A 42,795-nucleotide genomic window follows, 5' to 3' on the forward strand; every position below is an offset into this window, starting at 1 on the left:
TTGTCGTTCATCGCGAAAGAGTTCTTCATGGCGCAGCTCGTGGTGTAGAGCACCTTACCCAGTAGAGCATCGGTCTCTACGCGAACACGCTCGGCAAAGGTCTCATTGGCGCGTGCAAGCTCGGCAGGTACCTCGGCCTCGGGCAGAGCGGCTACGGCAGCATCGACGTCATGGATCTGCTTGTGGCCCATGCCACCGACCTTCTCCTGATAGTCCTCCACAGCGCGACCGCACTCATGGAAGCGAACATCGGCCAGGGCACCGATCAGGCGGTTGGCCCAATAGAAATTCTCGGACGTCACGCGAGCCTGCGTGTCGGCATAGTACTCGGGCATGGTCTCCACGTTAGCGTACAGCGGCACGAGCGCATTAAACGAGTTGGAGCCAAAGGCCATCCACTGCACGGCGCGATACGCCGGCTGCGCATAGGGGCGCAGCTGCAGCACGGCGAGCTGGCTGTTGCGGTTGATGCCGATGGGGCGATAGGCGCCGCGCGTGGCGGGCGTGCCCTTGCTGCCGTAGCAGTCATACTCCGTGCCCTGGTAGTGGCTCGAAAGCACGTACTTGATGTCCTCGATGGTCACCTTGCGCTCGGGCACGCGGCTCCAGGGGATGTCGTCGCTCTCGGGTGTGTAGTCGGCGTCGGGACCGTCCCACACATCGCTGGGGTTGAGGCAGCGCTGCATGTACCAGGCGCGCGGCGTGTTGTAGACATGGTCGCTGTCGCTGTGCGAGCCAAAGGCCTCGCGCGGGTTAAAGACCGCGGCGGGACCGTCGCCCTCGACGCCCAGCGTCAGGTCCAGATGCCACTCGGCCATCCAGGAGCGCAGATCGGTGGAGCACATGTGTTCGACCTGGGCGCCCTCGGCGTCGTCCAGGTCAAAGCTGTCGATACCCAGCTGGTTGGGCATGGTCACATAGGCGTCGTCGGGCACGCGCTTGGCGATCCAGTGGTGTCCGCCGATGGTCTCGAGCCACCAGATCTCGTCAACGTCACTAAAGGCGATACCGTTGTTCTCGTAGGTACCGTAGCGCTCGAGCAGGTCGCCCAGAATGTGCACGCCGTCGCGGGCAGACTTGGCGTACGGCAGCACCAGGGTCACCATATCCTCCTCGCCCAGTCCGCCGGGCTGGGCCGGCACATAGCCGTCCTCGCCCTCGTTGCCCTTGGCGGGCACGTAGTCGACGAGCGGGTCGGCGCCGCGAACGCGCTCGTTGGTGGTGAGCGTCTCGGTTGCGGACATGCCCACATTGAGCTCGTTGAAACCGGCCTCGGCCCAGATGCCGTGGCCCGGGACAACATCGGGGACGCTCGTGTAGCGCATGGGGTTATCGGGCAGTTCAACGGTCAGGTGACTCAGGACGCTCGTGTAGACGCGCGGCTGCTCGTCGGGATGCACCACGCGCATACGCTTGGGCTCAAACACCCCGTTGGACGAGTCCTCGTTGCGGGCAACCAACGTCGACCCGTCGTAGCTCGCGTTCTTACCAACCAAAATCGTTGTGCACGGCATGCGCATCCTCCTTGAGCGAAGAAATCAAACGATAACAGTGTATCGCTTCGGCGCAGAAAGGGCGAAACCACCGCCCCGGCAGCCCCTGTGGTCAAAAACCTATTTCGATGCGCGCTCGGCCGCTTCGATCACGTGTTTGGCGAGAATCGCCGTTGTCACGGCGCCCACGCCGCCCGGCACGGGGGTGATGGCACCAACAACCGGCTCCGCGGCAACAAAATCGACGTCACCCACCAGCTTGCCAGCGTCCTCATCCCAGTTAATGCCCACATCAATGATCGTCTGGTCCTCGCGAACGGCATCCACGCCAATCGTGCGCGCGCGTCCAACGGCGGCAACCACAATATCAGCCGCACGGCACTCGGCAGCAAGGTCGCGCGTATGCGTATGGCACGTCGTCACGGTCGCATTGCGCGCCGTAAGCATGGCAGCAACAGGACGCCCGATCACCAGCGAGCGCCCGACCACAGCAACCTTAGCTCCATCCAGCTCAACGCCATAATGATCCAGCAAAGCAAGCACGGCTTCGGCTGTGCAGGGGGCAAAACCCTCGCCGCGCCCCGAAAGCGTGGTGAGCAGCGAAGCCGGCGTCATGGAGTCAACGTCCTTGGCAGGATCGAGTGCCGCGGCAACCGCGTCCTCGTCAAGGCCGGCGGGCAGCGGGCGGAACATCAGGCAGCCATGAACAGCGGGGTCGGAATTGATGTCCTCGATGGCCGCCAACAGCTCGTCCTGCGAAACATCGGCGGGAAGCAAAACGCGGCGAGCTTCAATGCCAACCTTTTCGCAGCGCTTGAGCGCACCGCGCTCGTAGGATAGGTCGTCCTCGCGTTCACCCACGCGCACGATAGCCAGCGTCGGCACAACGCCGCGCTCGCGCAAAGCCACGCAGCGAGCAGCAAGTTCCTCAGTCAAAGCGCGAGCAACGGGGGCACCCTTCAGCAGTTCAGCCATGGCTATCCCCTCTTCCTTGCGGCGTCGGCGGCGCGGCGCGCCAGCGCATCGGCGCGCGGCAACCACATGTCGAGCAACTCATCACACGCCGTCTCGAGCTCCTCAGCACGAGCGCGATCCTTCATAGACGTGGTGTTCGCAAAGAGCGTCAAGCTCGCGCCCTGCATAGCGGAACGGCAGAACACGGCGCCGCACGCCACATCGGACAGCAGCTGACGCGAACCCTTGTCGGCCATGTCCTCGAGCAGCGCCAGCGCACGCCCGCAGGCATCCATAATGCGATACGGCGGCATAGCGGCCACATGCAGCGCATCCTGAATCGCGGTCGCTCGGGCCGGATCATCGCGCGGAATACCGTATGCCGCAGACACCTGGCCGTACGCACGAACATCCTCGGCAACCAAACCAACAAGTTCCTGCGATAACTCGTCCGCCTGGGAAAACGCACGCTCCAAATCGTCCACGCGATCGGCAAGCGCGGGATTAGTCGCACCGTAGCGGGCAACCATTCCGCACAGCGAGGCGCCCAGCGCGCCCACAAAGGCGCTCGCGCTGCCACCGCCGGGAACCGGCTCGCGCGCGGCAAGCGCCTCGGCAAACCCGCGGCAGGTCTTGTCCATCATCTCTTGGCTCATACGCATGCACCTTCAAGTCATATACATCGGTCGGGTGGAAACCGCCGACCGACCGCATCGATCACATAATGGTGCTAAGTCTAGCCCATAAGTACATAAGCGTCAGCGCACCTGGCCATCGCGGATTTCTATGACGAACGATAGGCGTCGGCACCGCAAACATGGGACACATGGCCCACCTTTCGAGACTTCCGGGCAGCGGCAACTGGGGCATACATATAGGTAAGGAGCCCTATGTTGGGGCAAGCTCATCACGGCACCGGACGACGAATGGAAGAATAACCGCACAGTAAACAAAGACATCATGCGCATGCGTAACCGCCGCCTCAGCGATCCGCGGCACACGATGTCCCTGGCAGACAAGGAGGACGCCACCATGAAGAAAAAGACCCTATCGATCCTTTCCCTTTGCATCGCCCTCTTTGCCGCATTTGCCCTTGTCGGCTGCGGCGGGAACGCATCGGGCGGCGGCAGCAGCGCCTCCAAGAGCGAGAGCAAGGAAAAGACCCCCGTCGCCAAGAAGACCGACTTTATCTGGTTTAAGGTCGAGATGCCCGAGGGCGTCGGCGTAAGCGACTCCGCCGGCAAGAATGCCGACAGGGTCCAGCTCACCTTCCCCGAAGACGAGAACGCCTCGGCCGATCGTTTTATCCCCGTTTGGAAAAAAGCGCTGACTGCCGAGGAATCCCACGCCGACCAGGCGGAAAAGAAGGGGGATACGTTCCAGTGGAAGGATGGCGGATCCGTCAAGTATAACGGCAGGACGTGGCTCGTCGGAACGTACGAGGACAACAGTGGCATCTCAACACTCCTCTTTACCGACGTTGAACCGGGAAGCGTCTACGTCCTTATCTCAAACTTCGAACTGCACAAGAAAGAAGCCGAGGCACTCCTCAACTCCATCGAGTTCCCCGATGACATGGCAAAGGCAGTTTCCGGGGCACGCGAAGTCGAGATTTCGAGCATCGAGATCAAACATTAGGGGCTCGCACGCAGCATCGCATGCGCAGTCATTACATGATCGGACGCCCAGCCGGGGGAGGATCGGATCGGCCGGTCCTCCCCTACTTATATCGCGACATATTGCCATTTGTCGGAACAAATCCGGCCCCAAGAATGGGACATGTGGCCCACCCGAACGAGCCGCTCGCGCGTACAGTAAAGACAGGTAATCCATGGGCGGTTACAGACCGAGGAGGACACGACCATGAAAAAGAAGGCCTTTGCGATTCTCACCCTCTGCATCAGTCTCTTTGCCGCAGTTGCTCTGGTGGACTGCGGTGGCAGCGGCGACGCTACCGGCAGTGGTGGTGGCGGCGGAGCAGAAAAGCCAGCCGTGGATATGAGGACCGACTTCATTTGGTTTAAGGTCGAGGTCCCCGAGGGCGTCGAGATCACCGACGTCGCCGGCGACACCGCCGACAGGGCCCAGTTTAAGTTCACCGAGAGCGAGCACGCCAGCGACCGCTTCATCCCCGTCTTCGACACTAACAAGAACGCCGACGAGCTGTTTGACTACGAGGCAAAGTGGAAGGCCAACTCCGGATGGACCGAGAGCGATCCCGTTAAGTACAACGGCAAGACCTGGCGCAGCGCCTACTTTACGCACTCGGGCGGCGTGACGACCGAGTGCTTCACCGACGTTGAGGGCGGCAGCGTGTACGTGCGCATCGACAACGTCGAGGAGCACAAGGACGCCGTCGAAGCCATGATGAAGTCCCTGGAATTTGCCGATGACATCGCCAAGGCCAAGACTGAGGCCATGGACGTCAAGCTCGACGATATCGAGATCAAGCGCTAAGCGACTGGCGAGCGCAACGGGAAACATGGGCGCAGCGCAAGCAAGCGACGGTGGCCCAGCGCCTCGCACCAAGGGAGGGCCGCATCACCGGCCCTCCCTTTCTTATGCCGGTAGCTAACGAGCGCAAAGGCGCCGGGCACCAAAACCACTCCCCCAAGCGCGGTGGCGACACAAAATGGGCAAGCATCCCAACACGTCCGCCCGCCGATTTATAGCGCCGCGCACACAATTTAAGCCGACACCTTTAAACATCCGGGCAGTATAGTGACCAAAATGAGCGCATTACCGCACCCTGCGAATGGAGGAGTTATGACCGAACACCACGCCATCAGTCGTCGAGCGTTTACGCTGGGCCTAGGACTTGCGGCGTTGTCGCCGCTTGCAAGCCTGCCCGAAACCGCGGGATTGGGCCTTCCCATGCGCGCGGCATTTACAGAAGACACGCCCACACCGGCGGCCACCCTCGACAAGTTCGTCATTCGCCTTCGCCCCGCGGGCTATTTTCGCACCGCGAGCGTCAACCAAGACGGCAACGTTCGCGGCAACGTCTGCCACCTGTTTAACGACGGCACGTCCAGCAAGCTCATCCTTGAGAACGTAACGACCAAGAATGACGATACAAACTGGTATGCTATCCGCACCTTGCTCAATTTCGAAGAGCATAAAAAGACGGGCTACAGCATTTGGTCGGTCGACGACGACTCGGACAAAGATGGAAAGGTCATCCACGTATGGGGCGGCGAGTATGACAACAAGCCCAGCCGCGCTTTTGCGTTCGAGCGCCAATCAAACGGAACCTATATCATCCGAGACCGGCACGGTCGAGAAAGAAACCGAGAAAAAAGACATTAAGTACTTGGCAATAGAATCGAACGGCAAAGACCAGGACAACAATAAGATCTGCCATAAGAGTAAGAGCATTCCGTGGGAGCTCGAACTTATCGGTTACGACATGAAAAAGAACGATGCCACGGTTAGCAGCCTCGACTGGATCACGTACAGCAGCTACGTCGATGGGCCATGTTGGATGAAATACGTCGACGACAACAAGTTCCTCGACGAGCTGAGCATCCCGGGTACGCACGATTCGGGCACCTGCAGCGTGGACAACGACACTGAGCCCCAATCCTCGCAAGTAAAATGCCAGCAGGATTACATTCCCACGCAGTTGCTCGAAGGCATTCGCTATTTTGATATCCGGCTCGGAAAGGGCGACGACCCCGGTATCGACCACGGGGATTACTACCTGCTCAAAAAAGACGCGTACTTTATGCATCTTTCCGATGTCATAGGCTACTTCAAAACGTTTTTGAACGAAAACCCGACAGAAGCGCTCATCATGCTTGTATCACGAGGCAACGACGAGGCTACCGACGAAAGTGTTACGACGGCTTTCGCCAAGGTTTTGGACGACAACCCCAAACTGTTCTATACGTCGAGCCGAATCCCCACGCTACACGAGGTGCGCGGAAAGATCGTTCTGCTGCGTCGATTTAGGCTCGCCGGCAACAGTGTAAGCGGCCACACGTGGGGCCTCGACCTTACCGAATGGGATGACAAGATCAAGGCTCACTCCGACAGCGCCACTATGTGTCTCGTCCAAGACGCGCGGGGCTTTGAAGCCGCGGGGGAAACAGGCGACAAAGAGCCCTATTGCACCAAGGTATACGCCCAGGACAAGTACAAACTCACGGGAACCGACAAGCTCAGCTGGGTCGATAATGCGCTGAAGGAAACGACCGGGCGCACGCGCAACAAGGTGGACGTCGTGGACGATGACGGGGCCAAGGTGCAAGTCCAGGAGCGTTGCTGGTCTATCAACTACACCAGCTGCACGGGCTTGTCGCACGGAGGCAATCCTTTTACCTCGGCACGAGTAGTCAACGAGCATCTGTATAAGAGCCCGTACATCAATCCCAGCGGCACCGAGGATACAAAGTCAGATTACCTCAAGCACATTGGCATCATCGCATCCGACTTTGTTGATGCGGCGCTGGCCCGGAGCATCTACCAGCGCAATTACGATACGGAGCACAAGCAGACGGATTCGTACTATCTCCCGTACTATCTCCCGACCCGCATGCGCATGACGTACGGCGACTCGCTGAGCGATGCCTCATTCCAGGATGGCAAGACCGTTGGCGAGGGTCATTTCCGCCTTGCTGACAGCAGCAACGCGCTCAACGCGACAGCTTCGGGCCATGCGTTTGCCATTGAATACGTGGATGTCGACGCCCTGGGCAACGAGACCGTTACGGGGCTGCAGGGCTCTGTGCCCATCGATATCGATCCACGCGCGCTGACGCCCCATTTTGAGGGACTCGAAGGCCTTAAGGCCGGCGAAGACGTGCGCGCCAAGATTGCGGCATCACTCGAGGGCAAGCTCGAAACCGATGCCTGCACGGCCCAGCTCGAGTTTGTGCACGACGCGGACGGCGCTCCGGGCACGGCAATGGCCGAGGGCGAAACATTTGCCGCAGGAACGTACTGGGTGCGCGTGAACGGTCTCTTGGGCGACGCGGCGCAGAACTACACGCTCGCCAGCGACGGAGCCGCAAGCTTTACCGTAGCGGCCTCGGGCAGTGCGGGCGGCAACGGCAGCGGCACGGGTTCCAACGCAGGCAGCGCCGACAAGAACGGCAAGGGCAACAAGAGAGACCAGGGCAAGAGCTCGGGCGGAAAGCTCGCCAACACGGGCGACGGTTCTGGCGTTGCCGCCGGGCTCGCTGCCGCCGCCGTAGCGACGACGGTCGCCGGCGCAGCAATGCTTGCCAGTGACCGCGACAATACCGAGGACGTTAACGAATAGGCAAGCCAGTTTTTTGGGCGCATCAACTCAATCGGGGCGCAGAATACCGTTCTGCGCCCCGATTTTTACCTTGGACCGAACGCCGTTATCGGCTACATCACCATGTTCAGCGCGTTCACAAATTCCTGGGCCTTCGCACGGCTACTCAGGCTAAAGACGCAAGCGGTCAACAGTCGATTGCGCAGAAAAACATCACGGCCTTTGATTCTATTGACGCCCGTGATGTCCTTAAGATAGACAATCTCGGTGTGCTTGCCGCCGAAAGTGCCCTTCCTGAGCACCTCGATACGGTTGGGGTAGATCTTGACGTCTTTAAACCTACCCGAGCCCTTGTCCTGAAACAGCAAGGTGTTGTTGTCCATGTATGTCACTCCCATGGGGTTCGTGAAAACTGTCTCTATGGCCACATTTTAGTCACCGCAAGGCCCCCATGCGAAGGTGCCAGACAACGCAGCAATTCGTGTCAGCGCGAGGCTTTAAACTAAATGCAATAAAGATGCACTCCTCAAGAGGAAAGTCGGGCGATATTGATGGGTGAACTGGTAAACCGCGGGGAATCGGCAATCGTGCCAGAAGTTTTTTACAAGCAGGTTTCCTCGATTCTCAACGCCGCTCGCGACAAGGCCTATACCGCCATTAACTTTGCGATGGTTGAGGCATATTGGGAGATCGGCAAGAGTATTGTTGATGAACAGGGCGGAGAGGAGCGCGCCAAGTATGGCGATGCACTGATCGACGAACTTGCCGTTAGATTGACTAAGGATTTTGGCAGAGGCTTCAACGCCAGAAGCTTAAGATACATGCGTCAGTTTTATCTTGCGTTCCCAATCCGGAACGCACTGCGTTCCGGATTGAATTGGACACATTACCGCAGGTTATCGCGTATAACCGACCCTGATGCTCGAACATGGTACATGAACGAATGCGCCGATTCTCGCTGGAGCACGCGTCAGCTCGAACGCCAGATCAACACCATGTTCCGCGAGCGCCTACTTACCAGCAAGGACAAAGAGGCCGTCACCCAGGAAATCCAAGAGAGCGCCCCGGCTCGTCGCCCCGAGGATATCATCCGCGACCCATATGTACTGGAGTTTTTAGGTTTCTCGGACGATGCTACGTTTCGCGAGAGCGATCTAGAGCAGGCACTCATCACGCATCTTCAGAAGTTCCTGCTGGAGCTTGGCCGTGGTTTCGCTTTCGAGGCGCGCCAAAAGCGCATCACCTTTGATGGGCGCCATTTCTATATTGACCTTGTGTTTTACAACTATCTGATGCGCTGCTTCGTGCTCATCGACCTTAAGACCGATGACCTTACGCACCAGGACCTGGGCCAGATGCAAATGTATGTGAACTACTACACGCGCGAGCTCATGAACGAAGGCGACAATCCGCCCATAGGCATCGTGCTCTGCGCGGACAAAAGCGATTCGATCGTCGAGTACACGCTGCCCGAAGACAACGACCAAGTGTTTGCCGCCAAATACCTGCCGTATCTTCCAAGCAAGGAAGAGCTGGCGCGCGAGCTGAGTGCCGAGTACCGCGCCATCAACGAAGCGATCAATGGCGAAACGCAAGGGTAGCAATGAGGCTCCAGCGAGCGCGACAACGGCAACGGATCGCTCATGCGCATCGCTCCCCTGGCGTTCACCGATGCGACAGACGAAGAGGTCAGCAAGGTCTCCGCGATTACGCACGCCCACAGAACGTCGACCGATGCATGCGTCATATTTGTCGAGCAGATGAGAGACGTGCTGAACGGCGCACTCCCCTCGTGGGCGCTGCAGCTGAAAAGCGCGCCCGACCACGAAATCAGGTCCGGCGGTTTCGTGCGCGACACCCTTAAGGCAGCCGCCTGGTGCTTCGTCAACACCAACAGCTACGAAGATTGCGTGCTTGCCGTCGTCAACCTAGGCGACGACACCGACACCACCGCAGCCGTCGCAGGCGCCCTCGCCGGCACGGCCTACGGCATCGCTGCAATTCCGCAGGAGTGGGTCGACGCCCTACGCGGAAAAGAACTGATTGAGAATTGCTTGTTTTAGGTCGCCATTCAAGAAATAAGGTAGGAGGCATCATGGAGAGGAAGATCGCGAATATCGATGAGTTCAAAATGGACGAAAACGAGACCCCGATACTCCCAACGGGACTGAGGGAGGAAGAATACCTTTATGTCCTCCCCGACGGGCGTCACCTCCCCTGCGGGGTCTACCGGACCGAAGATGGCGGCTCGCTCATTTATGAGCCATCCGAACTAAGCTTCTTCGGGCAGATGCTTGCCCAATTCAAAGAGAGCTAGAGGCTTGATTGCCCGTTAGATCGACACTGCTCAAAACCAGGGGGCCGGCTATCCTCCACCGCGGCCCGTGAGGTAGGATTAAGCCTGCCGCGGAATCCGCCTGCGGGCAACGCTCCGATCTCCGATTGGGGTGAAGCCTATGAACTTGTTTCTTGAAATCCTGCGCCTCTCGATGTATGTGACCGGCATTGCCCGGAACCTCTACTCGATCTGGCGGGAATATAAGCAGTAACGGATAGCGAAGGGAGTCATAGAAAAGGGCCGGTTGCAGCCGACCCTTTAAGACGATAGCACCTGCGTTGCCCGCGTCTCCGAAGTTTGAGTAGCTGAGGAGCGGGTTCCGCGGCACATCCTGATTTTACCCAGTGGCAAGGCTCTTTTACAGCCGTTCCACCGTTTATTTACATCTGCCATCACGGGCGGGATGTTGCGCACTCTCGCGAGCCAACCGGCACCACTCCCCTACTTACCAAAGATCGCAGCGAACAAGCCCTTGCGTTTGGGCTTTTCTTCTCGGTAAGAACCCTCGGCGACCGCTGCCACCTGATGCTGCTGCTCGCCGCCTCCACGGCGTACGATCTGGTATAGGAAGGGCGATTTAACGTATTTGACCTCGATGGGCGTGGCGTGTACGGTGCTCTCGCCGGACAGATGCAGGCTCGGGTTGAGCGGCGCCACGATATGCGTCTCGCGCTTGTCGCTAACCACCACCGCGGCCGCACGACCCGTCTGGCCGTTCACGGCGATGCGCACCTGCTCGCCATCGCGGCTGTCCGTCGCCGGACGATCGACAAAGTAGACCGGCACCATCACCAGGCCGTCCTTATGCTTGCGGGCCTTGCGCGCCCAGGTTCGGATGCTCTTTTTATTGAGCCCCAGTACGGCCTCGGCATCGTTGCCCGCAACGTCGAGCGCCAGCTTATCAATGACCACCTGGTCCTTGGTAGACGCATCGACGGAGACAACGCGGAAGTCGCCCTCCTGCATGGCAGGATCGAACGGGCCCACCTTGGCAAAGTCCCACGGCTCCAAAATGCCCATAAGGCGAACGTCCAGGTAGTTTGCCCTGGGGTATGCCCAGTCGAGCACCTCGTAGTACACCAAGGTCTCCTTGCTCAGGCCCTTTCCCGGGAAGGACGCCATCATGCGCAGGTCCGCCAGCGCCATGGGGAAATAGAAGAGCATCATGTCGTTTTGAATCGCGTCTTCCACGTCGTGCCCGGCAAAGGCATCAGGGTACTGGCGCACCAGCTGCAGCGCGTTGGCACGTGCCTGCTGCGGCGAGATTTCGCAGGGAATACCCTGCTCAGGTACATACTCCGCACCAACACCCATGGTCAGGCGCTTGCTGAAGGTGCCGGGTTTAAGCAGGTCGGCAACGCCGATCTTATTACCGCAGGACGGGCACTCAAACACGCGCTGGGTCGATGACCCCTCAAAGGACGCACCGCAGAAGGGGCAGGGAATGCTCACGTGCGTGGCTTCTTGGAACTCCTGAGCCGTGCCGCGGTCCTCCCACAGTAGATGCTCCAGAACCGACTGATTGCGCCAGTACGAATTAAAGAAATACCAGTCCGGGTCCTCCGGGCGCTCGAGCTGCGACACATGCGTGAGCTTGAGCAGTCCATCCACCACCGTCAACGGCGTATGACGAATGCCCAGGGCGCTCTTGGGCTCCCCCGCATCGGCCTGCCACGGAACGACCGTGCCGCAATAGGCGCACTCAAAGCTGCGTTTAGCCTGGTGTGAGTACATAGGGCCGCCGCAGTTTTGGCATTTAATGGCAAACATCTCGTCCATGGATACGTCCTCCTTTACGCAGGGGCTGTCGACATTAAGTATGTCGAGCAAACAGGCACATGCCCATACCCATGTGGCCCAAAATGGAGCACTCGGTCAGACAAGAAGCCCCACTCGTTAGCGCGGGCAGACCATTGCTGCATTTTCTGAGCACCGGCGCACGGTGCGCCCATGCGAGCTACACTATCCCCTTAACGAGAATGCGAGGAGATACGCCATGCTATTTGTAAATCGGCTGGTACATACGCTTGTTCCCGGCAGCGAGGGCGAGCCGGTCGATGCATCCTGCCGTACCAACGCGGGCTTTGCCGCAAGCCTCATCTGCATTGGCCTCAACATTACCCTGTGCCTAGCCAAGGGCATCGCGGGCCTGCTCGCCGGCTCTGTCTCGCTCATCGCCGACGCTTTCAACAACCTCTCCGACGCCTCGAGCAACATCGTGAGTCTGCTCGGGTTCCGCCTTGCCAGCCGCCCGGCAGACGAGGGCCACCCTTACGGCCACGGCCGCTACGAGTACCTGGCCGGTCTGTTTGTCGCCGTCTTGGTTTGTGCCGTCGGCATCAACCTAATCCTCGAGTCGGTCACCAAGATCATCAAACCTTCCCCCACTGCATATTCGGCGCTCTCCTTAGCCGCCCTCGTCTTGTCCATGCTCGTTAAGCTCTGGATGGCCGCGTTCAACCGCACGCTGGGCGACCGCATCGACTCGGAGACGCTCATCGCCACGGCGCAGGACTCCAAAAACGACGTCATCACCTCGGGCTCGGTCTTAGTGGCGGCACTTATTTCGCAAACGACCGGCTTTGACCTCGACGGCTGGGCGGGCCTGGGCGTGGGCATCTTCATCTGCATCAGCGGCATGGGCCTGGTGCGCGACGCCATCAGCCCGCTGCTGGGACAAGCGCCCGACCCCAAGCTCGTCCAGGAAATCCGCGATAGGATTATGTCGTATCCGCAGGTCCTAGGCACACACGACCTCATGGTGCACGACTACGGCCCCGGCCGTCAGTTTGCCAGCGCCCACGTGGAAATGCCCGGCGAGGGCGACGCATTTGAGCACCACGAGATCCTGGACACCATCGAGCACGACATCAAGCGCCAGATGGGCATTGGCATCACGCTGCACTGCGACCCCATCGCGACAACCGGCGATGATCTGCGCGGCTGGGTCAAGCGCGGCGTCATGCAGATCGACCCCGCGCTTTCCATCCACGACCTTCACGAACACGATGGCTTTGTGTCATTTGACCTGGTGCGTCCCGACGGCTTTGACATATCCGACGAGGAGCTGCTGGAGCTCGTCACGCGCATCGTGCACGAGCGCCGACCCGACGTCTCGTGCGTCGTCACGTTTGATTCGGGCTTTAGCTCGCCCGACCGTCCGGCTGAACAGCTGTAGCCCGCTTAACAGCTAGTTTCCCTGCGCGTCCGAGATGCCGTTTTGTAGGGCGTTCCAGGCATCCGTCGCCAAGCCGCCCAAGTTCTGCGCGGCATCGCCCAGGTTTTGTGCCGTATCGCCCAGCTCTTGCGCCTTGTCTCCCAACTCCTGTGCCTTGTTGCTCAAGTCCTCAAGCGTATTGGAGCTCGAGCTGTCGGTACCGCTTTGTCCGTCGGACGAGTTGCCCGAGCTGTTCTTGTGCGTGAGCTGAATTTCGAGGTTGCCGCTGTCGTTATAGTAGGCAGAAGTAACGACCCAGTTGGCATCGACAACGGGCGTTGAGCCATCATCGGTCAGGACCACGGCATTCGAAAGATCGGCGCCGCGCGACTTGAGGAGCTTCTTGGCGTTGGACCAGTACTGCCCCGGGATATCGCTCAGATCGACGGTGCTAGACGAGGCGAACTCGGTTTGCTCGGCAGTGGTATCGGCCGTTGAACTCCCTCGCTTGTTGAGCATGCCCGACACGATGGCAAACACAACCGACAGCGCAAAGAAGATCGCCAGTACGATGAGGATCTTCTTGATCACGCTCGACGAACGCGACGGCTTCTTCTCCTCGTCCTCGCCATATTGCGGAATCGACTTGGGGTACTCGCGATACGGCTCGCGCGACTCGTAGCGAGGCTGCGCAGTGCGAGGCATATACGTCGTCTGCTGAGGCTGCGGAATGGGATTCTGCGGCAGGTTGTCATAGGGATTCGGCGTCGAGGCAGCATAAGAATCCTGCGGCGTGTAATCAAACGGATCCGGAGCTGCGTTGCCATAGGGGCCTTGCGAAGATGCAGCGTAAGAATCCTGCGCCGTGTCGCCATAGCCCATAACCCGGGTGGGCTCGGCAGAAGGCTGCGTCGCGGCGGGGTCGGTATAACCGGGGTTGGGAACAACGCGGGTCGCATCGGCGCTATCGCCAGCCTGCGCGGAACCGTAGCCGCCCATCACGGTTGTTTTGTCCTGATCCATGCAACGATTCCTTTCCGTCGCTCGTGAGCATCAAGTTATCCATGCATTCTACCCGCGCAAAAACCTATGATGGGCAGAGCCCGTCGGTATCTACAAGACATGCGCGGGCCTAAGGATAAAAAAGCCCCGCCGGGCCTTGTGGGCACGGCGGGGCGGGCTAACAGCTATGGACAGCAGACTTAGAACAGGCCGGTGATGTTGCCGTCGTTGTCGACGTCGATGTTTTCGGCCGCGGGCACCTTGGGCAGGCCCGGCATGGTCAGAACACTGCCGGTCAGCGCGACCACAAAGTGGGCGCCGGCAGAAACCTTGAGCTCGCGCACCGTGATGCGGAAGTTCTCGGGAGCGCCCAGGGCCTTGGCGTTGTCGCTAAAGCTGTACTGCGTCTTGGCGACGCACACCGGCAGGTTGCCAAAGCCGTTCTCGCGCAGCTCGACGAGCTGGCGCTTGGCGGCCGGCGTAAAGTCAACGCCGTCGGCGCGGTAGACCTTGGTGGCAACGGCCTCGAGGGCATCAGCGACATCAGCGCCGTCCTCATAGGCAAACTTGAGCTCGCTCGGCTGCTCAATCAGACGCATGACCTCATCGGCAAGCTCGAGCGCGCCCTCGCCGCCCTTGGCCCAGACCTCGGAAAGCTTAACGTTGACGCCGAGCTTCTGACACTCGGACTCGATGAGCGCAAGCTCGGCCTCGGTGTCCGTCGGGAAGCGGTTGATGGCGACTACGCAGGGCAGACCATAAACGTTCTGGATGTTGTCGACGTGACGCAGCAGGTTGGGCATGCCGGCCTTGAGTGCCTCGAGGTTCTCCTCGTTGAGGTCGGCCTTGGCGACGCCACCGTTGTACTTCAGCGCACGAGCGGTCGCGACGACCACGACGGCGCTGGGGCGAACGCCCGTCATGCGGCACTTGATGTCGAGGAACTTCTCGGCACCCAAATCGGCACCGAAGCCGGCCTCGGTAATGGCGACATCGCCAAAGCGCATCGCCATACGCGTGGCCATGATGGAGTTGCAGCCGTGGGCAATATTGGCGAAGGGACCGCCGTGGACAAACGCGGGCGTACCCTCGAGCGTCTGCACCAGATTGGGCTTGAGCGCATCCTTAAGCAACGCGGCCATGGCACCCTGGGCCTTAAGGTCACGGGCGCGAACGGGCTCGCCGGCATAGCTGTAGCCGACAACAATCTCGCCCAGGCGCTCCTTGAGGTCGTTAATGCTCGTAGACAGGCACAGGATTGCCATGACCTCGGAGGCGACGGTGATATCGAAGCCGTCCTCGCGCGGCACGCCCTGGGCCTTACCGCCAATACCGTCGATGACGTGGCGCAGCTGACGGTCGTTCATATCGACGACGCGCTTCCAAGTGATGCGTTTAACGTCGATGCCAAGCTGGTTGCCCTGCTGAATATGGTTGTCGAGCATGGCGGCCAGCAGGTTGTTGGCAGCACCGATGGCATGGAAGTCGCCGGTAAAGTGCAGGTTGATATCCTCCATGGGGATGACCTGAGCCCAGCCGCCGCCGGCAGCGCCGCCCTTAACGCCAAAGACGGGGCCAAGCGAAGGCTCGCGCAGGGCCACGGCGCTCTTGACGCCGCGACGGCGCAGGCCGTCGGCCAGACCGATGGTCGTGGTGGTCTTGCCCTCGCCCGCAGGCGTTGGGTTGATGGCGGTCACGAGGACGAGCTTGGCCTGGTGATCAGTCGGCTCGTTGAGCAGTGAATAATCGACCTTAGCCTTGTCGAAGCCGTACGGAATCAGGTGCTTAACGTCGACGCCGGCGTTCTTGGCCACCTCGGTAATAGGCAGCGGCGTGACAGAACGTGCGATTTCGATGTCAGTAGGCATGGGCGGTCCTTTCGTTACCGAATGAGAAAAAGACCAATTCAGCATAGCACGGGCGCGCAATAGTAAAACACCCGTAACCGATGAATGGCGATATGTTTATCCAATGCTCAGCGATAGCTTAACAGCCCGCCAAAACAAAGCGCCCTAAATGGTAGGTTCAATCCCCAAGTGCTCAAAGGTGCGAAGCGTTGCCTGGCGGCCCTGGGGCGTGCGAATCATCAAGCCGCACTGCAGCAGATAGGGCTCATAGACATCCTCGAGCGTTCCCGGGTCCTCGCCCACCGCGCTGGCAAGCGTTGTCAGGCCCACGGCACGTCCGGAGAACGTCTTAGCGAGTGTCTCCAAAATGCGAATATCCATCCAGTCCAGACCAAGCTCATCGATCTCGAAGAACTCGAGCGCCTGGCGACAGATATCGAGCTCGATGGGACCGTTGCCACGCACCTGTGCGTAATCGCGCACGCGCTTGAGCAGGCGGTTGGCAAGACGTGGCGTGCCGCGCGAACGCGAGCCGATCTCGAGTGCACTGGGATGGTCGATCTTCACGCCCAGAATAGTCGCCGAGCGCGTCACAATCTGCGCGAGCTCTTCGACCGTGTAGTAATCCAGGCGATATGAAATGCCAAAGCGGTCGCGCAACGGGCCGGTCAACATGCCTGAGCGGGTCGTTGCCGCTACCAGCGTAAACTTGGGGATATCCAGGCGAATCGAGCGCGCCGCCGGACCCTTGCCAATCACGATATCGAGGGCAAAGTCCTCCATCGCGGGGTACAGGACCTCCTCGACCGAACGGTTGAGGCGGTGGATCTCGTCGATAAACAGCACATCACCCGGCTGCAAGTTAGTAAGGATGGCCGCCAGGTCGCCCGTGCGCGCGATGGCGGGACCACTCGTGGTCTTGATCTGAGCGCCCAGCTCGTTGGCGATAACGGTGGCCAGCGTGGTCTTGCCCAGGCCCGGAGGACCCGAGAAGATCACGTGGTCGAGCGTCTCACCACGGCTCTGCGCCGCTTCGATCAGCACGCGCAGGCTCTGCTTGATGTGCTCCTGGCCGCAGTAATCGTCCAGGCGCTGGGGGCGCAAAGTGCGGTCGACATCAAGGTCCTCGGCCGTCAGCTCCGAGCCCACCATGCGCTCGCCGTGTGCCATGGATGCCGCCGGCGAGTTACCGGGCGTCGCCCACAGGTCCTGAGAGTCATCGGCTTCCCACATCACGCATCCATTCCGAGTCGCTTAAGCGCCGCGCCGAGCAGATCCTCGACACGCATATCCTGCCCATCATACCCGCTCAGGGCGACCTCGGTCTCCTGCGGGCTAAAGCCCATGGAGAGAAGCGCCGCACGGGCGTCATCGATGGCCGAGGCAGCGGCAGCGGACACGGGCATCGCAACCTGTCCGGGAATCACGTCGACCGGCACAAAGCCCTTATCCTTGGCAAAGGTGCTCTTGAGTTCCAGGATCAGACGCTGAGCTGTCTTTTTGCCAACACCGGGCACCTTGGCCATGCCCTTGTCATCCTCGGCCATCACCAGCGAATACAGCTGCCCCACGGTATAGGTGGAAAGCACGGCGAGCGCCAAGCGCGGGCCAACGCCCGAGACAGACACGAGCCGATCGAACATCGTGCGCTCATCCTTAGAGGAAAAACCGAAAAGTGTCATGGCGTCCTCGCGCACCTGCATACGCGTGTAGAGGCGGACCTCGCCGCCGGGCGTCGGCAACGTGGCCGCAGTGCTGCCCGAGATGCCGAGCTCAAAGCCAACGCCCGACACATCGACGACAGCAGAGCTCATCGTGGCCTCGACAAGCGTTCCGTGGAGCTGGGAGATCATCAGTATCCGGTTCCTCTCTGTTGATAGAACTCGCCGCCGGTAAGCGCCCGGGTGCGGCTGAGGTTAACGTGGCAGATGGCGCAGGCCAGGGCATCGGCGGCATGGTCGGGATGCGGGTCGTGATCGAGCTGCGTGAGCGTGCGCACCATGTAGGCGACCTGCCGCTTATCTGCGGCACCGGTACCCACCACAGCCTGCTTGATCTGCATAGGCGTGTACTCGCCGATCTCGAGCGCGCACTCCGAAAGCGCCACGAGCGCGGCACCGCGGGCATGTGCCGTGGGGATTGCCGAGCGGACATTAGCGCCAAAGTAGATGCTCTCGATGGCAGCGGTATCGGGTCGATAACGCTCCACGACACCCTTGAGGTCGCGGGCGATATGCGACAGGCGCACCGCGAGCGGACTACCCGCGCTGGTCTCGATACAACCGTAGGCACGGCAGCGAACCTCGCCACGCCGCTCCTCGATAATCCCCCAACCCGTATGGGCCAAACCGGGGTCAATGCCCAAGATAACCAAGCCAACCTCCCCTCGCCACAAGCGCAGCGCAAGACAAGGCCCCGCGCATCATTCACGAACGTCTGTTCTAGAATAACACAACGGGGCCAAGATGCTCAGTTGAAGTGTCAGGGTTGGAAGCGAATCCTACCCCCAGTTTAGTTCTGCGAGAAGAATGGGAACTGTCGGGGATCCACCGGCGGATGCGACATCGGGCCATCCTGGGGACCACCTTGCGAGCCGCCCTGACCGCCCATCATCTTATCGATGGCGTCCTGAACCTCGCCCTCGAACTTCTTCATTCCCTCGTGCAAACGACGCCGACCGTCCTCGGAGCGCAGCTCCTCCATCTGCTCGGGCGAAATACCCAGTAGCTCGCCCAGCACGCCCATCATCTCGTTTCGCATGCGCTCACTCGTATCCTCGTCAGCAAAACGGCGCACCTCGGCGCGCGCCAGCGAATCGACCGACATACGCTCCTTGCCATTAAGCCCCAGGTCGGACCAGGCGAGCATGTACGGCCAAGAGCGCTCGGCAAACGAGCGGGATGAGACGATCGGTGCCGTCGGCAATATGCGGCGGGCAGCCTCACCCTGTCGAACGAGCATCAGCAGCAGCGAGCAGGCCTCAGGCTTGCCAGCGGCCATCGGGATGTCGTCGAAAGATCGATTGCGGTCCACGTGCGCCTCGAGCGCGCCATCGACCTCACCCGGTTCGAGCCCACCGAGCAGCTGCGCCGCGCGGTCGAGCATGTCGACCGGACCGTCGAGCGTCGAGAGCGCTTGCGCCAGCACGCGCTCCATGCAATCCTCCACCGCGTTGAGCGTCACGAGCTCTTGGGGCACCACGGCAGACGCGCGGTTGCGCACGCGCGCCACAAACTCGAGGGTCGACAGATACACATCGCCAAAGGGTGCGTAATCGCCCTGGTAGCCACCGCAAAGCGCCGGTGCCGCCAACGCGTACTCGGTCTTGGAAAGCGGGCTCAGAGCCATCGCGCCCAGTTCGAGCGCCGTGTCCTCCAGCATAAGGCCCAGCGTGCGCGAACGCAGGCGCTCGGCATCGCCCGCCGACACATCGCGGTCGAGTACGCGCGCCGCATCCGGCGCATCACGCTCAACCGTGCGAATATGCAGGCGCTCGGCAATCGCGCGAACGGCGGCGCATCGGGCGGCCTCAGCCTCTTCCTGCGCCGGCGTAAAGATGCGGTTGCGGTCCAACACCAGGCCGATCACGTTGCGCGAGCCCAATGCATCGACAGCCAGCGCCGCAAGCAAGGACGACGGCAGATCGCCCTCGAGCGCCACCACAGCACGCGACGCACCGTGGGCTCGGGCGTTGTCGCGCACGGCGAGCACCAGCGCCTGCCACAACCACTCCTCGGAACGAAACTCGGGCAGCTCGTGGTCCTCCAAGGCATCGAGCATCACGCCGCGCTGAATCTCCTGAACCAGCAGGCTCTCCTCAAAACACGGCGCCTGGGCCACCACGCGACCACAGTCGTCGAGCACAAACGACCCGCCGGTATACACCGACTCGTCATAGGCACCGACCGGCGCCATGCAGGCAAACCATACGCTGCGCTTGGACGCGATCTTACGGTAGGCACCGCTGCGAACGGCGGCGATGGCGGCCGTCTCGCGGTCGGTCATATCAAACGCGTTGAACTGAAAATAGGCGATGAGGTCGACGCCGGTCGGCAGCATCTCGAGCTCGCGGTCCAAGTCGAAGATCACGGCGATACGCACGCCGTCCACGTCAAACACCGGCGGCGCCCAACGGGCATCGCCGTTCCCACCGCGCTGCAGGGCAATGCTCGAACGGGCCGGCACCACATGGCCGTCCTTGAGCATCATGTAGTCGAGCAGGGGCTGGCCCTCAAACGAAACCGCCGCGGGCACGATGCAGATCATATCGAGTTCTTGGATACGCTCGGCAACGCCCGTCAGGCTCGTCAGCATGTCGTGCTCAAAGTCGGCAGCGCCCACCAAGCCGCCGGGCAGGGCTCCCATAAAGAGCGGAGCCGGCACGCACAGCACGCGCGCACCGCGCTCGTGGGCCAGGCGCGCCTGGTCCTCGATGCGACCGCAAATGCCCTCAATATCACCCAGGCGCATATCAATCTGTGCAAGTGCGAGCTTCATGGCCCAGCCCTTTCCGTCGTAAATCGTCGTTGTCGTAGTAAAAGCGCCGGCCGCATAATGCAGCCGGCGCTCGCATGTGCATATGCTAGCTATGATACCCCGAGCGGGGGCGCGCTCCTAGAACGTCGCGGACCACAGCCCATGCAGGTTGCAGTAGGCATAGACGGTACCGGTCTTGGAGCCGCCGGCGAAAAACGTCGCGGGCTTCATGCCGGGCTCAAGGTAATGGACCTCTAAGCGGCCCTCGGCCTCAAGCGCAATCCACTCGATGTAGTGCTCGGGCAGCATGGGGTGCTCCGTCGAACCCACGCGTGCGCGAATGACGTGACCGTCGCGCTCGATCTCGACAACAGGCACGTGCTTCTCGTGCGCTGCATCCTCGGTGTTCGCGGTCAGCTCCGTGCAGCCGGCAGGGGTCGCAACGCCGTCGCCAAGGGCGGCAACGAGTTTGCCGTCGGAGTCCTTAAAGAATTTCGCCATGATGTTCTCCTTTGCTGATGTGCCAATATTCCTGATGGTTCTTATGCCCAAAGGCAGACAAACCATCCACGGCATTGCAAATGAACACATAACGGGCGCGTTAAGCGGTCGATGCCGGGGCGCGTCGGCAATTCCGAGCGCCCGGCTACGTATGCATCAGCGCGCAGGCTAGCGTCCCTCGCCGCCCAGCAGCGCCAGGACATCCTCGCGCGTGAACAGCGCCGACGAGATGCCGTCGCCGCCGAGCACGCTGTTGACCAGATCGCGCTTGGACTCCTGCATCTGCATGATGCGCTCCTCGATCGTGTCCTTGGCGATGAGCTTGTACACGGTCACGGTATGTTGCTGGCCAATACGATGCGCGCGGTCGGTCGCTTGGTCCTGCGCCGCCACGTTCCACCACGGGTCGTAGTGGATGACCACGTCGGCCGCCGTCAGGTTGAGGCCCACGCCGCCCGCCTTGAGCGAAATCAAAAAGACCGGAACCTCGCCCGCTTGGAACTGCGCGACCATCTTGGCGCGGCTCTCCTTGGACGAAGCACCCGTGAGCTTAAGGAAGGCGATGTCCTCCTTAGCTAAGCGCTTGCCGATGATATCGAGCATACCCGTAAACTGGCTGAACAGCAGGATGCGATGCCCGCCGTCGAGTGCGCCGTGCACGAGCTCCATGCAAGCGTCGAGCTTGGCGCTCCCCGCCTTGTAATCCTCGTAGTGTAGACGCGGGTCGCAGCAGATCTGACGCAGCTTGGTGAGCTCGGCGAGCACCTTGAGCTTGTCTTTCTTAAACTCGGATGCCTCACGGTGCTGCACCTGCTGGGCGATGCGGTCTTGGTTTGCCAGGTAAAGCTTGCGCTGCTCGCCGGTGAGCTGAGCCACGACGGTGTCCTCGATCTTTTCGGGCAGATCGTCCACCACGTCTTCCTTGACACGGCGCAGCACAAACGGCGACACGAGCGCCTGCAGGCGAGCGGCGCTGTCGCCCTCGGCATGCTCAACGGGGCTCTCAAAACGCTTGGCAAACGACTCGCGCGTGCCCAGCAGGCCCGGCATCAAAAAGTCGAAGATGCTCCAGAGCTCGGACAGGCGGTTTTCGATAGGCGTTCCCGTCAGGGCAAAGCGCACGCCGGCCGGCAGGCGCTTGGCAGCGCGGGCCACCTGGGTGAGCGGGTTTTTAATGTACTGGGCCTCGTCGAGCACCACGCGGGCAAAATCCTGCCCGGCGTACTCGTCGATATCGCGGCGCATAAGGTCATACGACGTCACGACCACGTTATACTCGGCCACGCCGGCAATCTGCACGCGGCGTTGCGCCTTGGCGCCCACGATGGCGCACACATCGAGCGACGGGGCAAAGCGCTCCAGCTCGGCGGTCCAGTTGTACACGAGCGACGCGGGGCATACCACGAGCGTGGGCTTGGTGTCCCCCGCCTCCACGCGCGCCAGGATATGCGCGATCATCTGGAGCGTTTTGCCCAGGCCCATGTCGTCGGCCAAGATGCCGCCAAGGCCCAGGTGTTCGAGCGAGCCGAGCCACTGGTATCCGTCGACCTGGTAGCCGCGCATCGTTGCCTTGAGCGAGGCGGGTACCGTAAAGTCCATCTTGCCGAGCGTGTCCAGGCGCTCGACGGTGCGGCGGAACGCGGCGTCGCGATCGGCCTCGAGCGCCGGCGTGCGCGCGAGCATGCTATCGACAAAAAGGGTGCTCGACGCGGGAAGCGACACGCCGTCGAGCAGGTCGACGGCATCGACACCCAGATCTTCGGCAAGGCCAAACGCGGCGCGCGCTCCCTCATCCAGGCGCACGATGTCGCCGGACGTCAGGCGCGCAAACGTCTGGTGGCGCTTGTACGAATCGAGATAGACGGCAAGGTCCGCGGCCGAAAGCCCGCTCGCGCCCAGCTCGACGTCGAGCAGGTTACTCTTGACGGTCGCACGCACCGAAAGCTTGGGCGCAGGGCGGACCGAGACCTGGCGCAGACGGTCACTGAGCATGACCTCACCCAGCTCGGACAGGGCGGACAGACCCTCGGTCAGCAGACAGAACAGGCTCTCATCATCGCGCTCCTCAAACGCCAGACCGCCCTTGTAGAAATCGAAGTACAGGGCCGCTGTATCCATAACGCGAAACTCCGCCACCTCGTCGCGGGGTGGCACACCGGGGCGTTGCTCTTCGAAAGGACTGCCCGGAGCACCAAGACTAAAGAGATCAGCCGACCAATCGCCGTAGGTAACCGTAATTTTGCAGGTCACAAGACCATCGTCGACGCCGATTGCCATGGCAAAGCTCGCCTCGGGTGCCACAGTATCGAGCGCGGCGGGCGCGGTGAGGTCGGTATAGTCGCGCAAAATGGGCAGCGCCATACGGCAGAACTCACCCACCTGCTCGGCGGCAATATGGGCGGGCGTGCGGCACGGCAGCAAGCGCGACAAAAAAGGTGCGGCATGCTGAGCAAATGCAGCGTCGGTACGGCGCGCGCGGCGCGTGTCAACCAAGTAGGCGGCATCGCCCGACGCAAAGCAGTACATATCGGCGGGCAGGCGCAGGTCATAGCTACCACCAGCCGCCGGCGCGATTTTGGCGGCAAGAAGTGGTGGGCGCTTAGCGGACGCCTCGTCCTCCCCTTGCGGAGACAGCTCAACCGCCACGTCGTAGGTGCGACGCGTCGTCGTCCCCCGCGACCAGGCGGGCTCAAAGGAGATGGTCTGGCCGCGCAGCAGGTCCAGCACATATACGATGCTATGCTCGGACAGCGGCAACTGACGCTCGGCAACAAAACCGCTGCGGGCAAAGTCGTACGACGCCGAACGCGAGCTTGTGATGTCATCGAGATAGGCAACTGTCGTCACAACAAGGTTGAGCAGCTTTGTCGATGTTTCGTCAAAGGCCTCAGGTGAATGGACAAACGTGAGCTTCTTGCCATAGGAGAACGTGCCGCCGCGCACGTAGGCATCGGCCATGCCGTCGATGTCCTTGACCACGTAGGAGACCGATCCACAGCGAATGCGGAACTCGAGCGCCCAGCTAAAGCGGTCAGCGAACAGCGGATTGTAGTACGGCACCAACGAGGGCTCCAACGCCGCTTTGGGGGCGTCGGGATCAACGGCACCGGCAAGTTTGCGGCGCATGCTCGCCAGCTCATCCATGCGCGCGTCCGAAAGATCGGAAAGCGCCGCCACAAGGCTCGGGCTCGTGGGGACGGGCGCCGGGAAGGGAAAGTTGGGGTTGACGGCCGGCGCGGCGGACGCGGCGCGCGCGGGCTGTTTCGGCTGCGCCGTAAACGTGCGAACCGGCGTGCGCAGCCCCTCAACAGGCTCAATGCCGCTGGTGTCCAGGTACGCCAGCGCTGTGGCGATGGCGTGCTTGCACATACCGGGATAGCGGTATGCGGCGGGGCAGTCGCAGTCGTAGTCGATAACCTCGTGCTCGTCCATATCGAGCGCCACGTGCGTCTTGTACAGGTCGCCGCGCGAGCCGCGCACCGAGCCCTCAACCGTCACGTTTTTGGAGAAGCGCGAGCCGCTGTCCTCAATCGACAGCACGGCGCCGTTGAGCATGAGCGAGCGGCCCTTCATAAAGGTGCCGCTCAACGCCGCCTCTTTGCGAAGCGCCTGCACAAACGTCCCCTGCGCCATCACTTCCTCCAATCTCACCCGGGGTAGCTTAGATAACCGTCACGCGACCCTGGTTACCCACAATCGCCTTTGCCTCGGCCAGCAGCGGAATCGAGCGCGCGTTGACCTTGGCCGGCACCTCGGCACGTAGCACGCGCCCGTCCACCTGCTCGATAAAGATCTCCACGCGGTCGCCGCCCGGGTTGGCGGTAAGCACCGTGGCAAGACGCGCCATATTGCCCTGGCTAAAGCGGCTGTTGGGCACCATGACCTCAAACACCTTGGGCTTGTTGTTCTCCTCGTTAAGCTCGAGCGGCACGATCTCCTGCGCGATGATCTGGTCGCCGCGGTCCGAGCGCTCGAGCTTGCCCTTAATGCGCACAAAGGCATCGGACAGCTGCGCGCCGGTCTCGGGATCGACCTCGCCGTACAGGTACCCCTCGGCCTCCTTGTAGGTCTTGGGGAACACGACGACGGTGGCCTCGCCTTCCATGTCCTCGAGCTGCACGATGCCCATGGGGTCACCGTTTTTGGTCACGCGCTTGGACACGCTCGAGACCATGCCGGCCCACCACAGCGCCTTGCCCTCGGGAATTTCCTGGTTGATGGTGCCGCCCGTAGGATTCTGAACTTCGTAGCCGGTGTCGATCTGCGAGAACGAGAAGTCACGCGCCTTGGCTAGTGCATACTCAAACGGGCGCAGCGGGTGGTCCGAGACATAGATGCCCAGAACCTCCTTCTCCTGACTCAACTTGAGGTGGCGGTCCCATTCCTGGCCATCCGGATCGGGCACGCTCACCTCAAAGCCCGAGCCCTCAACGTCGCCAAACATATCGAAGAACGACGTCTGGCCGCTCGCGCGATCCTTCTGGCGCTTTACCGCGGCATCGATGATGTTCTCGGGGTTGTTCTTGTCCACAAAGTGCATCATCTGGCGACGCGGATACCCCGTGGAGTCGAAGGCGCCTGCCTTGATGAGCGATTCGATCACGCGGCGGTTGGCCTGGCTCGAGTCCACGCGCTCGACAAAGTCGTGCAGCGTCTTAAACGGGCCGCCCGCCTCGCGCTCGGCGATAATCGCCTGCGCCACGCCGGTGCCCACGCCGCGGATGCCGGCCAGACCAAAGCGCACGCCCTCCTTGGTAGCCGTGAACTCGGTACCGGACTCGTTGACATCTGGCGACAGCACGGGGATGCCGTCGTGACGGCATGCCGAGACGTAGTGCACGATCTTGTCGGTCTTGCCCGTATAGGACGTCAGAACGGCCGCCATGTACTCGTGCGGATAGTGCGCCTTGAGCCACGCCGTCTGCATAACCAGGATGGCGTAGCCGGCGGAGTGCGACTTGTTGAAGGCGTAGGACGCGAACTCGAGAACATCGTCCCAAATCTTCTGGGCGACCTCGCGCGTATAGTTGTTCTTGATGGCGCCGTTCATCCAGTGGTCGTAGGTGGTCTCGTCGGAGCCATCCTCCCAGTGGAGCACCGTCGACGTGAGCAGCTTGATTTTCTTCTTAGCCACGGGCTTACGGATACGCGAGTCCGATTCGCCCTTGGAGAAGCCGCACATCTCGACGGAGATGAGCATAACCTGCTCCTGGTAGACCATGGTGCCGTAGGTTTCGCCCAGGATGTCGTCCAGGCGGTCGTCGTAGGAGACCGCCGGCTCCTTGCCGTTCATACGGTTGATGTAGGACGAAACCATGCCGGCGCCCAGCGGGCCCGGGCGGTACAGGGCGATCAATGCTACGACGTGCTTGTACTCGGTGGGCTTCATGTTCTTGATCGTGGCCGTCATGCCTGCGGACTCGACCTGGAAGACGCCGGCGGTGTGGCCGGAACCCATGAGCTTAAAGATCTCGGGGTCGTCAAAAGGAATCTCTTCCTCTTTGATGTCGATGCCGAAGTTCTTTTTGATGTTTGCCTTGGCCTTGGAGATAACAGTCAGCGTGCGCAGGCCCAAGAAGTCCATCTTGAGCAGGCCCATGTCGGCAACGGTATGGCCCTCGTACTGGGTAATCTCGACGCCGCCCTTGGTGTCGAGCTTGGTGGGCACGTGCTCGTTGACGGGGTCGCGGCAGATCAGAACGGCGCACGCGTGCACGCCCTCGCCACGGGTGAGGCCCTCGATTGAGAGCGCCGTGTCGATGATGCGGCGGGCGTCGTCGTCCTTTTTATATGCCTCGGCAAAATCGGGGTTAAACAGGTCCTCTTTGCCGGGTTGCTTTTCGAGCACCTGCTTGAGCTTGACCTTGGGGTCGCTCGAGACCATCTTGGACAGACGCTGGCCCATGTAGACCGGGTAGTCCAGGACGCGAGCGGCGTCGTTGATGGCCTGCTTGGCCTTAATGGTCGAGTAGGTGATGACGTGGGTGACCTTCTCGGGGCCGTAGAGCTGGCGAACGTGCTCCACGACCTCGAGGCGCCGCTCATCGTCGAAGTCCATATCGATATCGGGCATCTCGGTACGCTGCGGGGACAGGAACCTCTCGAACATCAGGCCGTTCTCGAGCGGATCGAACGCGGTGATGTTCATGGCGTAGGCGACGATAGCGCCGGCAGCCGAGCCACGGCCGGGGCCGACGCCAATGCCGTTGTCCTTGGCCCATTGCACGTACTCAGCGACGATCAAAAAGTAGGCGGCAAAGCCCTTGTCGCAGATGACCTTGTATTCGTACTCAAAGCGCTCTTTGATGTTGACGCCACCGATCTCGCGCGTGGCCCAGTCGTCGCCATAGTGTTGGCGCAGGCCCTTCTCGCACTCGCGGCGGAACTGGCTCTCGTGCGTCTCGCCGGGATCGAGCAACGGGAAGCGCGGCAGGATGATGGAGTCCCAGTCCAGCTCCACGTAGCACTTGTCGGCGATCTCGAGCGTGTTGTCGCAGGCCTCGGGGCAATACGGAAACATCGCCCGCATTTCCTCCTCGGACTTCATGTAAAACTCCGAGCCGGTCATGCGCATGCGGTTGGGATCGTCGACCTTGGCGTTCATGCCAATGCACATGATGACGTCCTGCACGGGAGCGTCCTCGCGGCGCAGGTAGTGGAAGTCGTTGGTGGCGATGACCTTGACGCCTACCTGCTTGGCGATGTCGATGAGCGTGCGGTCCATCTGCTCATCGGTCAGGCCGTTGTCGGTGGTGATGCCGTGTTCCTGGATCTCGATATAAAAGTCGCCAGGTTCGAAGGTATCACGGAAGGTCTCGGCCCACTTGATGGCGCCCTCCATGTCACCGCGGTCGATGTATTTGGGAATGATGCCCGCGATGCAGGCGCTGGTGCAGATCATGCCCTTGGCGTGGCGGCGCAGGTTGTCGAGCGTCACGCGGGGCTTGTAGTAAAAGCCCTGCACGGCTGCCTCGGAGACCGTCTGCATCAGGTTGACGTAGCCCTCCTGGTCCTTGGCCAGAAGGATCATGTGGTAGAGCTCGGGCTTATGGTCGCGAGCAAGGGTCTCGTCCGGCGTAAAGTAGACCTCGCAGCCAAAGATGGGCTTGATGACCAGAGGCGGCTTGAGCTCGTCGATGTTGCCCTTCTCGTCCCACATGGCCATGTCCTTCACATACTGGGCATGCTCGCGCGGGTTTTCCTCGGGATCGGGCTCCACCAGCTCGTCGCGGCGATCCTTTTCCAAAAAGGCCTTGTCGTGACTCCAGGTTTTGTACTCAGGCGTGTTGTGGTTGACGGCGTCGCAGGCCAGCGCCAGGTCGGGCACGCCATACATGTAGCCGTGGTCGGTAATGGCGACGGCGGGCATGCCCAGCTCTACGGCGCGATTGACCATATCCTGGATACGGGTTGCGCCGTCGAGCATGGAGAAAACGGTGTGGTTGTGCAGATGGACGAATGCCATGTGATGAGCTCCGATGCGGGTTCGTGTTCTGACTGAACGATTTTACCGCACGGCGCGGATAGCACCCGAACCTAGCCAAACCAACACGGGTAGTCAATTTGGGACCTTCAAAAAGGGGAATGAGGGCATCCAGATATATCGAGTATTACTGGAACCCCGGCGATGCGCGGAATGATTTGTGACGAATAGTCATGTCCATCAAGAAGGCTCGACGCTTCGGATAGCTCGTCAATCGATATATCAATTCTTGGAGACCTGTATTCCAACCATTTTTAATGAAACAACGGCGGTAATTGCTATCGCGATTGCACCAATAATACCGAGCGCTATCTGAATGGGATATAACCCCAACACATGTCCAAATATGGAGAAAAACACTGCAGAAAAGAGAGCCCTTACCAGAGACGCGACGGAAAGGATCGTCGCGCGGAGATCGTCCGCTATCGCGTCTTGGATTAAGTTTTCCGAAGTGATGTACACCACTTCTGGGAGAAAACAAAGCACCATGCTAAGGCCAAACAAACACAGCGGATTTGAAGCGAACCACGGAAGAATCATGAAAAGGCCAGCCTCGATTAGCATCGAGCCGAGCATGGTATTTCTTTTCCCGAAACGCAATGAGAATAAATCTGCTGCAATGTAGGCCGTCGCATTTACTGCATAGGATGCACCGAAAAAGATTCCTATTATGGAGACAGGAGCATCAAATGCGTCGAATACCAACTGATTCAAGTTGTAATAACTCCCATAGAATCCATCGAGCATGCTTGTGCCGATTAGAAGAAGCAATACCGCAAAAGCGGATTCTCCAACACGCCAGGTTTCGCGTCTGAACATCTTGGCCGCGTCAAACCTTCCCTTTTCAGAGCTTTCAGAACGGGTCGCTTCCGTCCTCTCAATGGGATACAGAAGGAAAAGCTGCAGGAGATAGAAAACGGAGACACATACGTAGAGGGCGCTCCAAGATACTTGGGCAATGAAAGATCCGAGCACAATCGCCATTCCCGTAGCGATTGATTGCGCGGCAAGCAGCCGAGCGTTGATGGTGAGGAAACGCTCTCCTTGACCGGCATTCCGGGCAATTTCATATAAAAGTGCTTGTTCGGATCCCGATTGAAGGGAGTAGGCGAGTGCCTCAACAAGGGAAAGCACGACAAGAAAGGGACCTGAGAGCAACAGCATGCCAGCCGTATGGAAGAAAAGCAGCAGCACGCCCACTTGAATCGAAAACTTCTTTCCAAAGAAATCGCCTATCAGCCCTGTTGGCAGCTCGAGAACGACCGTTGTAATGTTAAACAGGGCTTGATAAAGCGCGATTTCCGTGACAGACATTCCTTTCTCCGCAAGGAAAAGTAGAAACACTCCCCGATTTAAAACAAATCCCGCGAGAACGAAAAAGGCGGAATAGATGTGCAGTTGCGTAGCGGCATTCTTATTCATTTGGCACTTCCATCAACTACTTTTGTCGGGCCGCTCGCTACTGACTCGAAGCCCGAAGCGTTCACGGTTTCCGATGAAGAGTCACCTTGCCTTTTGCGGACTGGGCGCGCTTCTCGTACTTATAGCCGTTGAGCTTGTTGCGGCTGGGACGCTTGCCCGTGGCGTTCTCGATATCCTGCATGATGGACCCCGCCAGAGCGTCAAAAAGCTCCTCCGGCGTCACCTTAAGCGTTTTGGCGAGCTGCATGATGGCTCCTTATTCGTTTGAACCGTTCGAGCCATTGTACCACCCCAGGCTCTCCCATGCGTTGCGGTGAAATGCGGACTGTTTGGCGGCTTTTTTGGCCAAAACAGTCCGTATTCCACCGCAAGTTATTGAGGGCTAGAGGCTGTAGGTGACCACCTGAGGCTCGCACGGGTTGGCGAGGTCGACTTGCTCCACGCGGACGAACTTGACGGTCACGGCCTCAAAGCCCGCCTTGTGCAGAACATCAGCGTAAACGCGCGCCTGCAGGGCGTGCTTCTCCTGCAGCTGTTCCGGCGTCTCGTCCGGTGTGCCGCCCGTCTTGTAGTCGATGACCAGCGCGCGTGACGAATCCGCCGGGTTCGTCGCCAAAGCATCGATGGCGCCCTCGGCATATGCAGCGTAGCGAGCGATGTCCTCATCCTCGCAGCCCAGCGAAAAGAACGGCACCTCGGCGCGAACGCACGGCCAGGCAAGCAGCTCGGCACGGACCGCCGACTTGAGCCAGCGATCCAGGGCAACGTCGAAGCGTTCGCGCTGCTCCGGCGTCAGGCACCACAGGCGCGCCAGCGCATCGGCACGCTCAGCGGGCAGCGCATCGGCACCCATCTCGATCAGCCACTGGCAGGCGGCATGGAACGCCGAGCCCAGCGCCATGGGGTTGCCGGCGGGCTCAACGGCGGCCACGCCTGCATCCGTCATCTCGGAACCATCCGACTCCGCATCATTGCCGGCCTCGTCCATGGGCGTGTGTGCCTCGGCGGCACGGTCCTCGGACTCGGCATGCAGCGCCGCGGCAATTGACGAGTAGCTGTACGAATCGCGCGCCGGATACGGGCAGGCGCCCATGCGCACGCCCACCGTCTGGGGATACACGAGCTCAAACGCATCGGGCTCGGGGTCGGCAGGGCCGGGAACGGCGGCGCGGGCATCCGCACCGGCGCCCTCCGGCTCCGCATCGCCGCGGACAAGCCTGCCCTCGGCATCCAGCGAAGCGTTGGCCTCAAACGCCTGCTCGCCAAAGGTAAAGTCCGAAAGCGAAATGAGCTCGTAGTCGCCCGGCTTGGAGTTGTCGAACACCAGGCGGTCGGCATCGAGCTGCGGCATGTCCAGAGCGTCGGTAGGCAGAATACGACGCAGCACGTCATAGGTCAGATCGGTCTCGACGTCGAAGGTCGGCGCCGTCACCTTGCCGCGGCTCACGCCGGCATCCATCGCCAGAATGACCAGCTCTCGCGCACGCGTCATGGCGACATAGAGCAAGCGAGCCCGCTCCTCGAGCGAAAGCTGCAGGTCGTCGTTACGCAGGCGGGCAAATGCCTCGGCGGGAGAGCCCGTCGCACAGACGTCCTCCATGAGCTCTGGCGGCAGCCACAGCGACATGCCCTTGCCCTTAAACGCGTGCTCAAACTGCTTTTTGACGTCATCGCCCTTCACGAACGTGCCGTCCGCGAGTTTAACGCCGTCGAAGCGTGCCGGCAGCGCCACGACCTGCGCTCCGCCCTCGACACGCCCCATCTGAGCCGCACCGGACGATTTGCGCACGCCAAAACACTCGGCAACCGCTACGACCGGATACTCCAGACCCTTGGACGCATGCACCGTCATGATGCGCACCGCGCCGTCGCCCTCCTCGTTGAGCGCGCCCGGGGCCTCCTTGCCCGCCAAGAAGCGGTCGAAGGCGAGCGCGATGGAGCGCGGAGAATTGCCGAGCTCGGCCTCTGCCTCGGCCACGGCGTCGAGCGCCTTGAGCACGTTGGCGGCGATGGCCTTGCCCTCGGGACCACGCTGCGCCAGACGCACAAACCAGCCGGAGGCGTTGACAGTATCGCGCGCGATGGCGGCGAACGAATCGCGCCCCACGCGACGAAGCGCATAGCGCAGCACCTCGCGGGCGCGCGTCAGCAGCGGCAGATCCCGCAGCCCCGGCACATCGCAATCGCTCATGATGCCCACGTCGATGTTGCGGCGCGAGGTCTCCCCCGTCTGGTCGTCCAGCTTGGTCGCCAGCGCCAGGAACTCCTGACCGCCGAGCGCAAACATCGGCGAGGCCAGCAGCGGCATAAGACCCTGCGCCGTATCGGCCGGGTTAGCAAGCGCGCACACCAGAGCACGCACCGTTTGGACCTCGGCAGCCTGGGCAAAGACCGAGCCGCCCGCGATGACGCAGTCGAGCCCCTGGTCGCGGAAGGCCTGCGCATAGACATCGGCGTTGGTCATGCGGCCCAGCAGCAGGACCATGCTGCCCTGGGGCTGGCCCGCTTTAACGAGTGCTTGGAATCGCTCCGCAATCGCACGAGCTTTCGCCTGCGTTCGCTCCTGCGTACTGTCACCGGCAACGAAGATCGCCTGGCGGCGCGATGCCTTCGCCTTGAGCTTGTCCTCGCGTTCGTCGCTCGGTTCAAGATCCAAGAACCCCTGCATCAAACCACCGGTGTCGCCGTCAAAGACGCGCGCCACATAGCGCAGCACCTCGTCGTGGCTGCGGAAGTTGCGTACAAGCTTGACGAGCTCGCCGGCGGGGGCATCGGACGTGGCGACCGTCTCGGACGCCGTCGTCGAACCCACCTTGCGCTCCTGGCGGCGGAAGACCTCGACCTCGGCGCCACGGAAACGATAAATCGACTGCTGCGCATCGCCCACGGTACACAGCGCACGCTCACCCGCGCCGGTCAGGTAACGGATCAAATCGACCTGCATCTGGTCGGTATCCTGGAACTCGTCGATCATGACCATCTTAAAGCGGCCCTCATAGGCCGCTCGAATAGCCGGATAGTCGCGCAGCGCCTCGTACGCCATACGCAGTAGGTCGTTGTTATCGAGCGCGGACTGGCCGGCCTTCAGCGCGCGATACTCAGCCTCCACAGCACGAGCAAGCCCCACCAGCGCATCGAGCGCCGGACCGCCGCAGGCAAGCACGATATTGATAAATGCATCGGCGGCCTCGGCCTTGAGCAGCTCCACCTGCTCCTTAGGAAACGCCTTGCTCGCCCGAGGCATGCTGCACGACATCATGAGTCGCGCCGCATCCTCCATGGTTTTGCCGCTCGCCTCAAACGCGTCGATGGCATCGAGTGCCACCTGCGCTTTCTCGGTCGCGGCCTTGCTTGCGCCCAGCGCCGCACGATAGGCATCGGCGAGTGCCGAGGTATCGGCCTGGCCGCGCGCCACGCACACGTCGTCCATACCGCCCGGCAGCTGGCTCGAGAGCTCCAGCAGCTCACGCACCAGGCCCTTGATGGTGGTGCCGGCGCCAAAGAGGCCACCCTCGCCTGCCATGGGATACCAGGCGTAGAGGCTTTTAAGCGAAGCGGCGAGCTCGGGGGCGGCATCGGGCGCCGTCGCTCGGGCCAGCACATGCTCAACAGCCTGATCCATAAGCTCATCGGTATCGGTAAGCACCGTGAACTCGGGATCGATGCCCAGCTCCAACGCATGCGCGCGCAGGATGCGCGAACACATGCCGTGAATGGTCGAGATCCACGCATCGTCGACGGTCAGGGCCTCCTCGTCCATACCCTCTTCGATAAGCGCGCGACGCACGCGGTCGCGAATCTCGGCCGCGGCATCTTTGGTAAAGGTAATGGCGAGCACCTGATCCAGATGCTCGACAAACGGACCGGATTCGGGCGAGAGCGCATAGACGATGCGGCGCGTGAGGGTAAAGGTCTTGCCCGAGCCGGCACCTGCCGAGACAAACAGCGGGCGGTCGAGCGTTTTGACGACTTGCAGTTGTTGCGGCATCAAAGTCGAAAGATCCATGGTCTACACGTCCCTCCTTACAAACGTTCCTTCGTGGTTATACGAGCAGCGCGCATGCGCGGCCTGCGTCGACGCCGGGTCGACGGCGGCAACGTTGCCTGCCTCGAGCTCGCGCAGGCGCTCGGCGATGCCGTCCTCCACGCGATCGAGCAGGCCGTCGAAGTCCATGCTGCCGCCCTCGCCGGGAAAGCCCTTCTTAAGCCCCGGGATGCGGCCGTCACCACGCTCCTCCTCGAGCAGCTCGGCACTCGCGGCGCCTCGCAGCGCCGGTTTGCCGCCCTTGGTCGAAAAATAGAGCGCCGCGCGGGTGTCCAGATCCAGCGCCCGGCGCATAGCCTGCGCATAGATAAGCGTCTGGGTATGGGGCGGCAGCCACCGCGGATCGTCGATGGGCGCCGTGCCTGATTCCTCGTCGCGCACCGTAGGGTCGGCGAGCTTAAACTCCTCAACGCCCGTGCGATGCTTGTAGTCGATTACCACGGCGCGATTCTCGGCGTCCACGTCCACGCGGTCGATGCGCCCGCCAAGCGGCCAGCCGGCATACTCGACCTGGAGCTCGTTGAACGCAAACTCCAGGTAGCGCGGCGCGAAGGGCGCGAGCGCCTCGGCTTCATAGGCAAGCACGCCCTCCAGCTGCGGCAAAATCTCGGCCACTTGGCGCTCCTCCACTGGAGAGAGCGGCACCAGCGGGCCCTCGGTACCGCGCTTGCCGGCGTGCTCGGCCAGGGTCTCGGCAAAGACCTCGTGCAGCAGCTCCTGAGCACGTGGCAGGTTCTCGGGCGTCACGCGCTCCATGCCCTCCTGGGGCAGACGGGCATGCAAGTGCTCCAGCACGTCATGGACAAAGTTGCCCTTCTCCATGTTGCCAAAGCCCGCATCGATGGACTGGGGTTTGACGCGATACGACACGAACCAGCACAGCGGGCAGGTGGAATAGGCCTCGATCTGCGAAGCGGACGTCAGGCGCGGCACCAGCGGCGCATCCTCGCCCTCGCCATCGCGACGGCGCAGGACCAGATACGGAATGGCTTCATCGCTCAGATGCTGAGGAGCTTCGCAGGTCACGCGCTCGCGCCTAAGACCTTCGCCTGCCGCGGGATCGAAGTCCCTTACGATATCGCCCTCACCCACGCACTTCGCCTTGTCGGCGCCAACGGCCTTAGCGTCGTCAGCGGCCTTGTCGGCGTCAGCGGCCTTAGCATCGTTAGCGGCCTCGGCATGCGCCCGCAACTCGGTCCACACGGCAGCCGGGTAGCACTCGCGCGCCTGGCGATCGTGCGTCACGCGGGCAAGCGCAACCGGACCGCGCGCGGCCTGCATCGCGCGGCCAAAGCGCACGCGCAACAAGGCGGCAGGCTCAAGCGTCACACCGCTGCGATCTAACTCTGCCGTCAGCGTTGCCAGCGGGCCCTCCTCATGTGAGAGCGGATAACTGTCCAGGTCGACGTCGGCAAACAGCACGGCATCGTAGCTGCCGGGGCGCAGAGCCGCCGCATCGGCAAGCGAAGCAAAGCGAACCTGGGCGCGTGGCGCACGGTCAACCTCGTAGGTCTCGTAATCGTAGGCGGCGCTACGCTTGTCCACCTTGGTTCGAATGTCATCGAGCACGGGCACGGTCGCGGCCTGCGACACGTCGAGCGCACGGGCGCCATTCATAAGGATGTCGATGACGTGGCGCAGCAGGGCCACCTCCGCCTGGCGACGGGCCTGACCGTCGAGACCGCCAAGTGCGCGATCGGGCAGTGCCTCGGCAACGGCAAGCATGGCCTTGAGCGCCGTCACGGGTTTGTCGCGCCACAGCGCCTGGAACACGTCCGAGATCACGCACGGCACGTTCTTAAACCAGTTCTCGTCGCTCGCCGCTTTACGCGCGCCCCTCACCTGGCCCTGCACGCTCTGCAGCAGGCTCTTGACGCCCGCAGTGGTCTTGCTGCGCGACAGTCGCATATTCTTGTCGAACGTGCGCGCGCTGGCGGCGTCGGCACCCGAAAGCGGGCTGTAAATCCAGTCGGTAAGCTCCGGAGCGGGCCACCACTCAGTCTTAGAAGCTGCCCCTTCGTCGGCGGCCTTCATACGCTCGATCAGGTTGGCGAGCGCCGTGAACTGCCTGCCCGCAATGGATTGGGAAAACGCCGTGAACTCGGCCGTCTCGGCAGCAACGTGGCGCGCCGCCAAACGAGCGGCAAGCTCGCCGAACAGCTGGGGTGCCCGGGCAGAAACAACGAGCACGCGTACGGGGTCGGCGGGTGTTGCAGCAGCTTTATCGTCCTTGGACTCCTTGTGCGCTTTCACCAACTTATCGATGACGTCCGCATAAGCATGGGCACGGGCATGGGGGCCGGCGACCTCAATAAAGGCAGGCTGAGCAGCGGACTTGGAGGCAGTCTGGGGCGCGGCGGCGCCCTCCCCCAGCGGCGCGATCTCAAACAGCACACCGCGGACATCAAATGCCGCGGCAAGCTCCTCGCGCATCGCCGCTTGCTCGCGGGCAAGCAGCACGACAACCTCTCCCCCGTTGTTTGCCACGGCGGACAGCAGCTCGAGCAGGCTATACGTAAATGACGTGACGCCGCACACGCAAACGGCGCGGGCGCACCCCGGCAGGTTGTCGGCCAAAGCGCCGGCCATAATGTCAGCCGCCTCGCAGGGCTCGACCATATCTCGACGGTCCAAACCGCGCGCATAGGCGCACAAAAGTTCAAACACGCGAGCCTCGGCGTCGCTTTTGGGCTTGGGCTTGCAAACGTTGTCGCAGCAACGCTCGGCGCCTGTCCCTGCCACACCCGGCAGCACATCGCGAGCCATACGCGCGAGCATACGCACCGTGCCCTGGCTGCGCGAAAGCGGCTGCAGGTCGGCGTCGTCGAGGCGCGCTACCATGTCCGAAAACAGCATCTGGCGCTGCAGGTTGTCGACGAAACCGCGCCCGTCGCCCAAAAGCTCCCAAAGCGAGCGAAGCCACGATGTAGGCGTCTTGTAGTCAATACCCAGCGAAACGCCGGCTTCCGCCGCATCATGACGGCACAGGTCGAGCTCGGCAAACGTTGGCGCCAGCAGCACGGCACGCCCGTGGCGGGCAATAAGGTCGGCAAGCAGCGCCGCCTCGGCATCGCTCAAATCCGCGCCGGCGTTGGTGGTATAGATTCGAACAGGCATGGTCCTCCACTCAAACCGTTCGCAATATTCGATGTTTCCATCCTACCCGCCCGCGCGGACAGATTTGCCCCACGCCAACAGATTTGACCCCTTGGAGACGGAGGAAAATGGATCACCGAGGAGGTCAGTCTAACCCAGTGATCCGTTTTCCTCCGTCCCCAAAGGATCAAAAAACCGCCCCCGAAGGGACGGTTCTGCGCAATTCGTTTGTTGCCGCTGGCCTACTCGCCATCCTCCAGCTTGATGAGGATCTTGCGATAGCCACCGTACTCGCCGTTGAGTGCCTTTGAAACGCGGCTCACCGTAGTGGACGAAGCGCCGGTGCGGGCCTGAACCTCAACATAAGGCTCGCCCTCATCCAGATAACGCGCAACCTGCAGACGTTGCGAAAGATCGCAGATCTCGCGCGGCGTGCAGATATCGGTCAAAAACGCCTGGATATCCTTCTCGTCATCCAAAAGACTAAATGCGTGGACCAGCTGCTTGACATCAGGCTTGTCAAACATGTTCTCGATATTCATCGATCACCGCCAAACCCGCCATAAGGCATCGAAGTTGATACTGACATCGGGCATCGTTCGCCCGTTCTATGCAATAGGGCAACGCCTGTGGCTTTTGCCCGTAGCAGTGTAGCACACCACCAAACTAAAGCGACAAGACTCTCTGCCAGCGGCGCGTTTTTCAGGACGAACGCCGTTTTGAAACCGAATGCGCACGTAAGCTCCACGAATATCTGAGACAATGGGCGGCCGAACAAGGCGGCACACCCGAGCGGCCGTCCAAGCTGCCGCAGCAAACCGCTTCACGCGACGCCGACGCACCCTGCGCAAGAAAGGATTCACACCATGCGCTTTATGCTTAACTGGCTCTTTACCTCGATCGCCATCGCGATTGCCACGTTCCTCGTCCCCGGCATCCAGCCCTTCGGTTTTGCCGAGGCCTGGGTCTGTTTCGCCTTCGTGGGACTGTTCCTGAACATCGTCGATTCGCTCGTCAAGCCGTTCCTGACGGTTATCTCGCTGCCGCTCACGATCATTACGCTGGGTATTTTTCAGCTCGTAGTCAACAGCTTTATGCTCGAGCTGGCCAGCTATCTGTCGGTCAATCTGCTGGGCGCGGGTATCTCCATCGCCAGCTTTGGATCGGCCTTCATGGGCAGCATCCTGGTGTCCATCATGCGCAGCATCCTCGACAGCATCGCCGGGGGCTAAAACGGCCATTCCGGCCGCGCCCGTCTCAACAGCCCAAAACGAAGGCCGCCCATCACAAAAATGGGCGGCCTTCTTATTTGCCAAGTCTCAAAGGGCGAGAGAATCTGCCATTTCCACCCCGTCCCCAAATGGCAGGTGGGCTAGATCACGTAGTCGTAGCCTTCGTTGGGAGCGACAAGTTGATCGAGCGTCACACCGTCGAGGTAGTCGTTGATAAGCTTGTCCAGGTTCTTCCACACGTCGAGCGTGGGGCACTCGTCAGAGCGCGAGCAACCCTTGCAGTCGCCATCCAGGCAGGCGACCGGCGCCAGACTGCCCTCGGTCAGGCGCAAGATCTCGCCCACCGTGTACTGCTCGGGCGGGCGCGTGAGCACATAGCCGCCGCCCTTGCCGCGCATGCCCGAGAGCATGTTGGCGCGCACGAGCGTAGCCAGAATATTCTCGAGGTACTTCTCCGAAATACCCTGACGCGCCGCAATCTCTTTAAGCGGGATACGGCCTGTCGCCTGGTGCTCGGCCAGGTCGACCATAACGCGCAGGGCATATCTGCCCTTTGTGGAAACCAACATATATATAGCTGCCTTTCGGTCTTTTAATTCGTAGAAATTCTAGCCGAAAAATTGGTTTTGAAAATACCTATTCCCGTCAAGATGGTTAATCGACTCGTAATAATCTTCTATTTCCTATTGCGTTACTAGGCTTTACTGTCTACTATGCTTGCCAACAGCAAAACGAACAACCTATAAGGTTTGTGGGTTTCGCTGCCACACACACCGTAAAACCACACGGTATCCAGTCATTTGAACACTTTGGAGGTTCACCATGAGCAATGTTTACACGTCCATCGATCAGCTTATCGGCCACACCCCGCTTCTGGAGCTCACCCACTTCGAGGCCGACGATGACCTCAAGGCCCGTGTGCTCGTCAAATTGGAATACTTCAACCCCGCCGGGTCCGTCAAAGACCGCGTCGCCAAGAACATGATTGACGAGGCCGAGAAGGCCGGCAAGCTCGTGCGCGGTGGCGACTACACCATCATCGAGCCCACGAGCGGCAACACCGGCGTCGGCATCGCCTCGGTGGCGGCGGCCCGCGGCTACAAGGTGATCATCACTATGCCCGAGACCATGTCCGTCGAGCGCCGCAAGCTCATGCAGGCATACGGCGCACAGCTCGTGCTCACCGACGGCTCCAAGGGCATGAAGGGCGCTATCGCCAAGGCGGAGGAGCTGCAGAAGGAAACTCCCAACAGCATCATCGCCGGCCAGTTTGTGAACCCCGCGAACCCGGCCATTCACAAGGCCACGACCGGCCCCGAGATCTGGGATGACACCGACGGCGAGGTCGACATCTTCGTCGCCGGCGTTGGCACCGGCGGTACTGTGACCGGCGTGGGCGAGTTCCTCAAGGAGCAGAACCCCCAGATTCAGGTCGTCGCCGTTGAGCCCGCCACTTCCCCGGTGCTCTCTAAGGGCCAGGCCGGCCCGCACAAGATCCAGGGTATCGGTGCCGGCTTTGTGCCCGACGTCCTCGACACCCAGGTCTATGACGAGATCATCCCCGTCGAGAACGACGACGCCTTTGCCACCGGCCGCGCCGTGGGCCACAAGGAGGGCGTGCTCGTGGGCATTTCGTCCGGCGCCGCCGTGTGGGCCGCACTGCAGCTGGCCAAGCGCCCCGAGAACGAGGGCAAGACCATCGTGGCGCTGCTCGCCGACACCGGTGAGCGTTACCTGTCCACGGCGCTCTTCCAGGACTAGGGCTTCTCGTTCTTAGAACGAGTCCAAGGCACGCCGGTCTCCCCTCTCTTCTGGCAGCCTGAGCCCATCCCATCAGGGTGTCCCACGAGACGTCCGAACTTGCTACAATGTCTGCGGCGCGGAACCAGCCTCCCGCGCCGCTTTTCTTTTTTGGCCACATGCCACCAAGGAGAACCTCCCCATGCACAACAAGCGCGTGCTCGTCGCCATGAGCGGCGGCGTCGATTCCAGCGTGACTGCGTACCTGCTCAAAAGCCAGGGCTACGAATGCGTCGGCGCCACCATGCGCCTCACCTGTCCCGCGCCCGATCCCACCACGGGCATGAGTAAGGTCGACCGCGACATCGCCGATGCAAAGGCCGTCGCCGAGCGCCTGGGGATACCCCATCACGTGCTCGACTTGCAGCAAACCTTCGACCGCAACGTTGTCGAGCGTTTTATGAACGCCTACCAGGAGGGGCTGACGCCCAATCCGTGCATCATCTGCAACCGCCATATTAAGTTTGGCGCGTTGCTGGATGCGGCGCTGGATATGGGCTGCGACTACATCGCCACAGGCCACTATGCCAAAACGAGCCAGGCGCCCGACGGCACCTGGCAGCTGCATCGCGGCGAGGACCCCAAAAAGGACCAAAGCTACTTTTTGTATTCGCTCACGCAAGAGCGCCTGGCACGCACGATATTTCCGCTGGCTGGGCTGGACAAAGAGCGCGACGTGCGCCGCATAGCCGCCGAGCAGGGCTTTACCAACGCCCAGAAGGCCGAAAGCGAGGACATCTGCTTTATTCCAGACGGTGACTACGCGGGCTATATCGAGCGCCGCTGCGGACATCCCGCTGCACCGGGCGACATTGTGTGGCGCGACGGCAGCGTGGTCGGGCGCCACAACGGCGCGCTGCGCTACACCATCGGCCAGCGCAAGGGCCTGGGCGTTGCGATGGCGCATCCCGTGTACGTAACGGGCGTCGACGCCGCCAACAACACCGTGCATCTGGGCGAGGCCGAGGACCTGGCGGCCACAGCGCTCACGGCCAACGACTGGATCTGGAGCGCCCCCGCCGACCACATGGAGGCGGAGCTCGACGCCGGCGGCATCCGCGTGGGCGCCAAGTACCGCTACCGTCAGAAAGACCAGGCAGCAACCCTTACACGTGGCGCCGGCGGACAAATGCTGCTAACTTTTGACGAGCCGCAACGAGCCATCGCCCCCGGCCAGGCCGTTGTAGTCTATCGCGGCGACATCGTCCTGGGCGGCGGTACCGTTACGGCAGCCATCAAATAGCCCCATCCCCTTTATAAGTTGCGGTGAAATAGGGACTGTTTAAGCGTTTAAAACCGCCAAACAGTCCCTATTTCACCGCAAGTTAGAGAGGACGGCCTCGGTCGGCACTATTGTGTCAGCCGAGGCCGCTGCATCGTTAGCGCTGGACGTAGGCGCGGACCAGCTCAAAGGTGTTACGCACACCGTCGATGTGGCTGCGCTCGTAGTTGTGGCTCGCGTACACGCCGGGGCCGATCAGACCATGGCGAATGTCATAGCCGGCCGAGAGCGTGGCCTCGACGTCGGAGCCGTAGTGCGGGTACACATCGATGGCGTAATCGAGCTCCAGCTCGCGCGCGATGTTGGACAGCGTGGTTACCAGGTCGTAGTTGTACGGACCACCCGAATCCTTGGCGCAAATCGAAACCATGCGCTCGGTGCAGCCAAGGTCGTCGCCCACGCAGCCCATGTCCACGCTGATCATCTCGCGCGTGTCGGCCGGCACGAAGGCACCGCCGTGGCCGACCTCCTCGTACACCGTAAAGAGCAGCGATACCTTGCGCGAAAGCGTCACCTCGCCGCCAGCAACGGCGCGGGCCAAACCCAGCAGAATCGACGCGGACAGCTTGTCGTCCAAGAAGCGGCTCTTGATGTAGCCGCTCTCCGTCACCGTGGTACGCGGATCCATGGCGATGATGTCGCCGGTCTGAATACCCAGCTCGAGCACATCGTCCTTGCTGTCAACGTTCTCGTCGAGCAGGATTTCCATGTTCTTCTCGATGGTCTTGACCGGCTCATCGGCCACATGCGCCGAAGGCTCGGTATTGAGGACCACACCCGTGTACACATTGCCATCGCGCGTATAAACGGTGCAGTTCTCGCCATCAGCCGTAGACCACTGATGCCCACCGAGCGTCGTGGGGCGCAGGCGACCATTGTCCTTAATGGAGCGTACCATGGCACCCAGGGTATCGACATGGCTCGCCAACACGAGCGGCTCACCCTCGCCACCAAGCTCAACAAGCACGTTACCCTTATTAGAACGCTCGGGCCCAAACCCCATATCGCGCAGGGTCTCCATCAGATAATCAGTCGCCGCACGGGTATAGCCCGTAGGCGAAGCAATCGAGGTAAGCGCCTTCAACTGGTCAGTAATATAGGAGAGCGTAGAATCCATCTGGGACACCAAAGTCACCCTTTCATATCGAATTAAACCCACAGCAACAATACCACCACGCACAATTATTTACCTAGCGAGACAACCCATCGAGCTTCCCAGAGCAGCGCCCGCCACGATAACGAGCCGGCGGGCCCCTGCCCGTTAGCCCCACAATCTTTCCGGCACCCCGGCATCTGAGAAAAGAACGCAGGCGGTCCCGGGTCTCCCTCCGGGCGCATTCCGCAGGACGTAAAAGGCCCCGCCGCGCAATGAACTGCCTCCCATTTCTTGGACATGAGAAATGGGAGGCTTTCTTTATGCGC

General features: G+C 61.2%; 31 protein-coding genes and 1 pseudogene (1 of these 32 running past the window's edge). 11 read left to right on the top strand and 21 right to left on the bottom strand.

Annotated features, from left to right (window positions below; genetic code table 11):
- The 3 genes from DWW51_RS01055 to DWW51_RS01065 form a co-directional block, all read right to left on the bottom strand.
- Nucleotides 1–1,514 carry the 5' portion of a C69 family dipeptidase gene (locus DWW51_RS01055; RefSeq protein WP_117773043.1) on the bottom strand. Its footprint begins 10 nt before the window's first position, so the window shows 1,514 of its 1,524 coding nt (coding positions 1–1,514); it begins with the start codon at nucleotides 1,512–1,514; its stop codon lies beyond the left edge, outside the window.
- Nucleotides 1,515–1,613: 99 nt separating this feature from the next.
- On the bottom strand, nucleotides 1,614–2,468 hold the full coding sequence (locus DWW51_RS01060; protein WP_117773045.1) for a bifunctional 5,10-methylenetetrahydrofolate dehydrogenase/5,10-methenyltetrahydrofolate cyclohydrolase: 855 nt from the start codon (nucleotides 2,466–2,468) through the stop codon (nucleotides 1,614–1,616).
- 2 nt (nucleotides 2,469–2,470) lie between these two features.
- Nucleotides 2,471–3,103, bottom strand: coding sequence for a cyclodeaminase/cyclohydrolase family protein (locus DWW51_RS01065; protein WP_197032119.1), 633 nt, complete (start codon nucleotides 3,101–3,103; stop codon nucleotides 2,471–2,473).
- Between the two features lie 376 nt (nucleotides 3,104–3,479).
- Here DWW51_RS01065 and DWW51_RS01070 point away from each other — a divergent pair, with 376 nt between their 5' ends.
- The 4 genes from DWW51_RS01070 to DWW51_RS01080 all read left to right on the top strand — a co-directional run bounded on the left by DWW51_RS01070 (nucleotide 3,480) and on the right by DWW51_RS01080 (nucleotide 7,713).
- A complete protein-coding gene (locus DWW51_RS01070) occupies nucleotides 3,480–4,085 on the top strand; it encodes a hypothetical protein (protein WP_147344013.1) in 606 nt (201 codons plus the stop codon).
- Between the two features lie 225 nt (nucleotides 4,086–4,310).
- The gene (locus tag DWW51_RS01075) at nucleotides 4,311–4,904 is read left to right on the top strand and encodes a hypothetical protein (RefSeq protein ID WP_117773051.1); all 594 of its coding nucleotides are present in this window, start codon (nucleotides 4,311–4,313) and stop codon (nucleotides 4,902–4,904) included.
- A gap of 309 nt (nucleotides 4,905–5,213) precedes the next feature.
- On the top strand, nucleotides 5,214–5,756 hold the full coding sequence (locus tag DWW51_RS10255) for a hypothetical protein (RefSeq protein ID WP_197032120.1): 543 nt from the start codon (nucleotides 5,214–5,216) through the stop codon (nucleotides 5,754–5,756).
- 4 nt (nucleotides 5,757–5,760) lie between these two features.
- Nucleotides 5,761–7,713, top strand: a complete 1,953-nt coding sequence (locus DWW51_RS01080; RefSeq protein ID WP_197032121.1) for a phosphatidylinositol-specific phospholipase C — start codon at nucleotides 5,761–5,763, stop codon at nucleotides 7,711–7,713.
- A gap of 92 nt (nucleotides 7,714–7,805) precedes the next feature.
- Here the strand turns inward: DWW51_RS01080 and DWW51_RS01085 are convergent, their stop codons facing one another.
- A complete protein-coding gene (locus tag DWW51_RS01085) occupies nucleotides 7,806–8,075 on the bottom strand; it encodes a hypothetical protein (RefSeq protein WP_117773055.1) in 270 nt (89 codons plus the stop codon).
- A gap of 168 nt (nucleotides 8,076–8,243) precedes the next feature.
- Here DWW51_RS01085 and DWW51_RS01090 point away from each other — a divergent pair, with 168 nt between their 5' ends.
- The 3 genes and pseudogenes from DWW51_RS01090 to DWW51_RS01100 all read left to right on the top strand — a co-directional run bounded on the left by DWW51_RS01090 (nucleotide 8,244) and on the right by DWW51_RS01100 (nucleotide 10,009).
- Nucleotides 8,244–9,293 (top strand): YhcG family protein, encoded by a 1,050-nt coding sequence (locus DWW51_RS01090; RefSeq protein WP_117773057.1) that lies wholly within the window; start codon nucleotides 8,244–8,246, stop codon nucleotides 9,291–9,293.
- A 27-nt stretch (nucleotides 9,294–9,320) separates the two neighbouring features.
- Nucleotides 9,321–9,755, top strand: a pseudogene (locus tag DWW51_RS01095) (ADP-ribosylglycohydrolase family protein); the annotation flags it as partial.
- A gap of 32 nt (nucleotides 9,756–9,787) precedes the next feature.
- Nucleotides 9,788–10,009 (top strand): hypothetical protein, encoded by a 222-nt coding sequence (locus DWW51_RS01100; protein ID WP_117773059.1) that lies wholly within the window; start codon nucleotides 9,788–9,790, stop codon nucleotides 10,007–10,009.
- Nucleotides 10,010–10,471: 462 nt separating this feature from the next.
- Here the strand turns inward: DWW51_RS01100 and DWW51_RS01105 are convergent, their stop codons facing one another.
- Nucleotides 10,472–11,809, bottom strand: a complete 1,338-nt coding sequence (locus tag DWW51_RS01105) for a hypothetical protein (RefSeq protein WP_117773061.1) — start codon at nucleotides 11,807–11,809, stop codon at nucleotides 10,472–10,474.
- 217 nt (nucleotides 11,810–12,026) lie between these two features.
- Between DWW51_RS01105 and DWW51_RS01110 the strand changes: the two genes are divergently transcribed.
- The gene (locus tag DWW51_RS01110) at nucleotides 12,027–13,208 is read left to right on the top strand and encodes a cation diffusion facilitator family transporter (RefSeq protein ID WP_117655594.1); all 1,182 of its coding nucleotides are present in this window, start codon (nucleotides 12,027–12,029) and stop codon (nucleotides 13,206–13,208) included.
- A gap of 12 nt (nucleotides 13,209–13,220) precedes the next feature.
- Here DWW51_RS01110 and DWW51_RS01115 read toward each other — a convergent pair whose 3' ends face one another.
- The 14 genes from DWW51_RS01115 to DWW51_RS01180 all read right to left on the bottom strand — a co-directional run bounded on the left by DWW51_RS01115 (nucleotide 13,221) and on the right by DWW51_RS01180 (nucleotide 37,601).
- Nucleotides 13,221–14,210, bottom strand: a complete 990-nt coding sequence (locus DWW51_RS01115) for a hypothetical protein (RefSeq protein ID WP_117655593.1) — start codon at nucleotides 14,208–14,210, stop codon at nucleotides 13,221–13,223.
- Between the two features lie 179 nt (nucleotides 14,211–14,389).
- Nucleotides 14,390–16,057, bottom strand: a complete 1,668-nt coding sequence (locus tag DWW51_RS01120) for a formate--tetrahydrofolate ligase (protein ID WP_117773062.1) — start codon at nucleotides 16,055–16,057, stop codon at nucleotides 14,390–14,392.
- A 144-nt stretch (nucleotides 16,058–16,201) separates the two neighbouring features.
- The gene (gene ruvB / locus DWW51_RS01125) at nucleotides 16,202–17,269 is read right to left on the bottom strand and encodes a Holliday junction branch migration DNA helicase RuvB (RefSeq protein ID WP_117773064.1); all 1,068 of its coding nucleotides are present in this window, start codon (nucleotides 17,267–17,269) and stop codon (nucleotides 16,202–16,204) included.
- Nucleotides 17,269–17,889, bottom strand: a complete 621-nt coding sequence (gene ruvA, locus DWW51_RS01130) for a Holliday junction branch migration protein RuvA (RefSeq protein WP_117655590.1) — start codon at nucleotides 17,887–17,889, stop codon at nucleotides 17,269–17,271. Before ruvA ends, ruvB begins: the two co-directional genes overlap by 1 nt.
- Nucleotides 17,889–18,410 (bottom strand): crossover junction endodeoxyribonuclease RuvC, encoded by a 522-nt coding sequence (gene ruvC, locus DWW51_RS01135; RefSeq protein ID WP_035137351.1) that lies wholly within the window; start codon nucleotides 18,408–18,410, stop codon nucleotides 17,889–17,891. Before ruvC ends, ruvA begins: the two co-directional genes overlap by 1 nt.
- 137 nt (nucleotides 18,411–18,547) lie before the next feature.
- Complete coding sequence (locus tag DWW51_RS01140; RefSeq protein WP_117655589.1) at nucleotides 18,548–20,533, bottom strand: hypothetical protein; 1,986 nt, start codon at nucleotides 20,531–20,533, stop codon at nucleotides 18,548–18,550.
- A gap of 117 nt (nucleotides 20,534–20,650) precedes the next feature.
- Nucleotides 20,651–21,013, bottom strand: a complete 363-nt coding sequence (locus DWW51_RS01145) for a desulfoferrodoxin family protein (protein WP_117655588.1) — start codon at nucleotides 21,011–21,013, stop codon at nucleotides 20,651–20,653.
- Nucleotides 21,014–21,181: 168 nt separating this feature from the next.
- A complete protein-coding gene (locus DWW51_RS01150) occupies nucleotides 21,182–24,646 on the bottom strand; it encodes an SNF2-related protein (RefSeq protein WP_117773066.1) in 3,465 nt (1,154 codons plus the stop codon).
- 28 nt (nucleotides 24,647–24,674) lie between these two features.
- Nucleotides 24,675–28,478: a DNA polymerase III subunit alpha gene (gene dnaE, locus DWW51_RS01155; protein WP_117655586.1), complete on the bottom strand. Its 3,804-nt coding sequence runs from the start codon at nucleotides 28,476–28,478 to the stop codon at nucleotides 24,675–24,677.
- 240 nt (nucleotides 28,479–28,718) lie between these two features.
- Entirely contained in the window at nucleotides 28,719–29,918 is a 1,200-nt protein-coding gene (locus DWW51_RS01160; protein WP_117655585.1) for an MFS transporter, read from the bottom strand.
- Between the two features lie 61 nt (nucleotides 29,919–29,979).
- Nucleotides 29,980–30,165 (bottom strand): DUF3284 domain-containing protein, encoded by a 186-nt coding sequence (locus DWW51_RS01165; protein WP_117655584.1) that lies wholly within the window; start codon nucleotides 30,163–30,165, stop codon nucleotides 29,980–29,982.
- Nucleotides 30,166–30,300: 135 nt separating this feature from the next.
- Nucleotides 30,301–33,924, bottom strand: coding sequence for a UvrD-helicase domain-containing protein (locus tag DWW51_RS01170; protein WP_117773068.1), 3,624 nt, complete (start codon nucleotides 33,922–33,924; stop codon nucleotides 30,301–30,303).
- Between the two features lie 3 nt (nucleotides 33,925–33,927).
- A complete protein-coding gene (locus tag DWW51_RS01175) occupies nucleotides 33,928–37,080 on the bottom strand; it encodes a PD-(D/E)XK nuclease family protein (RefSeq protein ID WP_117773070.1) in 3,153 nt (1,050 codons plus the stop codon).
- 221 nt (nucleotides 37,081–37,301) lie between these two features.
- Nucleotides 37,302–37,601 (bottom strand): YerC/YecD family TrpR-related protein, encoded by a 300-nt coding sequence (locus tag DWW51_RS01180; protein ID WP_022094855.1) that lies wholly within the window; start codon nucleotides 37,599–37,601, stop codon nucleotides 37,302–37,304.
- 324 nt (nucleotides 37,602–37,925) lie between these two features.
- On the opposite strand from DWW51_RS01180, the gene DWW51_RS01185 reads away from it, so the two are divergent.
- Nucleotides 37,926–38,291, top strand: coding sequence for a phage holin family protein (locus DWW51_RS01185; protein ID WP_117655581.1), 366 nt, complete (start codon nucleotides 37,926–37,928; stop codon nucleotides 38,289–38,291).
- Between the two features lie 140 nt (nucleotides 38,292–38,431).
- Here DWW51_RS01185 and DWW51_RS01190 read toward each other — a convergent pair whose 3' ends face one another.
- The gene (locus DWW51_RS01190; protein ID WP_117564502.1) at nucleotides 38,432–38,860 is read right to left on the bottom strand and encodes an Rrf2 family transcriptional regulator; all 429 of its coding nucleotides are present in this window, start codon (nucleotides 38,858–38,860) and stop codon (nucleotides 38,432–38,434) included.
- Nucleotides 38,861–39,113: 253 nt separating this feature from the next.
- Between DWW51_RS01190 and cysK the strand changes: the two genes are divergently transcribed.
- Nucleotides 39,114–40,052 (top strand): cysteine synthase A, encoded by a 939-nt coding sequence (gene cysK / locus DWW51_RS01195; RefSeq protein WP_117773072.1) that lies wholly within the window; start codon nucleotides 39,114–39,116, stop codon nucleotides 40,050–40,052.
- Nucleotides 40,053–40,110: 58 nt separating this feature from the next.
- The gene (mnmA, locus tag DWW51_RS01200; protein WP_255413074.1) at nucleotides 40,111–41,334 is read left to right on the top strand and encodes a tRNA 2-thiouridine(34) synthase MnmA; all 1,224 of its coding nucleotides are present in this window, start codon (nucleotides 40,111–40,113) and stop codon (nucleotides 41,332–41,334) included.
- A 136-nt stretch (nucleotides 41,335–41,470) separates the two neighbouring features.
- Here mnmA and DWW51_RS01205 read toward each other — a convergent pair whose 3' ends face one another.
- Nucleotides 41,471–42,490, bottom strand: a complete 1,020-nt coding sequence (locus DWW51_RS01205; protein ID WP_117637363.1) for a M42 family metallopeptidase — start codon at nucleotides 42,488–42,490, stop codon at nucleotides 41,471–41,473.
- Nucleotides 42,491–42,795: the final 305 nt, after the last annotated feature.

Source organism: Collinsella sp. AF15-51 (assembly GCF_003462845.1).
GTDB lineage: Bacteria > Actinomycetota > Coriobacteriia > Coriobacteriales > Coriobacteriaceae > Collinsella.

Excerpts from the sequence above, each read along its gene's own strand:
- DWW51_RS01110 (WP_117655594.1), top strand. The coding sequence starts at position 12,027 with ATGCTATTTGTAAATCGGCTGGTACATACGCTTGTTCCCGGCAGCGAG.
- DWW51_RS01060 (WP_117773045.1), bottom strand. The coding sequence starts at position 2,468 with ATGGCTGAACTGCTGAAGGGTGCCCCCGTTGCTCGCGCTTTGACTGAG.
- DWW51_RS01140 (WP_117655589.1), bottom strand. The coding sequence starts at position 20,533 with ATGAAGCTCGCACTTGCACAGATTGATATGCGCCTGGGTGATATTGAG.
- DWW51_RS01105 (WP_117773061.1), bottom strand. The coding sequence starts at position 11,809 with ATGGACGAGATGTTTGCCATTAAATGCCAAAACTGCGGCGGCCCTATG.
- DWW51_RS01115 (WP_117655593.1), bottom strand. The coding sequence starts at position 14,210 with ATGGATCAGGACAAAACAACCGTGATGGGCGGCTACGGTTCCGCGCAG.
- DWW51_RS01170 (WP_117773068.1), bottom strand. The coding sequence starts at position 33,924 with ATGGATCTTTCGACTTTGATGCCGCAACAACTGCAAGTCGTCAAAACG.
- DWW51_RS01190 (WP_117564502.1), bottom strand. The coding sequence starts at position 38,860 with ATGTTGGTTTCCACAAAGGGCAGATATGCCCTGCGCGTTATGGTCGAC.
- DWW51_RS01070 (WP_147344013.1), top strand. The coding sequence starts at position 3,480 with ATGAAGAAAAAGACCCTATCGATCCTTTCCCTTTGCATCGCCCTCTTT.
- DWW51_RS01090 (WP_117773057.1), top strand. The coding sequence starts at position 8,244 with ATGGGTGAACTGGTAAACCGCGGGGAATCGGCAATCGTGCCAGAAGTT.
- DWW51_RS01205 (WP_117637363.1), bottom strand. The coding sequence starts at position 42,490 with ATGGATTCTACGCTCTCCTATATTACTGACCAGTTGAAGGCGCTTACC.
- DWW51_RS01175 (WP_117773070.1), bottom strand. The coding sequence starts at position 37,080 with ATGCCTGTTCGAATCTATACCACCAACGCCGGCGCGGATTTGAGCGAT.
- DWW51_RS01085 (WP_117773055.1), bottom strand. The coding sequence starts at position 8,075 with ATGGACAACAACACCTTGCTGTTTCAGGACAAGGGCTCGGGTAGGTTT.
- DWW51_RS01075 (WP_117773051.1), top strand. The coding sequence starts at position 4,311 with ATGAAAAAGAAGGCCTTTGCGATTCTCACCCTCTGCATCAGTCTCTTT.
- DWW51_RS10255 (WP_197032120.1), top strand. The coding sequence starts at position 5,214 with ATGACCGAACACCACGCCATCAGTCGTCGAGCGTTTACGCTGGGCCTA.
- DWW51_RS01185 (WP_117655581.1), top strand. The coding sequence starts at position 37,926 with ATGCGCTTTATGCTTAACTGGCTCTTTACCTCGATCGCCATCGCGATT.
- DWW51_RS01145 (WP_117655588.1), bottom strand. The coding sequence starts at position 21,013 with ATGGCGAAATTCTTTAAGGACTCCGACGGCAAACTCGTTGCCGCCCTT.
- DWW51_RS01100 (WP_117773059.1), top strand. The coding sequence starts at position 9,788 with ATGGAGAGGAAGATCGCGAATATCGATGAGTTCAAAATGGACGAAAAC.
- ruvA (WP_117655590.1), bottom strand. The coding sequence starts at position 17,889 with ATGATCTCCCAGCTCCACGGAACGCTTGTCGAGGCCACGATGAGCTCT.
- DWW51_RS01150 (WP_117773066.1), bottom strand. The coding sequence starts at position 24,646 with ATGGCGCAGGGGACGTTTGTGCAGGCGCTTCGCAAAGAGGCGGCGTTG.
- DWW51_RS01120 (WP_117773062.1), bottom strand. The coding sequence starts at position 16,057 with ATGCCTACTGACATCGAAATCGCACGTTCTGTCACGCCGCTGCCTATT.
- cysK (WP_117773072.1), top strand. The coding sequence starts at position 39,114 with ATGAGCAATGTTTACACGTCCATCGATCAGCTTATCGGCCACACCCCG.
- DWW51_RS01160 (WP_117655585.1), bottom strand. The coding sequence starts at position 29,918 with ATGAATAAGAATGCCGCTACGCAACTGCACATCTATTCCGCCTTTTTC.
- DWW51_RS01165 (WP_117655584.1), bottom strand. The coding sequence starts at position 30,165 with ATGCAGCTCGCCAAAACGCTTAAGGTGACGCCGGAGGAGCTTTTTGAC.
- dnaE (WP_117655586.1), bottom strand. The coding sequence starts at position 28,478 with ATGGCATTCGTCCATCTGCACAACCACACCGTTTTCTCCATGCTCGAC.
- DWW51_RS01065 (WP_197032119.1), bottom strand. The coding sequence starts at position 3,103 with ATGAGCCAAGAGATGATGGACAAGACCTGCCGCGGGTTTGCCGAGGCG.
- DWW51_RS01180 (WP_022094855.1), bottom strand. The coding sequence starts at position 37,601 with ATGAATATCGAGAACATGTTTGACAAGCCTGATGTCAAGCAGCTGGTC.
- ruvB (WP_117773064.1), bottom strand. The coding sequence starts at position 17,269 with ATGTGGGAAGCCGATGACTCTCAGGACCTGTGGGCGACGCCCGGTAAC.